Origin of the sequence: uncultured Methylobacterium sp. (assembly GCF_964242245.1) — a bacterium.
Lineage (GTDB): Bacteria > Pseudomonadota > Alphaproteobacteria > Rhizobiales > Beijerinckiaceae > Methylobacterium.
In genome coordinates, this window is the sequence record NZ_CAXTBY010000008.1 from 1 (window position 1) to 56399 (window position 56399).

Below are 56399 nucleotides of genomic sequence, written 5' to 3' on the forward strand. Positions count from 1 at the left end.
CTCATGCTCAAACGCGCTGAAACACTGATGACAGGTTCTTAACACGCTCTAGGCCGGTTTTTCGCTGCTGCCGACATCGGTTCGTCGCGCGGCCGGATACAGGTCGGAAGTCCTCCTCACAAGTGCGGATCGTCCGCCGCCTCGAGCCGCCCGCTCGCAATCGCGGCGCGGAAGGTCTCGTAGTCGGCCTCGTTCCGCGCGCCGTAGGCCTGCGCCCAGTCCGCCAGGGCCTCCCGCAGGTCGGTGTGTCGGCCGCGGCCGCAATACCCGGCGATCGCTGCCGCATCGCCCGTGCGGGCATGAGCCCTGGCGAGCAACGATCCGTAGGCGCAGGAGAAGTACAGCAGCGGTTGCCCGCTCATGCAGGCAACCGGGATCTCGCCCTTCATGTTCTTCATCTGCCGCACGTAGAAGGGACGATCCGCGATCGTGGTCCAGCCGAGCAGCGGGTCGCCCACCCCCTGGAGCAGGCGCTGACCGTAGATCACCCGCTCCCCCTCGTGGCTGGCGTAGGGCTCGGGCATGCCGGGCAGGTAGGGGGCGTGGGCGGGCCGCACCGCCTCCTTGACCTGCAGGAAGAGCACGTCCCGGTCCGAGTTGCCGCACAGCAGCGCGACGTAGGCGCGGGTGCCGACGCTGCCGACGCCGACGACGCGGTGCGCCACATCGACGACGTGATAGCGGTTGAGCATGAAGCGCCGCTCGCGCGGCAGCGTCTCGGCATAGTGCTCAAGGCCGGTGATCACCGCCTCGCGGGTCGCATCGTCGACGCGGGTGAGGATCGGCGGTTCTTCGCGGAACCGCCAGCCGCCGTCGACGCGGCGCTCGCCGACCCGAGCCAGCAGGCTCTGGTTGTTCTTCCTGCGTGCCTTCTCCACCGCCTTGCGCACGACAGCCTGCGACTGCCCGTCGATCCGAACCCCGGAGAAGTCGAGCGCGTCGGCGCGCGTCGCCTGCTGCCAGACGTCGAGCGACCCCTGCGGCGCGAGGTTGGTCATCGTGCGCTGGTAGGCGCCGACCGCGGCGGCCACCGCCCGCCGCCGCTCGCCCGCCGGCACCGCGTCGCCGCGGGCCGCGACTTCGATGCTGGCCACCAGCCGCTTCAGGTCCCATTCCCAGGGGCCGATCGTCACTTCGTCGAAGTCGTTGAGATCGAGCACGACGTCGCGCTGGGGCGTGCCGAACAGGCCGAAGTTCGAGATGTGCGCATCGCCGTTCAACACCACCATGATCTCGCTGCGCGGGCTCTGCGCGAGATCCCAGGCCATCACGTGCGCGGCGCCGCGCAGGAAGGCGAAGGGCGAGCTCGCCATGCGCGCGACCCGCAACGGGATCAGCTCGGGCTGCCGCCCCACGTGCGCGCCCTCGATCAGGTCCACCGGGTCGGGCCGATCGTCGGGCCGATCGAGCACGGCATGCGCGGTATGGGGGACCGCATCGCGCAGCCGCTTGCCGGCGGCGCGGCGCCTGTCCCAGGGTTCGCCGCTGCCGCGCAGGTCGATGTGCGGATAGTCGGCCAGCGGCTCCAGCACGACCTCTTCGGCAACCTCGATCGCGCCGTCCTGCCCCTGCTCGGGGCTGGACGGCCTCGGATCGTCGGAGGCTTCGAACGCGTTCGGCCGTTCCATGGAAGCACGCCATCCCGGAAAATCGTAGGAACAATCTTAGCCGTCGAACATCGTTGCGCCCCTCGGGATTAAGTCGCGGTGCAGGGCGTGCCGCGGTCCGCTGACGCGCAGCGACGGCGGCCGGCGGTCCGCAACGACCCGGCTCACCGGCTCGGTCGGATCGATCGCAGGTCGGCCTTCAGGCGATCCGCCCCACGCTTGGCCATCGGCGTCCCGCGTACGATCCTGCGCACCCCGATCGTCGCCAGCACGATCGTGACGATCACGAACGGGCTCGCCACGAGGCAGGCCGCGACGGCCTCGGAGCCGATGAGGACGGCGACCGCCTTCACGAGGGCGTCGAGGAAGACGAAGAACGCGGAGATGAGCAACACCACGATCGTACCGAGGATCGCGAACAGACCGACGAGCGCGCGAACGTTGCCGTCGATCTCGATCCGCGCCAGAGCGAGCGTTCTGCCGAGCAGGGTTCCGCCGTCGCGCAGGACCATGGCGATCAGCGCGGCGGTGCTCTCGGAAGGTCGATCCTGCATGGTCGCTGCGTTGTGCCCGAGGGAGAGAGGGGCTGCGTTTCGAGGCGGCAGCCGGCTAACCCGAGATCCAGTCGCGCGTTCCCGGCGCGCTCAGCACCCGCAAGACCCGCGCGCACCTTGCCGCCGCGTCGACGGACGCAAGCCCCTGCTCCGGCCGATGATGATCCCTGCGCCGGGGATGATCCGGCTCGATCCATCAGCGCGAGGCGGAACGCCGCCCGTGTTCGATCCTGCGAAGGGGTCGCCGGCGCGTCCCGAGACGGCGCGTCCTCTCAGGAACCGAGAGCCGTTCCCGGCCCGATAGGATCGGACACGGCTCCGGAGGTCGCCAAGTGCGCCGTCGTCACGAATCCCGTCCGTCGGTGCCCTTCGTGTCGAGGTCCTTGATCAGGACGAGCAGCGCGCGTCGGAGGTCGGCGTCGTCGATCGTGCGGAAGATCCGGAGAAGCTCGGCGTGGTCGCGCGTCGTCGCGCGCTGCAGCGCATCGAAGAAGAAGGACGGCTCGACGTGGAGGAGCTGCGCGATCTTGGCCAGCAGGATCTCAGACCGTCCGGCCCGGTTCGATCCGACGTTCGCGTCCTCGTCCACGGCGAGACCCTCATGCAACGACATCTACGGACACGGTCGATCCGCGGCGCAACCTAGAATAAATTTTCGGCGCCCTATAGACAGGGGGCGGGGGGTGCCTGTCCAGCCGCGCCGAACGGTACGGCCTGTACGAAATGCCGAGGCTGCGACCGTCGCGCGGCCTTGCGGAAAGAGTGCGCCACGATGATCGTGAAATCCATCGATCGCACCTACGGCCTGTTCCAGGCCTTCGACCGCGCCGCCTCGGTGCAGGAACTCAATCGCTGCCTGCTCGGCGCCGTGGGCAAGCTCGGCGTCGAGAGCACGTTCGCCGGCGTCATCCCCGTTCCCGGCACGAGCCGGCGCGACCAGGCGGCCCACGTGCTCCTCGACAGCACGCCCGCCGGATGGAGCGAGCGCTACTTCAAGGCGGGTCACCTGTTCCGCGACCCGACGATCCGCCGCCTGACCACCGACCTGACGCCGTTCCAGTGGTCGGACATCGAGCCGCAGTACCGCGAGGACGCCGCGGCCCGGCGCGTGATGGAGGAGGCCGGCGACTTCCGGCTGCGCCAGGGCTTCACCGTCCCGCTGATCACCCTCGACGGGCGCGTCGCGGGCTTCAGCTTCGGCGCCGAGCGGTTCGATCTCTCGCCGGAGCTCCGCGGCATGCTGCAGCTCGTGGCGAGCTACGCCTTCGGACGCTCGATCGTCCTGAGCGAGGGTCCTGCGCGCCCCGGCGTCCATCTCACCCCGCGGGAGCACGAGGCCCTGCAATGGGCCGCCGACGGCAAGACCGAGTGGGAGATCGGCGAGCTGATGTCGATCTCCGAGCACGGCGCCGAGAAGCACCTGCGCGCGGTCCGCGCCAAGCTCGGGACCGCGAGCCGCGCCCACGCCGTCGCCGAAGCCTTCCGGCGCGGCCTGCTCAGGTAGGAGGGGTCTCACGCAATCCCTCGCGCCATCGTGTCCTCCACCGATCGAGGCGGGATGATGGGCGTTCGCGAGAGCCGGCTCTGGACCTTTGTCGCAACACGCTTTCTCGCGACGAACCGGTGACAGCTTCGTCGAAAAGCGATCCCGGAACCGCTGCGCGAGAAACCTGCCCGGCGGCGTACACGGGGGCCGGCCGAACGCGGCGCTGCGTCGTTGCCGGCGCGGCCGATGGCAGGAGGCTCGGAGATCGACGGACCGACAGCCGAGCATCACGCCGGAAATGGTACGCGTTCGCGTACTTTCAAGTATCGCTTAGGTGGGGATACTGACGATCATCCTTCCGGAGATCGCCGTGATCCACATCGTAACGCCCGAGAACATGGACCAGTATCGTGGTGCCATGGATCAAGCCTATCGCCTGCGCCACGACGTCTTCGTCGCGGAGAAGGGCTGGCATGATCTCGCCAAGGCCGACGGCCGCGAGATCGATCAGTTCGACGACGCGCACGCGGTCCACATGCTGGCGATGCAGGACGGGCGCGTCGTCGGCTACCAGCGCATGCTGCCGACGACGCGCCCCTACCTCCTGACCGAGGTCCTGCCGGAACTCTGCGAGGTCGAGGCCCCGAGGAGCGCCCGCGTCTGGGAGTGGACGCGCTACGCCGTCGAGCGCGCATGCCGCGACCGCGGCCGCATCCTCAGTCCGGTCGGCAGCGCGCTGCTGGCGGGCATCGTGGAGTGGGGCCTGGAGAGCGGCATCGAATCGATCGTGATCGAGATGAACCCGCTCTGGCTGCTGCGCCTCGTTCAGCTCCACTTCCGGGTGACGCCGCTCGGCCTGCCCTGCCGGATCTCCGGCGAGGACACGCTCGCCGTCGTCGCGGCCTTCGACCACCGGACGCTCCGGCGCCTGCGCGAGACGCGGGGCGACGACGCCTCCGTGCTGACCGCCCGGCCCGTTTCGTCGCGGCGCCTCGCCAGTTGAGACGGCCTCGTCCGACGCCTCAACCCCGCGCGCGCCTCTCGAACCACGGGATCGAACCGATGAACCGCCCTGACGCACCCGTGACCCTCGATCCGGACCACCCGCTGGAGCGGCTCGCCGAGATCTGCATCGAGGCGCACGCCCTGATCGAGCGGGTGGGCACCGCGGAGATGAAGACGACGATCGAGGCCCTGCTGCTCCGGGTCGGCTTCGGCCTCGCCGAGCGCGTCGCCGCGGAACGCGCGCGGGCCTGATCCGGCGCGGCCGAAACCCGGCAGCCCCACCGGGTCCGGCCGCGAAGCGGCATCCGGCACGGGTCCGCGCGTCGCCGATGCGGCGGCAGCGCGCGGATGACCCGCGGCATCGCAGCCTCCGCATGGTCGGAAACCGGCTGGCGGAAACCGGCTGGTAAGGGGCGCCGCGCGAGGATGGGCGGAGACCAGGGCGCGGAATCCAAGCCGATGATGACCAAGGACCAGCTCGCCGCCGAGCTGAAGCGCATCGCCACGGCGCAGATCAGCGACATCACGCGGGCGGTGAAGGAGGGCCAGAAGGCCATCGCCCTCAACGAGGTGCGCGACATGGCCCGGCGCCTCGACCTCCTGGCCGACGCCTTTCATCCGCGGCCGGGCGCGGCGGAGGCGCCCGCGCCCGGAGACGCCTCGCCCGCCCCCGAGGCCGGAGCCCGGGCCGCCTGACGCATCCGCCACGGGCCCGCGCCACGGGCCCGGCGGCGTCGGGAGGCCGGCCTCAGGACGGGGAGAGCAGATCATGATCCGCGCGTTCTTCAACATCCGCCTCGACGACGCCTACCTGCCCGAACGCACCGGGCAGTGCGTCCGCGACGTCGCCGAGGCGCGGGCGGTGGCGCGCACCATCATCCGCCGCCTCGTCGTCCAGCACGGCGGCGAGCCGCGGCTGCTGGACGCCGTGATGACGGTGACCGACGCGGACGGCACGCGCCTCCTCGACCTGTCCTTCTTCGAGGCGCTCTACGTGCCCGTCGCACCGCCGGAGCGCGCGGGGACCGACCTGCGCAGGGCGGCGATCCGCGCGCCGCGGCGGGCCGTCGCCGAACTCGGCGCCGCCTCCGCGCGCCTTCGAGCCCGGATCGGCCCCGTGGGTCCGCGCCTGCGCGCCGCGCTCGCGCAGGCGCACGGCCGCCTCTCGGCAACCATCGGCCGGTTGCCGCAGCGGCGCCACCCGAGGCGGCGCCGCGGGCTGGACCTCGAACCAGGGCGCTGACCGAGGGTTCCTACCCGGCCAAGTCCAGGCCCTCCGCCTCGTCCTGCGGGATCACGTCGACCTCGACCTTCAGCCGCTGCTTGCCCGAGCCGCTGACGATGCCGTCGATCGGGGCGACGTCGCCGTAATCGCGCCCGCGGGCCACGACGATGTGGTCGTCGCGCACCCCGATGCCGTTGGTGGGATCGAGGCCGATCCAGCCGTCGCCGCACCAGACCGCGACCCAGGCGTGGCTCGCATCCGCGCCCCGCAGGCGCGGCCGGCCCGGCGGCGGCAGGGTGCGCAGGTAACCGCTGACGTAGGCCGCCGGCAGGCCCAGGCCGCGCAGGCCCGCGATCATCACGTGGGCGAAGTCCTGGCAGACGCCGGCCCTCAGCGCGAACGCCTCGGAGAGCGGCGTGTCGACGCCGGTGGCCCGGGCGTCGAAGCGGAAGTCCTCGCGGATGCGCGTCATCAGGTCGAAGGCGCCGCCGTAGGCGCTGCGCCCGGGGGGGAAGCTCGTCCGCGCGTAGGCGGTCACGTCGGGCAGCAGCGGCACCCGCGCGCTCGGGAACAGGAAGTGCACCGGCGCCTCGGGACCGAGGTCGCGCGCGGCGATCGCCGCCGCGCGCGCTGCCTCCCACGCGCGTCCGGATTCCGGCTGCGGCAGGCCCCCCCGCTCGACCATCACCCGCGAGAGCGCCTCGACCCGGAGCGCGGTGTGCGGGACGTCCAGGGTGATCCCGACCGTCTCGATGCCGAAGTAGTCGCGCCGCATCACCGCGCTGGCCGGGCTCGGGTCGATCGTCACCGTGCTCGCGAGCACGGTCTGCCCCTCGCCGTCCGCGGGCTTGAGGCGCAGGGAGCAGCGGGCGAAGCGCACGGGCTTGGCGTAGCGGTAGGTGGTGACGTGGCGCAGCGTGTAGATCACGCCAGCCCCGCCAGCTTCTCGGGGCGCAGGGCGTGCGGACCGTTGGGGAAGTAGCGGCCGGCGATCGCGTCGGCGAGCCGTTCGAGGTCGTCCTCGATGCGTGCCAGCCCGACCGCGTCGAAATCGGCCGCTTGGCCGCTGCGGAGCTCCGCCGCGATCCGCGCGGCCAGCCGGCCATGCGGCTCGGGGATGCCGTCGGCCGAGAGCGCCGGCAGCTCGGCGAGGTGGCGGCCGATCGCCTCCGCCTGGAAGGCGACGGAGCGCGGGTTGTAGGGGTCGAGAAGGACCATGTCGCGCACGGGGTCGAGGGCCACGCCCTGCATGTAGCGTGCGCCGTAGGTCACCTGCGAATCGACGAGCGACAGCAGGACGCCGAGGCATTCGGGGCCGACATCGTCGTGGGCGAAGGCCAGGGCGAAGGCGCAGGTGTTGATACCCCGCTCGATGCGCCGCCCGAGGTCGACGAAGTGCCAGCCCGCGGCGCGGTTCATGTTCTCGTGGGTCAGGCCGGAGAGGGCCGCGACGTGGCTCAGCGCCCGCTCCGCCCGGCCGAGCAGTTGCGATTCGGTGAAGGCGCGGCCGGCATCGGGGGCGAGGAGATCGGTGAGGTCGGCCAGCACCCGCCACGCCTCGCCCGAGAGGCGGGCGCGCAGGCGTGCGGCGTTGCCGCGGGCCGAGGCGACGTGGGCACGGGCCGAGCCGTGGACCTCGCGCCCGAACAGGGCTTCCCGGGCCAGGACGGCGGTCGGCAAGTCGGCGGAGCTCGCCGCGTCCCACTCGTCGAGGAGGGCACGGATGCGGAGCGCCGTCGGCGCGGCGGCATCGCCCGAGACATCGGTGACCACCGCGTCGCCGACGCTGCGCAGGTGCGCCAGTACGAGGCGGATCACGGCCTCCGCCCGCTCGACGTAGCGGCCGAACCAGAACAGGCCGTCGGCGGCCCGCGAGGGCAGGTGCCCGCTGATCCGGCGCACCCGGGGTGCTGCCTGCTGGACGAGGTTGCGCGTGTCGACGGGCGCTTCCGAGAGGACCCAGACGTCGGCCGAGCGGATGCCGAGCCGCATCTCGATCGGATCGACGTTCTCGTGCTCCGAGACGCGGCAGAACCCGCCGGGCATCACCCGCCAGCCGTCGGGCGTCCGCGTCGCGAACACCCGGAGGACGAAGGGGCGCGGCACGAGGTGCAGGCCGGCCCCGGTGCGCGCCCAGGCCGGCATGGTCGAGAGAGCCCCGAGCTCCTGGCCGACGAAGTCGAACGGCCGGTCGCGGAGCGCGGCGATCACGCGCGCGCGCTCGGCGGCGAGCGCCTGCGGTCCGAGGAGCGCGTCCCGCCCGGCCCCGCGGTTGGGGGTGGCTGCCGGGCGCAGGGTCATGGCGTCGAGGTTTTCGCGGACATGCGCCAGCCCGTCCGGATCGCCGCACCACCACGCCGGCGGGCTCCTCAAGGATAGCGCCTGGCCGAGGAGCCGCGTCGCGATGGCGTCCAGGTAGGGGCTGAGCGCCGCCGACTCGACAACCCCCGAGCCCGGCATGTTGGCCATCACGAGGCTGCCGTTGCGCAGCGCTTCGATGATCCCGGGCACGCCCAGCCGCGAGGCCGGGTTTAACTCCAGCGGGTCGAGGAAGTCGCCGTCGATCCGCCGCCAGATTGCGTCCGCCCGCTTGAGGCCCGAGACGGTGCGCACGTGCAGGCGCCCGTCCCGCATCGCGAGGTCGTCGCCCTCCACCAGCATCAGGCCGAGGTAGCGTGCGAGCGCCGCCTGCTCGACGTAGGTGCTGCTGTAGGGGCCGGAGGTCAGCAGGCAGAGGCGCGGGTCGGCGCGCTCGCAACCGGCCGCCAGGCCTTCGCGAAACGCCTGGAAGAAGGCGGGGAAGCGCTCGACCTGCAGGCTCTCGAACACGTCCGGGAAGGTGCGGCCGAGCACCATCCGGTTCTCCAGGGCGTAGCCGAGGCCGGACGGCGCCTGCGTCCGGTCGGCGAGCACCCGCCAGCGCCCGTCCGGCCCGCGGCCGATGTCGGCCGCGTAGAGCTTGAGGTGGCGCCCGCCCGGCGGCGCGACGCCGTGCAGGGGCCTTAGAAACTCCGGGCTCCCCGCCACCACGGCCGCCGGCAGCAGGCCGTCCTCGACGAGGCGGCCCGGCCCGTAGACGTCGGCGAGGATACCCTCCATCAGCTCGGCCCGCTGGATCAGGCCGGCGCTCAGCGTGCGCCACTCGGCCGCCTCGATCACCAGCGGCAGGGAGCCGAGCGGCCATGCGTGCTCGCGCTGGTCGCCGTAGATGCGGAACGAGATGCCGGTGTCGCGGATGTGGCGCTCGGCCGAGACGAAGCGGGCCGTGATCTCGGATTCGGGCAGCATCGCGAGGCGTTCGAGCAGGCGGGGCCACGCGCCGCGCGGCCTGCCGTCCGCGTCGAGGTACTCGTCCGGCAGGCCGGCTTGGGGCCGGTAGCTTGCCGTCCAGTGGGCGAGCCGTTCCGGCCCGCCCGCCTCCGGGGTCTCCGCCTTCGCCGCCAGCCCAGGGGTCATCGCGGGATCGGCGTTCGCAGGTCGAGGGTGAGCGGGAATTCGGGGTTGGTCTCGGTCGCCGGCATCGCGATCCGGCCCGGCGTGTGCCCGTGCGCCTGGAAGCGGGCGAGCCGGCGCCCTTCGGCCTCGTAGGTGTTGACCGGATGGGTCTCGTAGTTGCGCCCGCCGGGATGGGCGACGTGGTAGCGGCAGCCGCCGAGGGATCGCCCGCTCCACTCGTCCAGGATGTCGAAGGTCAGCGGCGCGTGCGCGGGGATCGTCGGGTGCAGCGACGAGGCCGGTTGCCACGCCTTGAACCGGAGACCGGCGACCGCCTGGCCGCCCGTGCCGGTGCCGGTCATCGGCAGCCGCCGTCCGTTGCAACTGATGACGTGCCGGCCGGGAACGAAGCCCGCGACCTTGACCTGAAGCCGCTCGACCGAGCTGTCGACGAACCGGACGGTGCCGGCGCTGGTCCCCTCCTCGCCCATCACGTGCCACGGCTCCAGCGCTTGGCGCAGCTCCAGGTGCACGCCGCCGTGCTCGACCTGTCCGAAGACGGGGAAGCGGAACGCGGCCTGCGCCTCGAAGGCCGCGGCGTCGAAATCGTAGCCCGCCCCGCGCAGATCCTCCAGCACGCCGAGGAAGTCGGCCCAGAGGAAGTGCGGGAGCATGAAGCGATCGTGCAGTCCCGTGCCCCAGCGGACACAGCCGCCCCCTTGCGGCTCGCGCCACAGCCACGCGACGAGCGCGCGGAGCAGCAGTTGCTGCGCGAGGCTCATGCGCGGGTCCGGCGGCATCTCGAAGGCGCGGAACTCCAGGAGCCCGAGGCGCCCGGTCGGGCCGTCGGGCGAGTACAGCTTGTCGATGCAGATCTCGGCCCGGTGGGTGTTGCCGGTGACGTCCACGAGGATGTTGCGAAAGACCCGGTCGACGAGCCAGCGCGGGATGTTGGGCTGGTCCGGCCCCGGCACCTGGGCGAGCGCGATCTCCAGCTCGTAGAGCCCGTCGTGGCGGGCCTCGTCCATGCGCGGGGCTTGGCTCGTCGGGCCGATGTAGAGGCCGGAGAACAGGTACGAGAGCGCCGGGTGGCGCTGCCAGTACAGGACGAGGCTCTTCAGGAGGTCGGGGCGGCGCAGGAACGGCGAGTCGTCCGGCGTCGCGCCGCCCATCACTACGTGGTTGCCGCCGCCCGTCCCGGTGTGGCGCCCGTCTGTCATGAACTTCTCGGCGCCCAGCCGGGTCCGGCGGGCGTCGGCGTAGAGGTCGGTGGTGATGGCAACGGCCTCGCGCCACGAAGTCGCGGGATGGACGTTGACCTCGATCACGCCGGGATCGGGCGTGACCTTGATGACGCTGAGGCGCGGGTCGAAGGGCGGCTCGTAGCCCTCGACGTGGATCGGCGTGCCGAGTTTCGCCGCCGCCTCTTCGAGATAGCCGATCAGTTCGAGGTACTCGTCCGCCCGCTGGGTCGGCGGCATGAACACCCGCATCACCCCGTCGCGCGGCTCCACCGCGAGCGCGGTGCGGACCGCGACGCCGGTGACGCCGGAGCCGTTCACGGTGGCTTTGCCGGTTCCTTGGCCCGGATGCCCGTCCGGGAGGGCGTTGCGCGGCTCCAGCGGGTCCTGCGGCTGGTAGTAGGGATAGTGCTCCGGCGGCACGTGCGGGAGCGAGCCCAGCGGCAGGCGGAAGCCCAGCGGCGAGTCGCCGGGCACGAGGAAGGCGTGGCCGCGGCGGAACTCCCAGGCCTCCGAGATCCAGCGCCGGTCGGCATCGCCGTCCTTACCGGTCGGCAGGCTCGCGAGCGGCAGGACGAAGCCGGTCGGATTGCCCACGCCCCGCTCGTGGACCCGGGCGATGCGCGCATCGAACTCCACCGAGCCGCTCCTGGCCTCGGCCGTGGTGACGTTGACGGGAAGCTCCGCCGTCTTCTCCTCCCAGTGCGCCGGGTCCTCGTAGGCCGGCATCACGTAGGCCTGCAGGCCGAGGCGCCCGGCGACCGCGTCGATCAGGTTTCGCGCGGCGTCGGCATTCGCGGTCTTCGGCCCGTCCTCGGGGGCGATCAGGGCGGCGTCGCGCCAGATCGGCTTGCCGTCCCGGCGCCAGTACAGGGCGAAGGCCCAGCGCGGCAGGCTCTCGCCGGGGTACCACTTGCCCTGGCCGTAATGCAGCAGGCCGCCGGGGGCGAAGCGCTCGCGCAGGCGCCGGATCAGCGTGTCGGCGAGCCCGCGCTTGCTTGGGCCCACGGCGGCGATGTTCCACTCCGGGGCCTCGAAGTCGTCCACCGAGACGAAGGTCGGCTCGCCGCCCATGGTCAGGCGCACGTCCTGGGCGACGAGATCCGCGTCGACACGGTCGCCGAGCGCGTCCATCGCGGCCCAGACCGCGTCCGAGAACGGCTTGGTGATGCGCGCGGTCTCCTCGACGCGCGCCACCGTCATCTCGAAGCCGAACTCGACCTTGGCCGGCTCGGCGAGCCCGGAGATCGGCGCCGCCGAGTGGTAGTGCGGGGTCGCGGCGAGCGGAATGTGCCCCTCCCCGGTGAGCAGGCCCGAGGTGGCATCGAGGCCGATCCAGCCCGCGCCCGGAAGATAAACCTCCGCCCAGGCGTGCAAATCCGTAAAATCGGTCTTGGTGCCCTCGGGGCCGTCGACGGCCGTGGTGTCGGGCACGAGCTGGATCAGGTAGCCGGAGACGAAGCGGGCGGCGAAGCCGATCCGGCGCAGCACCTGCACCAGCAGCCACCCGGAATCGCGGCAGGAGCCGCTCTTCAGGGCCAGGGTCTCGGCCGGCGTCTGCACGCCCGGCTCCATCCGCACCCCGTAGGCGACCTCGCGGGCGATCAGCCCGTTCAGCGCCACCAGGAACAGCACGGTGTTGGTCTCGGACGGAAGGCGGGTGAGGAACGCGTCGATCTCCGGTCCCTGCGCGTCGTCGAGGACGCGGTAGGGGGCGAGTTCGGCGGTCAGATCGGAGGCGTAGGCGAAGGGCCGGGTCTGCGCGTAGTCCTCGACGAAGAAGTCGAACGGGTTGATCACCGCCATGTCGGCGGTGAGGTCGACCTCGATCTTCAATTCCGTGGTCTTCTCCGGGAAGACGAGCCGGGCGAGCCAGTTCCCGTTCGGGTCCTGCTGCCAGTTCACGAAGTGGTTTTCGGGTTTCACCTTCAGGGTGTAGGACGGGATCTTCGTGCGGGTGTGCGGCGCCGGCCTCAGGCGGATCACCTGCGGCCCCAGCGCGATCGGCCGGTCGTAGGTGTAGTGCGTGACGTGGTGCAGGGCAGCTTTGATCGACACGGGCACTCTCGTCTGGACGAAGGCGGGGACCGGATCGGAGCCGGCACCGTCACGGCTGCGACTTATGCGGCAAAGGTGTCGCGGCAAGCAATTTCCGTGCGGCGCTCAAGCGGTCCGCGCCGCGCGATCCCTTGGGGGCGTCGTGCGGGAACTTTGCGGGCCACGCCCATTTGATGCCGCGGGGATGGACCGAAGGCGGGCCTCGACCGGTTCCGGCGGACGAGACCTCGCCGCCGTCGAGCAGGTTCGTCCCGGGCGCCGGAATCCGCCATGAAGATCTTCCAGTGCCAAGCCTGCGATCAGCCGCTGACCTTCGAGAGCACGGCCTGCGACTCCTGCCAGCGTCGCCTCGGCTACGTCTGCGACGTCCACGAGATCTCGGCACTGGAGCCGTCGAGCCCGTCCGCCCACCCGGGACCTGCCGCGACGCAGACGTTCCACGCCTACGCGCATTCCGGACGCCGCTACCGCCTCTGCGCCAACGCGGCGCACGCGGCGTGCAACTGGCTGGTGCCGGAGGACTCGCCCGAGACCTTCTGCATCGCCTGCCGCCACAACCGCGTCGTGCCCGACCTGACGCTTTCCTGGAACCTCGCCCGCTGGCGGCAGGTGGAGGCGGCCAAGCACCGCTTGTTCTACTCGCTGCTGCGCCTCGACCTGCCGCTGGCGACGCGGGCCCGGTACACCGACGGGCTGGCCTTCGACTTCCTGGTCGACCCCGCCGAGAGCTTCCTGATCGGACCGCCGGTGCTGACGGGCCACCTCAACGGCCTGATCAGCATGAACATCGCCGAGGCCGACGACGTCGAGCGCGAGCGGCGCCGGGTCCGGTTCGGCGAGCACTACCGCACCCTGCTCGGGCACTTCCGCCACGAGATCGGGCACTACTTCTGGTACCTTCTGGTGCAGAACAGCCCGCACCTGCCGGCCTTCCGGGAGCTGTTCGGCGACGAGCGCCTGAACTACGTCGGCGCGCTCCAGGCCCACTACGCGCACGGTGCGCCGGCGGATTGGGAGGATTCCTACGTCTCGGCCTACGCCACCAGCCACCCGTGGGAGGATTTTGCCGAGACCTGGGCGCATTACCTGCACATCGTCGACACGATCGAGACTGCCTCGACCTTCGAGCTGCGGCTGCGCCCGCGCCTGCGCCGCGGCGCGACCGCGCCCACCGTGATCGACTTCGACCCCTACCGGACGCCGGACCTCGACCGCCTGATCGAGGCGTGGCTGCCGCTGACCTACGCGGTGAACGCGCTTGCCCGCAGCATGGGCCAGCCGGACCTCTACCCGTTCAAGCTGACGCCCGCGGTGATCGCCAAGCTCGCCTTCGTGCACGCGCGCATCTACGCGGTGCGCGGCGACATGAGCGCGGAAGCCGGCGCGGAGGCCGGCGCCGACATCCTGAAGGCGGTGATCGCCGGCCTGCGCCAGCGCGTCGCCACGCCGAACGCGTGAGCTTCGCTCACGCCAGCCCCGCCCAGCCCGGCCCCACACCGAGGCTCTGGGCCGCGTCGAGCAGCTTGGACGAGCGGCATGGCTTGAGGAACAGGAGGCTGCCTTCGACCCGGCGCGGTTCCACGGCGCTGTAGCCGGTGACGTAGATCACCGGGAGCGCGGGGAGGCGCGCGCGCGCGCGCTCCGCGATGTCCCACCCGTCGATCGTGCCCGGAAGGCGGATGTCGGTGAGAAGCAGGTCGATCGTGTCCGCATCCTCCAGGATCGAAAGCGCCTGCTCGCCCGTGCTTGCCGCGATTGTCGCGTACCCGGCATCCTGGAAGGCGTCGATCGTCACTTCAAGCAGCAGGTCCGCATCTTCGACGATCAGCACGGTCGGCTTCTTGGTCACTGTCGTTTTCCCCTCACGCCGACGCTTCCAGTGTCGCGAAATCCCTTGGCCGGCTTCTCCTGGACCGAACCGCCGCCCCGGTCGGCGCCTCAGGCGCAGGCCAGGGCGAGCCCTCCTCCCACGTCCGTCGTGAGCACGTCGATGGAGGGGAACCAGAGCGTGATGGTCGTGCCCTTTCCCGGTTGGGTCTCGATTTCCTTGCGGCCGCCGGTCTGGCGCACGAAGCCCAGCACCTGGCTCAGGCCCAGGCCGGTGCCGTGGCCGACGGGTTTGGTCGTGAAGAACGGCTCCGAGGCCCGCTCCGCGACTTCCGCGGTCATGCCGCAGCCGGTGTCGCTCACCGCCACCCGGACGGAGTTCGCACGCCGGTCGGTGGTGATCGTGATGGCGCCTCCACGGGGCATGGCATCCCGCGCGTTGAAGACGAGGTTCAGGATCGCGTTCTCGAACTGGCCGCCATCGACCGCGATGAGCGGCAGCGCCGCGCCGAGATCGGTCCGCAGGCTGATGCCGCCGATCAGGTTTCCGCGCACCAGATCGGTCACGTTGCCGACGAGGTCGTTGACGGAACAGGGTAGCGGGCAGAGGGGCTGCTTGCGGGCGAAGGCGAGGAGCTTGTGCGTCACCGCCGCCGCGCGCTCGCTGCCGGTGATCGCGTTGGAGATCCAGCGGTGCATCGGGTCATCGTTCGGAACCCGTCGCTGGATCATCTCCAGGTTGCCGATCACGATATTGAGCATGTTGTTGAAGTCGTGGGCGACGCCGCCGGTCAGTTGGCCCATCGCCTCCAGCTTCTGCGCATGGTGAAGAATCTCTTCCGCTCGCAGTTTCTCGCTCGTGGTGAGTTCCAGGGCCGCGAGTGCTTGGTCTCGCTCTTCGATGCCGATCCGCAGGGCATCGTTGGCGTGCCGAAGCTGGCGCGGTGAAGGGAGATTCAGCAAGCGCGGCATCAGCTTCCAGAGCATGAAGGCCGTCGTGACCGATGCCGCGGCCGTCGCGATCTTGACGAGGGCCTCGATGCCGTAATCCGGCACCCACAGCGTCCAGATCGAGAACAGGTGTGTCGTGCCGCAGGCCAGGATGAAGGCCGCGAACGCCCAGAAGATGGTTTCGAAGGCGACATCCTGCCTCTTCAAGAGAAAGTATCCGAGGGCGATCGGAATCGAGAAATAGGAACCTGCGATCAGCCCATCCGAGACCACGTGGGTCCAGATAAGACTCGGTTCCCAAAACAGGCAGGTGCCATGTGGGGAGAGGCTATTGGTCGACCCGAGTGCCCGAATCCACTCCACAGCCACCCCCTTCGGGTTATCTTCAGGACTATATCCGTAATTCCTAGAAAATTGCAACCTGAGATTTAAAATAGCATAGATCATAATTCATTTGCACCGCTTCGTGGGGTGCAAGCCTGTTTCGTGGGGTGCAAGCCTGTTCGAGCTTCCGCGGAAGTCGACGCGTGGCCGTGGCGGTGCCGTCTCAGGCCGCCGTGCGACTGGCCTTGAACGTCGACACGATCGAGACTGCCTCGACCTTCGAGCTGCGGCTGCGCCCGCGCCTGCGCCGCGGCGCGACCGCGCCCACCGTGATCGACTTCGACCCCTACCGGACGCCGGACCTCGACCGCCTGATCGAGGCGTGGCTGCCGCTGACCTACGCGGTGAACGCGCTTGCCCGCAGCATGGGCCAGCCGGACCTCTACCCGTTCAAGCTGACGCCCGCGGTGATCGCCAAGCTCGCCTTCGTGCACGCGCGCATCTACGCGGTGCGCGGCGACATGAGCGCGGAAGCCGGCGCGGAGGCCGGCGCCGACATCCTGAAGGCGGTGATCGCCGGCCTGCGCCAGCGCGTCGCCACGCCGAACGCGTGAGGAGCGACGGTGCTCTCCGAGCGCCTTTTTTCTCCGGGCGCCGCGGGGGGAGGCAGGATCGTGTCCCGTCGTCCGTCGACGACGGTCGCGGCGTCCTTGGCCTTGCCCGCCTGGCAGGTCTACCCTGACGGGCAAGGCTCGATGCCCGAGCGCCCCGCTCCAACCCGTGCCCTGCTCCCCGCGGCCAGGATGTCCGACGAGACCGAACCCGCCCGCGTGAACGCGAAGCTGCTCCCCGTCGCCGTGATCGGCGCCGGCTTCAGCGGCACCATGGCGGCGATCCAGCTCCTCGCCCGCTTGGCCCCGCACCGGGGGGTGCTGCTCTGCGAGCGGGCCGAGCAGTTCGGGCGCGGCCGCGCCTACGCCACCGGCAACCCCGACCACCTGCTCAACGTCCGCGCGGCCAACATGAGCGCCTATCCGGACCGGCCGGGCCATTTCGCGGACTGGCTCGCCCGCCTGGACGAACGGGCCGAGCCCGGCATCCGCGTCACGCCCGCGGGTACCTTCGCGGCCCGCGGCCTCTACGGGCAGTACCTCGCCGAACTCCTGACCGAAGCCGTGACCGGGCGGGATGCGCCGCGGCTCCACCTCGTCAACGACGCGATCGTCGACATCCGCCGGGAGGACGGCCGGCTCTCCCTGCACAGCGAGGGCGGCCGCACCTATGCCGCAGCCGGTGCGGTGCTCGCCATGGGCAACCTCGCGGCTCCGGCAGAACCCGGAAGCCGCTACCGCTTCGATCCCTGGCGCTCCGACGCCTTCGGCCGGCTGCATCCGCACCTGCCGGCGATGATCGTCGGCACCGGGCTCACCATGGTCGACGCGGTGATGACCCTGCGCCGACAGGGCTTTGCGGGCCGGGTCGTCGCCCTCTCCCGGCGCGGCCTGCTGCCTGCCGCGCACGCGCCGGCCGCGGCTTGGCCGCTTCCGGCCCTGTCGGCGGCCGACACCGCGTCCCTGTCGGCCCTCGTCGTGCGAATCCGGCGGGAGATCGCCGCGGCGCGCGCGGCCGGCACCGACTGGCGCGGGGTGATCGATTCCCTGCGGCCGGTCACCGACGACCTCTGGCTCGGGCTTCCCGACGCCGAGCGCGGACGCTTCCTGCGGCACCTGCGCCCGTTCTGGGACGTGCACCGCCACCGCTCGGCCCCGACCGCCGGCGCGGCGATCGGGGCCGAGATCGCCGCCGGCAGCCTCTCGGTGCGGGCCGGCCGCATCACCGCGATCGAGGACGGGCCGAGCCACGCCCGCGTCACCGTCCGTCCCCGCGGCACGCGCGGGCGCGAAAGCCTCGACGTGCAGTGCATCCTCGACGCCCGCGGCATCGGCACCGTCGCCGGGACGCGCGACCCGCTGCTGTCGCGCCTCATCGGCCGCGGCCTCGTCCGGCCGGGGCCGTTCGGCATCGGCCTCGACGCCGCCCCGGACTTTTCCGTGCGCGGCGGCGCGGACGGACCCGGCGCCCGGCTGTGGACCCTCGGGCCGCTGCTCCGCGGCGTGTTCTGGGAATGCACGGCGGTGCCCGACATCCGCAACCAGGCCGCCGCGCTGGCCCACGCCGTGGCGGCGGAGCTTGGCTAGGCGGCCTCTCGGCTTGCCTTGAACGCCTCGTGCTCGGCGAGCAGCCGCCCCGACAGCGCCCTGCCGATCAGCGCGCGGGTCTCGGCCACCCCGTAGAGCGCCACGAAGGAGCCGAAGCGGGGTCCGCGGGCCTCCCCGAACAGCACGGTGTAGATCGTGGAGAACCACGCCTGCGACACACCGGGCCGCCCGTCCGGGCTCTTGCCCTTGCCGGACAGGTCCGGGAAGTGGCGGCGGCCGACCTCGTAGACTACGGCCTGCAAGCCTTCCGGATCGGTCGAGCCGGCGTGCGGCTCCAGCGCCGCCGACAGATCCTCCAGCGCCGCGCGCTCCTCCGGACTCGGTGCCCGGTAGGTCTTGGCCGGCCGCACGAAGTCGCGGAAGTAGGCGAGCGCGTGGCCGACCAGCCGGTCGAGGCCGGGATGGGTCTGCGGGCCGACATCGGCCGCGTAGCGCCGGATGAAGCCCCAGAGCACGCCGGGCTCGTCGGCGTTGGCCACCGCGACGAGGTTGAGCAGCATCGCGAAGGTCAGCGTCGTGCCTCTGAGCCCCTCTTCGGCCGCCCCCCCCACGCTCTCCGGCGCCGGCGGCGCGCCCGCGTGCAGGTGCCAGACCGGATTGCCGAGCCTGAGCTTGGCATCCTGCCCGGCGTAGCGGTCGAGGAAGCCGAGGTAGTCGTCGACGTGGCGCGGGATCACGTCGAAGAACAGGCGCTTGGCCTCCCGCGGCTTGGTGTACATGAACAGGCTCAGGCTCTCGGGCGTGCCGTAGGCGAGCCAGTCGTCGATGGTCAGCCCGTTGCCCTTCGACTTCGAGATCTTTTGGCCTTTTTCGTCCAGGAAGAGTTCGTAGTTGAAGCCGTCGGGCGGTTGGCCCCCCAGCGCCTGCGCGATCCGTCCCGACAGCTTGACCGAATCGATCAGATCCTTGCCGGCCATCTCGTAGTCGATGCCGAGCGCGACCCAGCGCATCGCCCAGTCCGGCTTCCATTGCAGCTTGGCGTGGCCGCCCGTCACCGGCGTCTCGAAGCCCTCCCCGGTCTTCGGGTCGCGCCAGACCAGGGTGCCCTCGCCCGCGCGGACCTCGTCGATGGTCACCTGCATCACCTCGCCGGTGACCGGGTGCAGCGGCAGGAACGGCGAGTACGAGGCCGAGCGCTCTGCCCGGAGCGAGGGCAGCATGATCGCCATCACCGCGTCGTAGCGCTCCAGCACCCGCATCAGGGCGGCGTCGAACACGCCCGTCCGGTAGCATTCGGTCGCCGAGCGGAATTCGTAGTCGAAGCCGAAGGCGTCGAGGAAGCGGCGCAGCTCGGCGTTGTTGTGCGCGCCGAAGCTCGCGTGCGTCCCGAACGGGTCCGGCACGCGGGTCAGCGGCTGGTTGAGGTGGCGCTCCAGCATCGCGCGCTCGGGCACGTTGTCGGGCACCTTGCGCAGGCCGTCCATGTCGTCCGAGAACGCGATCAGCCGCGTCGGCACGGCATCCCCCGTCAGCACCCGGAAGGCGTGGCGCACCATCGCGGTGCGCGCCACCTCGCCGAAGGTGCCGATATGCGGCAGGCCGGACGGCCCGTAGCCGGTCTCGAACAGCACCTCTCGTTTCGGGTTGCGCGCCTGCCGCGCCACGAGCTTGCGCGCCTCCTCGAACGGCCAGGCCGCTGCGGTGGCGGCGGCCTCGATCACGGCGGGGTCGAGGAGGAGCGGGGCGGACATGGGGAACGCTTGGCTGACGCGGGGTGTCTCGGACGGGCGGCACCCTAGAGCGGTTTGCCGCGCTGCGGAATCCGAGGTGTGAAAAGAATCAGAACGGGCTGACGGGGAAGAACCGCAGGTACAATTCCGCGTACTTCCCGTCGTCCCACACCCGCTGGAGCGCGTCGTCGAGCGCGCGCGAGAGCGCCGCGTCCTCCTGGCGGGTGACGAGGCCGATGCCTTCCCCGAAGTAGCGGTTCTCCAGGTAGTCGCCGCCGATCAGCGCGCAGCAATCGCCCGCCTCCTGGCCGCCGACCCAGAGGGCGAGGTTGAGCCCGTCGGCGAAGACGTAATCCGCCTCGCCGCGCTTCACGGCGCCCTCGGCCGCGGCGAGGTCGGGGACGTCCTTCAGCTCCGCCTTCGGGAAGAACGCCTTGAGGTAGGCCGCGTGGGCGCTCGCCCCCAGCACCGCCACCGACTTGCCGGCGAGCGTGCCGGCCGAGGGCACGGGCAGGCCGCGGTCGGTGCGCGCGGCGAAGCGCGCCGGCCAGCGGAAATAGGGCCGCGTCGCGGCAAACCGCGCCCGCAGGGCGGGCGTCAGGGGAATGGCCGCCGCGACCACGTCGCCCTGCCGCTCGGCGAGGCTGTCCAGCAGGGTGTCGAAGCGCCGGGCCTGGACGGTGCAGACGATCGACAGCTTCTCGCAGACGGCGCGGGTCAACTCGACCACGAAGCCGGTCGGGTTGCCGTCCGGACCGGAGAAGTGCAGCGGCGGGAACTCGTCGTCGGTGAGGAAGCGCACTGCCCGGCCGGTCTGCGGCGCCTCGACCCGCTCGCCCCGGCTGCGTGGATTCCAGAAGTTCGGCACGGTGACGCGTGCCCTGTCCGGCTGGGCAGACGCGGGCGCAGGCGAGCGCGCTTGGCTGTGGGCCGGCCCCGCGCCCGCGGCGCAGAGCGCGAGGCCGGCGAGGAAAACCCTGGTTCCGGCCGCCATCGTCGCGCCGCGGCTTGACGCGCCCGCGCTCGCGATGCTCCGCTGGCGCGGTGTGGAGATGGTCTGGCTCACCCGCTTCCCCTAGCACGTCCGCGAGCTGACGGCAGCCGGCGACCGTGTCGTTCCTCCGCTTCCTGGACCCGGCCCCCGATGCCCGCGCGCTTCCGCCGGAGATCGCCTTCCTCGCCGAAGGCGTCGATCCGGCGCTGCTGGCGCGGGCGGCGGCGCTCGCGCGGGAAAGCGGCACCGATGCGGCGACCGCGCTCCTGCGCGCCGGACTGATGGCCGAGGAGCCGTACTACCGGGCGCTCGCGCGCGCCCTCGACGCCCCCTTCCTCGATCGCGAGATCCCGCTCGGGATGGGCGCGCGCTTCCCCGACAGCCTCCGCCTCGGCATGGCGCCGCTGGTCTCGGGCGCCTGCGCCCCGGCCGTGCTGGCGCCGCGCGGGCGGCAGATCGCCGAACTCCTGTCGGGCCGCAGCCCGCGCGGACGGATGCCGGCGGTGACGACCCCGACGCGCCTGCGCGCGGCCCTGTTCGCGGCGATCCCCGACGCGATCGCGGATTACGCGGCCGACGACCTGGAGGCGAAGGCGCCGGACTGGGCCTTCGGCAGCAGCCCCCTCGGCCCGGCCCTGCTGCTCGTCGGCCTCGTGGCCTGTACCGGGCTCGCCCTGTTCGTCTCGCTGCCCCCGCCGCTCGCGCTGGCCGCGACCGTCCTGGCCCAGACCGCGTTCCTGGCGATGGCGGTCTTCCGCGTCGGCGCCCTGTTCGTCGGCGTGCCCGTCGCGCCGCCCGCGATCCCGTCGCCGCTCTCCGCGCGCGACCTGCCGACCTACACGGTGCTCGTCGCCCTCTACCGCGAGGCCCGCGTGGTGCCGCGCCTCGTCGCCGCGCTGGCCAGGCTCGACTACCCGGTGGCCAAGCTCGACCTGAAGTTCATCGTCGAGGCCGACGATGCCGGGACGATCGCGGCGCTGGCGCGCATCCCCCTGCCCGCCCGCTTCGAGGTGATCGCGGTTCCGGCCGGGGTGCCGCGGACGAAGCCGCGGGCGCTCAACGTCGCCCTGCCGCTCGCCCGCGGCGACCTGCTCGTGGTCTACGACGCCGAGGACGTGCCCGATCCCGGCCAGTTGCGGCTGGCCGCCGAGGTCTTCGCGCGGGCCTCGCCGCGCACGGCCTGCCTCCAGGGCCGCCTCGTGATCGACAACCCGGAGGATTCCTGGATCGCGCGCTGCTTCGCGCTGGAATATGCCGGCCTGTTCGACGTGCTGAACCCGGCGCTCGCCCACTGGCACCTGCCGATGCCGCTGGGCGGCACCTCGATGCACGTCCGCGGTATTAGGTAGCAAGCTCACCTACGGCCCGGCGCTCGCGGAGGTCGCACAGTCGCTCCACTACCGGCTCGCTACGTCGGGTCGCCCGCGGACGTAGCCGCGCGAGATCAGCCGATCCCGCTGCATCGTCCGCCGCTCGGCCTCCGCAAGATCGGAAAGTGCATCCTCGATCGCCGAGACCAAGGCGGACCAAGGATCGCCGCGCGCTGCCCGGTGATAGGCCAGCGCGATCACCTCGGCCTCGGTCAGGCGGACTTCGGCCGGCGGCTGATGCTTCGCAGTTTCGACCATCCGCCTATCCCTCGCCAGAACGAAGCGGGAACAGAGCACCGCCCCATGGGCCGTTCAACCGTGCGGATCGGTCGCTTGGGGATAGCGTGGGCGAATCACGGACGGGGCTTGGTGGGGAGCGTGACGCTGCCTCCTGAGTTGCCCCGCGCCGTGTTACAAAGTCTGGCGATCTTCGGCGCAGCCAAGCCGGAGCCGTCCAACTGCGGCGCGACGGCGAGTGACCTCATGTCCCGATCCAAACGGAAAGTCCCGATCTGCGGTGTGACGACCGCCCCGAGCGACAAGGCGTTCAAGGCTGCGTCGCATCGTCAGGAGCGCGCTGCGACACGCTCAGCCCTCGTGCGCGATGCCGACGCGCCGCATCCGCGTGCCTTCGGTGATCCTTGGAACGGCGAGAAGGACGGCAAGCTCTGGCATGGATGGTGTGCCCCGGAGTTGCTGCGGAAGTGAGCTTTCCGCGCGCCGTGCGCGTGGGCATGTAGACCGTGCGGGTGACAGGGCTGGCGTGAGCGTGCGCCGGCCTTGTGGCGTTTGCTCCATATGCCCCGTATCGACGGCGACTCGTTATCCCCATATACCGTGTTACCAATCGGAGGATCGCGAGATGCCCGCGCCGACGACTGCCGCCGCGGTCGCCAACGCTTTTTTGAATCTTCAGGATGCCGACCGCGGCACCTTCCCGCGCATCGATCCTATGAAGCTTCAAAAGCTGCTCTTCTACGCTCAGGCGTGGTGGCTGGCTTACAAGGAGCCAGCGCTCTTCGATGAAGAGATCTACGCATGGCCTTGGGGGCCGGTGGTGCCGTCTATCTACTCGGAGTTCCGCAACTTCGGCTCTCAGCCGATAGTGGGCAAGCGCGCGACTGAACTGATTAAGACGGGAGATCGGATCTACGATTTCAGGGTCGTAGCACCGACCGCTCCGCCGGGCGACGTACTCGATTTTCTAAGCATGGTATGGGGTAGCCATAAGCATCTGACCGGCATTCAACTGTCGAACGCCACGCACGCGCCTGGCGAACCATGGGCGATTGTCAAAGACCGATATGGAACGCTGAACAACAAGCCACCGATCCCAAACGATCTAATTCGAGACGTTTTCAAAGAGAAGATCGGCGTTGGCAATACAAATACCACCGCCGCCTGAGCAGGCGACTGCTGCGGATCAAGATACTGCACGCTTCCCAGATTTTACTGGGGAGCGTGCCAATAACCGTATTCTTCATATCACGACGCGCTGGCTTCGTTACGGCACCGACGACAAGGGGCATGCTGCGGCTGTTGTTCTGTCGTTGCTTTTGCTTGTATCAGCCATGGTTGTAGCGGTTATTGGTGCAACCACTCAGTGGTCTGGGCAGGAAGCACCATGGCTAAATACTATGGTGACTTGGATAGGCAATGCATTCTTGTTCACTGCGGGCATAGCTGTCGGCAAAAGCCGTAGCGCATCGCCAGATAAGGATAGCGAGTGAGCCGCCTGTCCTGATCCCTTCAGCTTTGGGTAGCCAGTTCGCCTAAGACAATGAGGGCCTTTCCAGTCCGCCCGAGACCTCTGAGGTTCCACTCCGGTTTCACGAAGCGGATCAAGCCTTCCTCAAGTCCGACCACTGGATCAATCGGAAGCCCGTTGTGTGTCATGGGCGCCGGGACGATGGTGAAGACCTCGACCTGCAATCCCGCCTTCAACTTTTCCTCAATCGCCTCGCGCACCCGCATTGAGGTGCGCTTATTATCCGTGAGGACGTAGTGCCGAAGGCGCCGCTTTAGTCCGCGCTGGGCAGATCCAACGTAGGATATCACCCCGCCCACGAGGTAGGCGTATACGCCCGCTTCCTTCGGTGCGTTGCCGTGGAACTCGGCGCGCGAGATATCGGGTTTGAGCAGCCAATCACCCGCGTGCGTAAAGCCGCCGAGGATCAGCCAGGCCGCGTGGTTTTCGATCATTGGCCCGCCGAGAACGGGCTACCGGAAGCCCTTCGTTTCCTGATCTTGACGATGGCACGCATGATGGACAAGGCGGGTATTCTCGGCCGTGTACCCGTCCACCGGGTCAGCCCGATCTAGCTCCGATCCCTTCACGCCCATGGGCTCATCACAGATCGCACAGCGCCCGTCCTGGGCCTTGTGCTTCGCCGCCTTGAGCTTCTTCCGCTTAGCTGGATTGCCACGCTCCCAATATGTGAGGCGGGCTGCCAAACGCCGCCTTAGGGCAAACAACAAGACCGGATCGCCGCCAGCCGCATCCGTCACCATCGCCTTGACCTCAGCCAAGAGCGTGTCGGCTTTCGCCGCTTCATCTTTCGTGAGGCGTCGGCTCGGCATTGGCTCTTGATCAAGTGCGAGATGATGCGGCGACAAAAGTACCGACAACGAAGCCGGCGCCCTGTGCCAGCGTATCGACATGTCGCATTATGTCGTGATCGGTGGCTACAACGACAGCCACAAGCCCAATTGTAAATGTCGCCGCTATGGATGCGACGGCGTAAGAAGCCGCCTCTATAGAAGCTCCTTTAAGTAAACTTGTAGCACCATAAAAAGCTAGCGCAGCCCCGGCAATGCCTAAAGAAAACACGCCAAACAGACGAACTGGAAAAGCTACCAGCGCTGGAAGCCAAGTGTTTGACAGATCTTCTTCAATCATCGCCACGCCAGATAGGCGCCACATAAACGACATCAACATTGTCGCCGGAAGCAGCAATATTATTGCCATCACGATGGCGCCAACGGTCCTTAAATGGCTGCGGGAGTCCGGCGCAATCATTTTCAATCCTCATAAAGGACAGACAATAGACTGCTCCCGCGGCGCACGTTGCGACACTTCGGTCACACTTCGGGTGCGGAACGACGATCTGCCCCGTCGTGCGCTTGGGCATGTAGGCCACGGCGGTGAGGGGCGAGACATGGTAGCGCAACACCAAAAGTGTCAGACAGGAACGAAGCAGGATCAAGTGTGGAGCGATGTATGTTCCTCTTATGTTCTTGTCTGGCTTCTAGCCTTCGATCGATTTGATATTCGGTTCATTCCGCGGTATATGATTCGGCAGAGGTTGCCTGCTGTGCCTGATGACGACAAATTTCGCTCGCTTCTAGATCGACTGAATCACGCTCATAGCGTTGAGCTGGATGCGGCATTTGAGCGTGGTCGCGAGGCAGGGCGGCAAGAGACGTTTGCAGGTATCAAGACCAAATTGGCTGCGTGGAGTGATTTGGTTGCCGAGATCTCGTCGGTTGCCGATAACGGCCTAAACATATCGGATGAAGCTGTTGCTGAAGAGATTGATGTCTTAGCCGCAGAGGCCGGGGTGCGTGCACCCCCAGGAAGTGTGAAGCCCATTATTGCCAATCTGATTGGTGAGCGCCCAGGTCTAATGACTGTCGATATTCGGCGGATTACCAAGATTAAGCCGAACAGCATTCGGGGCACTCTTTGGACACTGAGTGCGCAGGACAAAATAATCGAGCGTCGCGAGGGCCGCTGGTACCCCGTCGCACAAAAGAATGAAGTCGAAGCTGGCGCCGATGACGGCGATGCTGAGGCTCAAACGAACGAAGCCGCAGGCGAGATGTCCATGGGGGACGCGCCTACGGCTTCGGAAGAAGCGGTCAAGCGAGACCGCTTTCAGTTCACCCTAGCGCGCTCCGCAAAGCGAGACAGGTAGGTGGTACATGAGAAGATAGCCCCGTAGCAGTGGCGGTCGGACGTTTGCGCGTTCGACCGTCCTTCACGGGGGTAGCACAGTGCTGGGTGCGGTTTTCCATCCAACGCCCGGAGGGTGCAAGTCCCTCTACCTCCACCTAGCCGGCGCAGGGCTGTAACCCTGTGTCGGCTGCCCTTGCATATCATGTCCGCAAGGCGTTTTCCAGAGCGCGCCTAGGCCTCGGTAGCCTTCGCGCGGGTAATCCCTAATGTCCCGTCGTCTTCCACAAACCCGACGCCTTGAGCTTCAAGGGCAGCTCGCATTGCCCCTAGCGTTGCCGGAATGGGCACCGTCCGCCCCTTCTCATAATCGCGCACGGTGGACAGGGAAACGCCAGCCTCAGAAGCCAACTCCTGCTGCGACCATTCCAGCCATGCTCGGGCGGCTCGACTCTGCTCTGGCGTCATCCCGCCACGATAAGAGCGGCCACGAAGATCGTCAACGGCAACGATTTGTGTTGCCCTCCGTTCTAGCAACGATTATCGTTGCCAGCAACGGAAGGCGCTGGCAACGTGGCTCAACATTTTCTCCTCTCTCGGGCGGCCCGGACGCTCTCCCTGGCGAAGGTCGCCCGCATGTCCACCGAGGAAGCCCACGACGCCTTCCGCATGATCCGCTGGTGCGACACGGGCGGCGATCCTGTTTGCCCCCGCTGCGGCGGCCTCACCCACAGCTTCATCACCACCCGCAAGCTTTGGAAGTGCCAAGCCTGTAAGCACCAGTTCTCCGTTACGTCGGGGACCATCTTCGCCAGCCGCAAGCTGCCGATCGGCACCTATCTGCTCGCCATTGCGATCTTCGTGAACGGCGCCAAGGGCCACAGCGCCTTGCAGCTCTCCCGCGACCTGGACGTTCAGTACAAGACGGCTTTCGTGCTCTCCCACAAGCTCCGTGAGGCCATCGGCGCCGACACGACGACCCACACCGCCTCCGGCGAGGTCGAGATCGACGGCGCCTATTTCGGCGGCCACGTCCGACCCGAGAACCGGAAGGAAGACCGGATCGACCGTCGCAAGGCCGAGAACCAGTCCGGCAAGCGCCGTGTCGTCGTCGTGCTGCGCGAGCGCGGCGGCCGTACCATCACGACCGTCTCGCAGACCGAGGATGCCTCGCTCCCGGTTCTGATGCCCCGCATTGCCCCTGGCACCACCGTTCACGCTGACGAGGCCACGGGCTGGGATCGTCTCCACGCCCGCTTCCTCACGAAGCGCATCAACCATTCCGAGAGCTACAGCGATGGCGAGGCCTGCACCAACCAAGCCGAGTCGTTCTTCTCACGCCTCCGCCGTGCAGAGATGGGCGTTCACCACCGCATCAGCGGCACCTATCTCGGCGCCTACGCGGGCGAGATGGCTTGGCGTGAGGATCACCGCCGCATCAGCAACGGCGTCCAGTACCTCATGGCGACGAATGCGGCCCTTACCCATCCCGTGTCGCGGCAGTGGAAGGGGTACTGGCAGCGCTCGGCTGCACACTAACCGGCTAAATTTCTTTCACGGCTTCCATGTCCTCAACGTCAGGCGTGCCGATTCCTTGAACGGAAAGAGCCACACCGCGCGCTTTTTCTCGCATCTCAGACCGAACTTCGATGATTTGTTTCACATCAACTTCAATCTGAACTGCCAGATGTTCTTGTCTAGGAAAGGGTATTTTCAACTCTCCAATACGTTTGCCCAGAGTGTCAATTATATCTTGCGTAAATTGTTTGGCTCTAATTTGTCTCTTCACAATAGGCGAGTTCAAACAAGCAAATAGCAGCCAAGAACTAAGCAAATCTGGTTTTATAGCTCTAATTCTGAATAAATGACTCTGATAAAGCATTGGCAAATCGTGCTCTGTCACTATCGCTGATGTACCGATTAGATAAGTACCGTCGCGTACCATCAGGATATCGCCGGCCACGACATCGCATTTTGATTTATGACCGACGTATATATCTTCGGAAACGCCATGTTTAAAATCGGCTTTGATTTCCCAGTTTGAAAGATCAGAAGTTCTGATAAAGGGGATGTCGCCAGTGCCATAAGCCATCTTTCCAGGCTCCGCGCCCGTGCGGATCGCCACATAGCCAAAAGCTACTAATTCCGAGAAAGAGACAATTTCATGCGTCTCTTGAAGTTTCTCTAAAACTTGATCTATTTCAGGATCATAATACTTTGGTACGAATATATTGTGTTTGATGTCTTTCAGTGGCAAATTGTAACCGAGATGATCCCCTTGAAAGTCGGTAGCTTGGCGAGCTAGCGCATATCGGCTCTGCACAAAAGGCACTTCGTCGAGCACAGTCTCAATGCCCGTGAGAGTGTCGCGCCGCTTTGTCTGATTGCCGCGCGAGTCGTGCCCGCACCATTTCACATCTGACATGAATACATTCTCAGCCTCGCTAGTCGCCCCTTTCTGAAGGAAGAGGGCAGCTACCTTTGTATGCGTTCCGCCCTTGCCGCTTGTTTTAAACAACGATTCTGGCAATGCCACAATTGCGATGATCTTTGCGTGCGTTCTAATGTAGTCGATCACAAATTCATACGAAGGATTACTAATCATGCTCTCCGGCAAAATGATCCCCATGCGGCCACTAGGTTTTAGCAACTGGAAACACCGCTCAAGGAATAATATCTGCGGCGGCCTTTGAGGTTCAATCACCGCCGATTTTAAGAACTTTCCTGTGTTTTTATCCTTCGTCCATTTTCTGGCGAGATCATATTGGGAAAGAATATTGGTACCCTTGATGGCTATTTTGGACCCAAAAGGCGGGTTTGTTAAAACAACATCAAATGTACCAAGCTGCACTTTCACCCTTGTTGCATTCCCCCAATCCTCGGTTGGGGCAAGTGTATTCTCGCAAAATATACCGCCTTTGCCATCGCCGATCAGCGCCATATAGGCCTTGCAAACTTTAGCAAGAAACGCATCTTTATCGATGCCTCGGAAGCAGTCAGTCGCGACCTGTGTTTCCCTCTGATATCGCTGCCGCTCAGTCCAGCGCTTTTTATAGCTTTCGGCTTTAACCTCAGCCCAGACATGCTCCAGCGCTGTAATTAAAAAGCCTCCAGAACCACAGGATGGATCAATGATCCTTTCTCCGGGCTGCGGATTCAACATTCCTACGATCATTTTCACGACATTGCGCGGAGTAAAAAACTGTCCTTCCGCACCGCGAAGAGCGGGGCCGATAAAAACTTCAAAGGCATCGCCAATAGCATCCCGATCGGCATCCATAACACAATAGTTCTGGAGTTCGCCGACGACGTATAAAACGCTGTCTGCGTCAAGCTTGATTTCATCGCTTGCCGTAAATACGTCGCCGAATGCCTTGGTTTTAACCTTCTCGAACAGCGTTTCTATTCGATTTTTAACTTTAGCAGCGCTTTCATCAAGGCCAGCTCTAAACTCAACGACATCCTCTGGAGCCGTGTCTTGCTCATCAATTATCTTGCAAAATAATAAGTTGATAATCTCTTGCGCGAAGGCCTCGTCTCGCGCAATGCCTGTTGCATTCCCCGCCAGATGATTTCTGATATCTTTGAATGTCGCTTTGAGATTAGACGGCGCGCGCAGATCTTTACGCTTGTAGAAGCCAATGTCCTCTAAGCGTTGTCCGTATTTAGGTATGTTTGGTATTTGAAGATATTCGGTCGTTTTGTCTGTTCTGACTACCTTGCGGATATAGAGATGCTCATTCCCGTTGAACCAGACACCTATGCTGGCACGAGATAGATCCATGTATTTTTCAAGCTGCTTTTTCCCGTCGCGTCGATTTTTTTGCTTGCATTCGACAACAATATTGAGATTTTTATCAATATGCAAATCGGAATTAAAGACTGCTATGTCAACAGGAAACGATCCACTTTCATCAGATGGACTGCGGCTGACTTTGAATTGAGGCCGCGTCCGAATGTGCGCTATTGGATAGCCGTAATCTTCCACAAGGCGTTGAGAAAACACCTGAGTTCCGTCAACCTCCTCAGGGGTAGCCCGGACCTCTTGCTTGGAGATATAATCACGTATGTGGCCTACCCGAGTAATTTCACTCGCGGTTAGGTCGGGGACTGCTGCAAGTTTCACGATGCTGTTTCGCGCTCAGAGGGTCAGATGGCCGAGAAGGCGCGCGGCGCCCATGCCTACCATAAGTGAAAATGATACGCCGGGCGACAGCTAGCAAAAAATAGCTCGTACTATGCCCAAATGGGGGCGGGCGTCGAGGCTACCTCGGTAGTTCCCATACGAGATTGCCCCGACCGTCCGCCACGCTCCGCACTACCCGATCCGCCTTCAAGGCCCGCAGCGCCTTCGACACCCGCCGAGTGTGTTCCGTCATGAGCTTGCGGTCGCGTGCATCGTGACCGGTGAGCGAGAGGACGGACTGCGCGACCTCCCGGCTCGTCATGGGCGCTGTGGCTTCTCTGAGCGTGTCGAGGATGCCCCGTGTGAGTTCGCCCCGCCCGAACAGAACCTCGCGCTTCTGACGGGGCATGGCGGCGTCTAGATCGCCCTGGTAGCCGAGGGAGCCGAGAACCCGGTCCAGGGCCGACACGTCGTTCTTGATCTCGGCGATCCGGTCGCGGAGCTTGCTGGCCTCCCCGAATAGGTCCGATCGCTTCGTGAGAAGCGCCGTGATGGTCTGATCGTAGGACTCGGAACGGGAGCGATGGTGGCGTTCGGGATCGGTCATCCCGGCATTGTACCCGGAACCGGGGCCAACGATAAGCGTTGGCGTGGGTGAGCTTGCTACCTAATACCGCACGTCCGCACCGAGGTGCTGCGCCGGCTGCACGGCTGGGACGCCCGCAACGTCACCGAGGACGCCGATCTCGGGATGCGGCTGGCGCTGGCCGGCTACCACGTCGGCGACCTGCCGAGCGCCACGATCGAGGAGGCGCCGATCCGCGTCCGCCCGTGGCTGCGCCAGCGCGTCCGCTGGATGAAGGGCTTCCTGCAGACGAGCATCACCCACGGCCGCCGGCCCGTCGAGACCTATCGCCGGCTCGGCGGGCTCGACGCGCTGTGCGCCGCGACCATGCTGCCGGGCGCCTTCATCTCGGCCCTGGTCTACCCGGTCTTCCTCGTCTGGGCGGTGGCCGACTTCCTCCTCCGCGAGATTCCCGCCGCCCCCGAGCCGTGGCCGAACCTGCCGCTCGGGATCGCGATCACGCTGTTCCTGGCCGGCCTCACGGCTCTCGTCCTGCCCCCGGCGCTGGGCTGCATCCGGCGCGGCTGGCGCGACCAGTTGTGGTTCGTCCCCGTGATGCCGGTCTACTTCGCCCTGGTGAGCGTCGCCGCGTGGCTCGCCCTGATCGAGTTCGTCCGCGCGCCCTCGCGCTGGAACAAGACCGAGCACGGCTTGGCGCGCAGCTCCCGCAGCGGCCTGCTGCGCCCGCGGCGGCCGGCGCCGTGATCTGCGCCGACGGCTGGCCTCACAGCCGCTTGCCGAGTTCCGCGGCGGTCTCGTCGGCCGGGCGCATCAGGTTGAGGGCGCCGATGAAGCGGTTCCTGCCGTCCATCACGTAGACCAGCGCCGTGTGCTCCATGGTGTAGTCGCCGTCCTTGCCCGGCACCTTGCGGCTGTAGGCGCGGTAGGCCTTCACGGCGCCGGCCACCTGCGCCGGGCTGCCGGTGAGGCCGGTGATGCGGGAATCGAAGCTCGACAGGTAGGTCTTCAGGCTCTCCGGGGTGTCGCGCTCGGGATCGACGGTGATGAAGGCGACCTTCATCGCGCCGGCCTTCGGACCCAGCGCCGCGAGCACGTCCGAGATCTGCTGGAGCGTCGTCGGGCAGACATCGGGGCAGTGGGTGAAGCCGAAGAACACGAGGTGCGTCGCCCCGACGAACCGGGCCTCGGTCACCGCCCGCCCGTCCTGGTCCACCAGGGCGAACGGTCCGCCGACGCTCGACGCCCCCACCTCGGCGCGCTCCGGCATCAGCGCGAACACGGCCGCGCCGCTCAGGCCGACGAAGCCGAGCACGAAGGCGAGGATGGGCAGGAGGGCGCGGCGCATGGGTTGGGGTCCGTCTGCTGTGCCTCTGGAACAGCATGGGCGGGCGCGGGAGGCAAGTTGGCATGGGGTCGCCTCGGGACTCGGACGCTCGGAGCTTGGCGGTTTCTGTCCATGCACAAGCATCGCCGGCAGGTGGGAAGGCCGCCGAACCTGCCGTGAGCCGATCAAGGTCAGTTCCTCAACTGCCGAAGCCGCGTCCCGGCGATCGTCAGCTCGAACATCGCACCGCCCTCGACGGTGTCCGCCAGCGATTCCAAGGCGGGCCAGACCGCCAGGAGGCGTTCCATCTTCTTGACGACGGGCGCCTTGTGGACCGCCTTGGCCAGGAAGATCCCGACGAGGCGGGAACTTCGGAAGGCGGCGCGTTCGGCGTCATTCTTCGTGATGCGCCGATCCTCGGAGATCACCAGCCAGCGGCCCTCGCGACTTAAACGCCGTGATCACCTCCATATCGGTGGCGTCGCGTCGAAACTCCTCGCTGAGGATGGTGATCTCGTGCCAATCGTGGAACAACTCACGCACGGCCCGTGCGAGGGCCGGCGACATGTTGTGGTCGAAGAAGACCTTCACGCGGCTCGAAGATACGCTTCGAACTGCATGGCGTCCCTGACGATGCGCGGCGGCACATCGTAGAGGAACGCCGCACGCTCGGGCGGCCCTTCCGCCTCCGCGGCCTCCGCAAGCGTGACTGTCGGCACGCCGTAATCCGTCACGATCGCTGGCCGAAGGCACGGGTCGGATCGATCACCACCGACTTCCTGCCCCGATGAGGCCGCCAGCGGGTCACCGCGTCGTGGGCGATGTCGAGATCCCTGAATGTTCGCTCGATGGCAGCTTTGAGGACGTATTGCCCCTTCCTGAGGTCGAGCATGTCGCCCTCTCCGCGCTGATGGAGACTTTCGAGGAAGATGGTGCGGCCGTCCGTTCGAAACCGTTGCGTCGAGAACGGGCGGGCATCGTCCACGCATTCGCGTGCGACGGCGATGCAGTTGCGGATCGTGAGCAGTCCGAGACCGGCCTCCAGGAACGCGTTCACGAAACGCAATTCGACAAGGTCGCGAAAGCCGAGCTCGATGTGGTTGCCGAAAGCCGGCAGTTCGGGTTGCCAGAGGGGCGGCATCTCAGTCTCGATGCCTTTGGATGTGTCGGTATAGCCGCCGAGCCAGCGGTTGATGGTCCGTGCCGGCACGCGCAGCAGACGGGACGCTTCGGGAACGGTGTAATACCCGATCCCGAGCGGCACGCTTTCGGCAGGCGTCATGGCTGCGGCTCTCATGGGGAAGGCATACCGCGCTCGACGCGGCTGAGCCACGCCGTTGCAAGGCTGACCTGTTTGGGGGCTCGGCCTCAGACCGCGACCCGCTCCACCCCCGTCTCGGCTTGCACGCTGCCGCGCATCTCCGAAAACGCCTCGCCCACCATCAAAATCGCCGGCCCGTCGAGGCCGGACGCCTCGACCCGGTCGGCGAGGTCGGCCGCGGTTCCACGCACCACCCCCTGATTCGGCCGCGTCGCGTTGAACACCGTGAGCGCGGGCGTTCCCGGCGCCAGCCCCTCGGCCACCGCCCGCGCCAGGAGGGCGCCGAGCGTGCGCTTGGGCATGTAGACCACGGTGGTGACGGAGGGGTCGGCGAGCGCCCCCCAGTTGAGGTCGTCCGGCAGCGCGCCGCGGCGGTCGTGGCCGGTGACGTATTGCAGGCGGCGCGCGGCGTCACGGTGAGTGAGCGAGACGCCGAGCGCGGCCGCCGCGCCCTGCGCCGCGCTGACGCCCGGCACCACCGCGACGGGGATGCCGGCTTGCCGGCATGCTTCGATTTCCTCGCCGGCGCGGCCGAACACCAGGGGGTCGCCGGACTTCAGGCGCACCACCTGCTTGCCGGAGCGGGCGAGCTGGACCATCAGCGCGTTGATGTCGTCCTGGCGGCAGGACGGGCCGTGGCCGGTCTTGCCGACGAGCATCGTGCGCGCCTCGCGGCGGGCGTAGTCCAAAATCTCGGGGGCGACGAGGTCGTCGTAGAGGATCACGTCGGCGTTGCGGAGCGCCCGCAGGGCCTTCAGCGTCAGCAACTCGGCATCGCCCGGCCCCGCGCCGACCAGCGTCACCGCCCCGCCCTTCGGCGCGGCCTCGGTCTGCGCGAGCAGCCTGTCGAGGTCGCCTCGCGTCGGCGCCCGGTCGGGCTCGGCGAAGGCGAGGTCCGTAAACCGCTCCCAGAAGCCGCGGCGCTCGGCAAACCCGTGGAAGCGGGCGGTGACGCCCTCGCGCCAGTCGCGGGCCGCCGCGACCCAGCGGGAAAACCCGCGCGGCAGCATCGCCTCGATCCGCGCCCGGACGGTCTGGCCGAAGACCGGCACGGCGCCCTCGGTCGAGATGCCGACGACGAGGGGCGAGCGGTTGACGATGGCGCCGAACTTCACGTCGCAGAGGTGCGGCCGGTCCACCGCGTTGACGATGGCGCCGGTGCCCCGCGCGCAGGCGACGAAGGCGACGCACTCGGCCTCGTCCTCCATCGCGCCGATGCAGAAGGCGGCGCCCCAGAGGTCGTCCGGCGTCCAAGGGCGCTCGTGCAGGGTGACGCTTCCGGCGACGATCTCGCTCGCCACGCCGCGCAGTTCCTCGCTCGGGTCGGCGGCGTAGACGTCGACGTGGGCGCCGGCGGCGGCGAGCAGCTTCACCTTCCACGGCGCGCCGCCGTTCGAGCCGGCGAGCACGGCGCGCTTGCCCTGCAACGGGACGAAGACGGGGAGGACCGCGAGGGGTTCGAGGCCGGCGCGGGTCTCGCGCGGCTGGCGGGGCGTGCTCATGAGGATCGGCTTGGTCACGGTGGCGGTGTTTCCCGAAGCTGATGTCACGCGGCGCTGCGCGCAAGCGCCTCGGGCAGGAGCTTCCGGATCTCGGGGATGCAGGAGCCGCAATTCGTGCCCGCCTTGCAGGCGGCGCCCACCGCCTCGACCGATCCGGCACCGGCTGCGATCGTCGCGGTGATGACGTCGAGCCCGATCCCGTGGCAGGCGCAGACCACCGGCCCGGCGCCGGCGGTGACCGCGCGGCCCGAGAGCAGGGCGCGGCGCTCGGCCGCGTCCGGCGCCGCGTTCGTGAACAGCGCCTTGGCGCTCTCCCAATCGGGCCGGGCCTCGGCCGGACCGTAGGCGAGGCAGGCGACGAGGTGTTCGCCGTCGTAGACCGCGCAGCGATAGCGCCCGCGGGCGTGGTCGGCGTACTCGGCGAGTTCCAGCCCCTGGAACAGGCGGCGCATCAGCAGCCCCGCCTCGCGCGAGCCGTCCTGCGTGGCGAACTGGAGCCCCGAGCCGCCCATGATGGTGGCCCGCGCCCACCACCAGCCCTCCGGGCCGGCGAGCTGCTCGCGGCTCAGCAGGAAGCCGCGGGCGCGGTAGGCCACCGGTGCGATCGCCGCCGGGGTCGCCTTCAGCTCCGGCTGGCCCGAGAGCGGATCGGGCACGCCGCGCACCAGGGCGCCGACCCGGGCCTTCGAGGCGTTGGCGTCGCTCCAGTGCATCGGCATGAACAGGGTGCCGGGCGCGACCGCCTCGGTGACGATCACCTCGAGCTCGGCGTCGCCATGGGCGGTCGAGACCCGGGCGATGCCGCCCGCGACGAGGCCGGCCGCACCCGCGTCCCGCGGATGGACCTGGACGAAGGGCACCGGACGATGGGCCGAGAGCCGCTGGCTCTTCCCCGTGCGCGTCATCGTGTGCCAGTGGTCGCGCACCCGGCCGGTGTTGAGCACGAAGGGCATCGCCGCGGTGGTCGCCTGCGCCAGCGCCGGCGGCTGCACCGCGACGAAGCGGGCGCGCCCGTCGAAGGTGAAGAACCGGCCGTCGGCGAACAGCCGCGCCTTCGGGCCGCCGCGCTTCGGCACCGGCCACTGCACCGGCAGGTTCACGTCGTAGGCCGCGTCGCTGATGTCCGAGAGGCCGCCGATGTCGAAGTCGCGGGTTCCCTCGTTCTCGAAGCCCGAGAGCCCGGCGTGCTGGCGGAACACCGCTGCCGCCGAGGTGAAGCCGAAGGCCGCCCCGTGGCCGAGGCGGCGGCCGACGTCGGCGAGCACCGCCCAGTCGGGCCGCGCCTCGCCCGGCGCGTCGAGAAACTTGCGCTGGCGCGTGATCCGGCGCTCGGAATTCGTGACCGTGCCGTCCTTCTCGCCCCAGCCCTGCGCCGGCAGCAGCACGGTCTTCTTGCCGGTGGCCCGCGCGGTGTCGGAATCGGCCATCACCTCGGACACGATCAGGAGATCGAGACCCTTCAGCGCCTCGCGGACCATGTCGGCCCGCGGCATCGACACCAGCGGGTTGGTGCCCATCACCCACAGCGCCTTGATCTTGCCGCGCGCGACCGCGTCGAACAGGGCGATCGCCTTCATGCCCTCGCCGGTGACCAAGTTCGGGGCGCCCCAGAACCGGCGGACCTTGTCGACCTCCTCGGGCGCGAAGTGCATGTGGGCGGCGAGCATGTTGGCCAATCCGCCGACCTCGCGCCCGCCCATGGCGTTGGGCTGGCCGGTGAGCGAGAACGGGCCCGTGCCCGGCTGTCCGATCCGCCCGGTGGCGAGGTGGCAGTTGATGATCGCGTTGCCCTTGTCGGTCCCCTGCGCCGACTGGTTCACCCCCTGCGAGAAGGCGGTGACGACGCGCTCCGTGCCCGTGAACAGGTCGAAGAAGCGCACGACGTCGCCCTCGGCGAGGCCGGTGGCCATCGCCGTGGCAGCCGGGTCGGGGGCGAGCGCCCGGGCCCGGTCAAGCGCCGCGTCGAAGCCGGCGGTGTGGTCGGCGACGAAGCCCGCGTCGAGGGCTCCCGCCCGCGCGAGGTGAACCAGCAACCCGGAGAACAGGGTGCTGTCGGTGCCGGGCCTCAGGCCCAGGAACAGGTCGGCCTCCTGCGCGGTCTCGGTCCGGCGGGGGTCGATCACCACGAGCTTCGTGCCGCGCTTGACCCGCGCGTCGACCATGCGGCGGAACAGGATCGGATGGCACCACGCGGTGTTCGAGCCGACGAGGACGATCAGGTCGGCCTCGTCGAGATCCGCGTAGCAGCCGGGCACCGTGTCGGAGCCGAAGGCGCGGCGGTGGGCCGCCACCGCGCTCGACATGCACAGCCGCGAGTTGGTCTCCACGTGCGGCGTGCCGATGAAGCCTTTGCTGAGCTTGTTGGCGACGTAGTAATCCTCGGTGAGGAGCTGGCCCGACAGGTAGAAGGCGATCGCCTCCGGCCCGTGCTGCTCGGCGGTGCGGCGAAAGGCTCCGGCGATTGAACCCAGGGCGGACTCCCAGGAGACGCGCAGTCCGTCGACCTGCGGGTGCAGCAGGCGGTTCTCCAGGCCGAGCGTCTCGCCGAGCGCCGAGCCCTTCGAGCAGAGACGGCCGAAATTGGCCGGGTGTTCGGCATCGCCCGCGATGGCCGCCCCACCCTTCCCGTCCGGCGTCGCAAGCACGCCGCACCCGACCCCGCAGTAGGGGCAGGTGGTCCGAACCGCCCGCGGCGGCTCCGGCACGTGCACGGTCATGGCTGGGTCCTCGAATGTCTTATCGGTGCCTCCGCGGGCGGGGGAGGATGGCCCTCGGCTCACGCGAGGGTCGGGATAGAGGAGTGCCCGTGTCCGGAAGAACCTGAGCCGACCCCTCTCCCGCCCTGCATCCGCAGGGCACCCTCCCCCGCAGAGGGGGGAGGGCTGGGCACGCCTCAGTACACGTCGGCCTGGTAGCGCCCCGCCTTCTTGAGCGCGGCGAAGTAGGCCACCGCCTCGTCCGGCGACTTCGCCCCGTGCTGCGCCGCCACGTCGATGATCGCGCGCTCCACGTCCTTGGCCATGCGCTTGGCGTCTCCGCAGACGTAGAAGTGGGCGCCTCCCTCCAGCCATTTCCACAGGTCGGCGCCGTTCTCGCGCATGCGGTCCTGGACGTAGGTCTTCTCCGTTCCGTCCCGCGACCACGCGAGCGAGAGGCGGGTCAGCACCTTGTCGTCGCGCAGCGTCTCCAGCTCCTCCTTGTAGAAGAAGTCCGAGGCTTGGCGCTGGTGGCCGTAGAACAGCCAGTTGCGCCCCGGGGCCTGCGTCGCCGCGCGCTCGCGCAGGAAGGCGCGGAACGGGGCGATGCCGGTCCCGGGGCCGCACATGATCACGTCGGTGGAGAGATCCTCGGGCAGCGCGAACCCGTGCGCCTTCTGGAGGTAGATCTTGACCTTCGTCTGCTCCGGCATGCGCTCGCCGAGATGCGTCGAGGCGACACCGAGGCGCAGGCGCGAGCGATGGTTGTAGCGCACCGCGTCGACGGTGAGCGAGACCCGGCCGGGATCGGCCTTGGGCGAGGACGAGATCGAGTAGAGCCGCGGCTGCAACTCGTCCAAGGCCTCCAGGAAGACCTCGGCATCGGGGCGTGCCTTGGGGAACTTGTGGAGCGCCCCGAGCACGTCGAGGTAGGCGGCGTCCCCGTCCGGGTCCTCGCCGGCCGAGAGCGCCTTGGCCTTCTTGCGGGCCTCGCCCGAGGTGAGCAGCGAGAGCAACTGGTAGAGCCCATCGGGCGCGGCCCCCAGCGCGTAGTCGGTGAGCAGGCAGTCGCGCAGGGTCTTGGTCCCGATCATCCGCTCGGGGCGCGCGCCGAGCTCGGCGATCACGGCGTCGGCGAGGGCGGGCGCGTTGGCCGGGAACAGCCCGAGCGAGTCGCCGACCACGTACTCGATCGGGGTGCCGTCGAGGGCGATCTCGATGTGCCACGTCTCCTTCTCGCCGCCCGGCGCGTTGAGGCGGCGGCGCGACAGGAAGACGGCCTCGACCGGGTTCTCCCGGCAGTAGCCGAGGGGGCCGAGGTCGGCCTCCTTCTTCGGGGCCTCCTCCCCGTCGGCGGCCGCAGGGGCGCCGCCCGCGCCGAATTCCTCGTCGAGCTTCTTCAGCATCCGGAGCGTTTCCTTGCCGCCGGGCTGGCAGAGGTTGAGGCGCTCCTCGTTCTTGAGGAAGATGGCGTTGGCGTAGTCGGCGCAGTTGTAGCCGCACTGGCCGCAATCCTGCTGCGCCATCGCCGCCATGAATTTCTGCGGTTCGGGCCGCGCCTTGGCCATCTCCATCCGCTCGGTGATCGGGAGCGACGGGTCGTGCCAGGGCGCGTCGTCGTTGTCGGCGAGCCTCACGCCGCCCGCGGGCACGTCGCCGGCCGCGAGCGCGGTCGCGCCCTCGACGGTGGGGCCGAGCAGCGCGGCGAAGTAGCCCGACAGCCACGAGCGCTGGTCGTCCGAGAACGGGGCGGTCTCGGGGATGAGGACGAGGGGGGGCGTGACGTGCTCGCTCATGCGGCGGCCTTCAGGGCTGGCTGTTCTTCGGCGGCATCGCGCAGGGCTTCGGGCCCGGTGCGGGCGGTGAAGGCCTGGAAGCTCTCCTCCGGGCCCGTGCGGCGGGCGAGGTAGGTCCGCAGCAGCGCCTCGACCCGGCCCGGGCAATCCTCGGCCTTGATCGCCGTCCAGATCTCGGTGCCGATCTTCGGGTTCTCGGCAAAGCCGCCGCCGACCACGATGTCGTAGCCCTCGACGGTGTCGCCCTCCTCCGAGACCACGACCTTGGCGCCGATCAGCCCGATGTCACCGATGTAGTGCTGGGCGCAGGAGTGATGGCAGCCGGTGAGGTGGACGTTCACCGGAACGTCGAGGTCGGGGAGCGTGGCCTCGACGTGGTCGGCGATGATCATCGCGTGACCCTTGGTGTCGGAGGCGGCGAACTTGCAGCCGTTGCTGCCGGTGCAGGCGACCAGCCCCGAGCGGATGCCGGCGGCCTTGGTGGTCAGCCCGAGCGCCAGCACCCGCGCCTCGACCTCGGCGACCCGGGCGTCGGGCACGCCGGAGAAGAGGAAGTTCTGCCAGACCGTCATGCGGATCTGCCCGTCGCCGCACTCCTGCGCGATCCTGGCGAGTTCCCGCACCTGATCGCTCATGATCTTGCCCACCGGCAGGATGACGCCGATCCAGTTGAGGCCGGGCTGGACCTGGGCGTGGACGCCGACATGGGCGAAGCGGTCGGTGGCCCTGCGCGGCGCGATGTGGGCGGGATCGACCCGGTCGAGCTTGGTGCCGAGCTTCTCCTCGACGGCGGCGAGGTACTTGTCGAAGCCCCAGGCGTCGAGGACGTACTTCATCCGCGCCTTGTTGCGGTTGGTGCGGTCGCCGTTCTCGATGAACACGCGGATGATCGCGTCGGAGACCTTGTTGCAGTCCTCAGGCTTGAGGACGACGCCGGTGTCGCGGGCGAGATCCCGGTGGCCGGAGATGCCGCCGAGCACGAGGCGCATCCAGACGCCGGGCGCCACGGCTGCTCCCTCCAGCACCTCGACCGCCTGGAAGCCGATGTCGTTGGTCTCCTCCAGCACCGCGACGATGCCGCCGCCGTCGAAGGCGACGTTGAACTTGCGCGGCAGGCCGTAGAGCGACTGGTCGTTGATGATCCAGTTGTTCCACGACTTGGCGAGCGGGCGCGTGTCCAGAAGCTCCTGGCGGTCGATGCCGGCGGTCGGCGAGCCGGTGACGTTGCGGATGTTGTCGGCGCCCGAACCCCGGGCGGTGAGCCCGATGTCGACCAGCCCGTCGAGGAACGGCTGGGCGTGCTCGGGGGTGATGTGGCGCACCTGAAGGTTCGCCCGCGTGGTGACGTGCACGTAGCCGCCGCCGTGGGCGTCGGCGAGATCCGCGATGCCGGCAAATTGCCAATGGTGCAGGATGCCGTTGGGAATGCGCAGGCGCGCCATGAACGAGGTCTGGTTCGGGGCGACCCAGAACAGGCCGTGGTAGCGCCAGCGGAAGTTGTCCTCGGGCTTCGGGGCCTTGCCGGTGGCGGCCTCGACCTTCAGGCGGTTGTGGCCCTCGAACGGGTTCTCGGCCCGCTTCCACTTCTCCTGCTCGCAGAGCTTGCCGCCCGCCTTGATCGTGCGGTCCTGCGCCTTGATGTGGATCGCGTCCGGACCGGTCGGTTCGGCCGGCGGGGCGAGGTTACCGGCGGCGAGGCCTCCGGTGAGGCGGGCCGCCGCGATCCCCGAGGCGAAGCCTTCGAGGTAGCGCTTCTGCTCGGCGTTGAAGTCTTCAGCCATGGTCTGCCTCCTTCACGCTGCGAGGGGTTGGACGGGCGATGGGGCGGGGCGCCCGAACATCAGGTCGTCGAGGTGGTCTCCCACCGGTTCGCCGGTGCGGATCAGGCTCTTGCACCAGCCCTGCTCACCGATGTCGCCGACGAAGACCGCGCCGATCAGCCGGTCCTGCTGGACGAGCAGCTTGCGGTAGAGGCCGGCGCCCGGATCGCTCATCACGATCGCATCGGCGGTGTCGGGCGTGTCGACCACGCCCGCCGAGAACACCGGCAGGCCCGAGACCTTCAGGCTGGTCGAAAGGGCGGTGCCGGAATAGGCGGCCTCGTGCCCCGCGAGGTGGCGGCTCAGGGTCTCGGCGTGCTCGTAGGCCGGCTCGACGAGGCCGTAGACCATGCCGCGGTGCTCGGCGCACTCGCCGAGCGCGAAGATGCGCGGGTCCGACGTGGTCATCCGGTCGTCGACCTTGATGCCGCGCGCCGTCTCGATCCCCGCCCCCTGCGCCAGGGCGAGGTTCGGGCGCACGCCCACCGACATCACCACGAGGTCGGCCGGCAGCACGGTGCCGTCGGACAGGATCAGGCGCTCGACCCGGCCGTCGCCCTCGACGCGGTCGGTGTCGGCCTTGAGCATCACCTTGACGCCGCGCGCCTCCATCGCCCGGCGCACGAGGCCGGCGGCGGAATGATCGAGCTGGCGCTCCATCAGCCGGTCCATGACGTGAAGCAGCGTGGTGTCGACGCCGAGCCGTGCGAGGCCGACGGCGGCCTCCAGCCCGAGCAGGCCGCCGCCGATGACGATCGCCTTCGCGTGCTGGACCGCCGCCTTGCGGATGGCGGCGACGTCAGCGAGGTCGCGGAAGGTGATGATGCCGGGCAGGTCCATGCCGGGCTTCGGCAGCCGGATCGGCAGCGAGCCCACGGCGAGGACCAGCTTGTCGAAGGGCAGGACGTGGGTCTCGCCGACGATCACCAGCGCGTTCTCGCGGTCGACCTGCGTGGCGGGCGCGCCGGTGATCAGGCGGATGCCGTGGCTCTCGTACCAGTCGAGCCCGCGGAAGGCGCAGGCCGCCTCGTCGACCTCGCCGCCGAGCAGCGACGACAGCAGCACCCGGTTGTAGGCCGCGACCGGCTCGGCCCCGACGACGGTCACGTCGTAGCGGCCGGGCGATCCTTCCGTCAGCCGCTCCAGGAAGCGGAGCGACGCCATGCCGTTCCCGACGACGACGAGCCGCTCGCGCGCAAGCCCCGCGGCGGGTCCCTGATCCGTTTGGCGTGTCAGCATCGATGAAAGCGTCTCATCCTCGCATGTCGTGCGCGTTCGCCACGAAAAAAGCCGCCGCCCCTTCCTCTTCCGCGCGGGCTCCGCCGCGCGTGAGAAACTGGTGCAGCGGCCTCGCTGACGGTGCTGCCCGTCATCGTTGACAGGTCGGCACTCTCTGGCAGGTTTCGTGCCAGAGTTCCGACACGCGTCGCACGAGCCGTCAGCCCAGGGCGTTTCCCATGAAACACCTGCCAAGCCGGCAGGTGCTGAGACATCGCGCGCTGCACAGAGATGAGGCGCCTGAGCTTCAATCGTGCACAATCGATGGAGGAGGGAAGTGTGGCCCGGATGAGAGTACGCGCGGATCTTAGGGCGGAACGTTCCCGGCCCGGCGCGTGGTCAGAGGAGCGTCGAGAGCGCGGCCACGAGGGCGAGGGCGGGGCCAGCGCCGATCAGCAGGGCCCAGGGCCAGCGCAGGGCCGGGCCGCGGTTGTCGTTGCAGGCCCGCGGCGGGCGTGCACGGCGGCGGACGTAGGTCGCGAGCTCGACACGTCCGCGCGCGGCGGGAGGGGACGAGGACAGATCGAGCTTGCGGCAACCGGGCATGGCAGGCGTACAACGATCGCGGATGTTCCATGTTCCGTGGTCCCGCGGCCGCATTCCGATCGGAACGGTGCCGGACCGGCCCGCGTCGGGAGGCTCATCCCGGCAGATCGGCCGCCGTGTAGATGTCCGGGCGATAGACCGCCTCGGCCGCCGCCGCCACGTCGTCGCCGACGGGGATCTGCCCGGAGGCCCGCATCTGCGCCACGAGCCACCGGACGTGTTCCGATCGCGGCGTCTCGGCCGCGGCTCCGAGCCTGAGGTAGTCCGGCGCCGCGCGCTGCAGGCCGGACGCGTCGAGGGTGATGCTGCCGCTCAGGGCGCGGGCGATCAGCCCGGCATCCAGGTTGAGGTAGGCCCGGCGCGCGAGGCGGTGGACGAGTTCGGTCCGGTTGGACGGCTCGGCGCACCAGCGGCCGGCGCTCGCCACCGCCCGCACCAGGGGGACGATCGCGCCCTCCAGCCGGGGCGAAAGGGCCAGAACCTTCTCGGGGGCGTCCGGCGCCACCTCGCAGCCGAGCGCCGCGATGCGTCCGAGCCCGGCCGAGACCGCCACCGCGTTCCACGGCGCGCCGGCGCAGAACCCGTCGACGATCCCGCGGGACAGGGTCTCGACGCTGTACTGCGGCGGGACCACGACGAGCCGGAAGGCCGCCGGATCGAGCCCGCCGGCCTGCGCGAAGAGCCGGAGCTCGTAGGTGTGGCAGGAGAACGGATGGACGGTGCCCAGCGTCAGCGGCCGCCCGGCCGCCTTGCGCTCCCGCGCGGCGCAGGCGAAGGCGCGGGCGACGTCCTCGAGGCGATCGCTCTCGGGCGCCATCGCCGCCCAGAGCCCGGTGGAGAGCGTGATCGCGTTTCCGCTGAGGCTGAGCGAGAGCGGGACGATGATGTCGGAGGGGGGCCCCGAGACCGCCAGCGCGCTCGCCAGCGCCAGCGGCGCCAGCATGTGCGCGGCGTCGAGATGGCCCAGCGCGAGCCGGTCGCGGAGCGTCGCCCAGGAGGGCTCGGCGGTCAGTTCGAGTTCGAGGCCCTCGGAGCGGGCGAATCCCATCTCGTGGGCCACGATCACGGGCGCCGCATCGCAGAGCGGGACGTATCCCAGATGAAGTCTCATCGCGACACCCTCATCCGAGCAGGTCGGCGGCGGTGACGATCGCGCGGGCGATGTCGGCGATCTTGCGCTTCTCGTTCATCGCCTTCTTGCGGAGCTGCTTGTAGGCCTCGTCCTCCGACAGCCCCTTCATGCTCATCAGGATGCCCTTGGCCCGCTCGATCAGCTTGCGGTCGGCAAGCTCCCCGCGCGCCTCCGACAGTTCCCGCTGGAGCCGGGAGAAGGCGTTGAACCGCAGGATCGCGATGTCGAGGATCGGCTTGATCCGCTCCGGCCGCAGGCCGTCCACGACGTAGGCCGAGATGCCCGCATCGACCGCCGCCTGCATCATCGTGGCGTCCGAGCGGTCGACGAACATCGCCACCGGCCGCTCGGCTTGGCGGCCGATGCCGGACATCTGCTCCAGGATGTCCCGGCTCGGGCTTTCCAGGTGGATCACCACCACGTCCGGGGCCAGCGCTGCGACCCGCTCCATCAGGTCGGCGGTATCGGCCATCACCACCACGCGTCCGATGCCGGCGGCGCGCAGACCCTCCTCCAGGATCGCCGCGCGTGCGCGGCTCGGATCGATCACGGCGACGGTGAGGCTGGATTCGGTCATCGGGGCCCGGTGCTGGGCTGCGTCTCGGGGTCCGCCGCGACGGCTGCCCCGGCGGCCCCCGAGACGCAAGCGGCGTGCCCCGTTCGCCCGCCCGTCCCGGCCGCGCAGGCGCAGAGATTTTGCCGCAGGTCGGAATTCTTTGTCACGCGAGGCCCGTTTTTCGGGCCTGATCCCCGCGCCCGGTCGGATACGGACCGGAAAGCAAACGGCCGCGCTTCCGCCGCAAAGGCGGGCTCAACCTGGGTGCAGCGATACGGGCGAGAGGTTCGAAGGATCGGATGCCGAAGCCAGCCCCGCGCGATGCCTTTGATGCCGGCCGCCTGTCCCTGCCCTTCCTGCCGACGCTGGTGACGGCGCTCGCGCTGGGTGCGGCCTCGCTGCTGTGCCGGGAGCCGGTCCCGGCTGCGCCGGTCTCCCCGGCGCCTTCGGCCTCCGTCGAGCCCCACGCCTTCCACGCGGCCCTGCCGGCCGAGGCCGCCCTGCCCCGCCCCCCCGCCGTGCTTGCGTTCGCCCAGCGATACCCCTTGAGCCCCGCTCTGCGCGAACCGAGGGCCGCACCGCCGACCGCCCGGCTCGCCACCGCCGGCCCGATCCGGCACGCCTGCATCGGCCCGCGCTGCTCCGAGGGCGTCCCGCGGCGAACCGATCCCCTCGCCGCGAAGCCGCCGCAGCCGGCCGCAGCCGAGGCGGAGGCCGGCGACGGCCTGCTGCCGGACCTCGCCCTTCCCTTCGCCCCCGCCTTCGCCCCCGCCGCGCGCGTCGCGGGCGAGGCCGCCGCCCTCGTCCGGACCGGCGCCGCCTCGATCGGGGGCACGGTCTCGGTCCTGGTCGAGCGGATGCGCTGAGCCGCGTTCCTACGGCCCTTCGTCACCCTGCAAGACCTCGCTGCAAGACCTCGCACAAGACCTCGGCCGGCGCGCGCTCGGCGCGAGCGTACCCGCAATGTCCCGGGCGGCCTGGACCGCCGAGGTCCATCGACCTAGTTGCACCGCATCGGAGAGGCCCGGCCTTCCGGCCGCGACGGAACCGGTTCATGGCGGCACGCATCGAGGATTACGCCCTCGTCGGCGACGGGCGCACCGCCGCGCTGATCAGCCGGCAGGGCAGCGTCGACTGGCTGTGCTGGCCCCGCTTCGACGCCTCCGCGCTGTTTGCCGCCCTGCTCGGCACCGAGGAGCACGGGTTCTGGCGCGTCGCGCCGGTCGCCGGCCACGTCGAGACCACGTGGGCCTACCGCGAGGGCAGCCTCGTGCTGGAGACCCACCACACGACCCGCGAGGGCGCGGTGCGCGTCATCGACTACATGCCCGCCGGCGACGGATCGCACCTGATCCGCCTCGTCGAGGGACTGCACGGGCGCGTCGCGATGCGCATGGATCTCGCGATGCGGTTCGATTACGGCTCGGCCGTTCCCTGGGTCACCCAGAACGAGCTCGGCGACCTGCGGGCGATCTCGGGTCCGCACAAGGCGGTGCTGCGCACCAAGGCGCCGCTGGAGGGCTCCGGCCAGACCACCGTTTCGGAGTTCACGGTCGGGGCCGGCGAGTCGGTCGCCTTCACCCTGAGCTACGGCGTCAGCCACGAGGACGACCCGCCGCCGATCGAGCCGCGCAAGGTGCTGGCCGAGACCGACCGGTTCTGGCGCGACTGGTCCGGGCGCTGCGCCGCGGGCACGCCCTGGGATGCGATGCTGAAGCGCTCGCTCCTGACGCTCAAGGCGCTGATCTACACGCCGACCGGCGGGATCGTGGCCGCGCCCACCACCTCGCTTCCGGAGGAGCTCGGGGGCGTGCGCAACTGGGACTACCGCTTCTGCTGGCTGCGCGACTCGACCTTCACGCTGCTGGCGCTGATGGACGGCGGTTTCCTCGACGAGGCCCGCGCGTGGCGCGACTGGCTCCAGCGGGCGGTGGCCGGCAACCCGGAGCAGGCCCACATCCTCTACGGCATCGCCGGCGAGCGGCTGCTGCCCGAGATCGAGCTCGACTGGCTGCCCGGCTACGAGGGCTCGAAGCCGGTGCGCGTCGGCAACGCCGCCGTCTCCCAGTTCCAGCTCGACGTCTACGGCGAGCTGTTCGACGCGCTCTACCAGGCGCGGAGCAGGGGCATGCCCACCGACAAGGACGGCTGGCGCGTCGGGCTCGCCATCCTCACGCACCTGGAGAAGGTCTGGAGCGAGCCGGACGAGGGCATCTGGGAGGTGCGCGGCGGGCGCAAGCACTTCGTTCATTCCAAGGTCATGGCCTGGGTCGCCTTCGACCGGGCGATCCGCAGCTACACCGACGCGCCGGACGCGCCGGTCGAGCGCTGGATCGAGATCCGCGACGCGATCCACGCGCAGGTCTGCGAGAAGGGCTTCGACGCCGAGCTCAACAGCTTCGTGCAGTCTTACGGCTCGAAGGCGTTGGACGCGAGCCTGCTGCTCATCGCGCATATGGGCTTCCTGCCCCAGGACGACCCGCGGGTGGTGGGCACCGTCGAGGCGATCGGGCGCGGCCTGATGCGCGACGGCTTCGTCCTGCGCTACGACACGCAAGGGCAGACCACCGACGGACTGCCCGGCGGCGAGGGCGCCTTCCTGCCGTGCACGTTCTGGTACGCCGACAACCTGATCGGGCTCGGGCGCCGCGACGAGGCGCGGGCGATCATCGAGCGCCTGATCGGGATCTGCAACGACCTCGGCCTCGTGTCCGAGGAGTACGACGTGGCGGCCAAGCGGCTGGTGGGCAACTTCCCGCAGGCTTTCACACACGTCGCCCTCGTCAACACCATCCTCAATTACAGCCGGGCTGTAGATCCCGCCGAGGAGCGGAGCATCGAGGCCGGCGGGATCGGGCCGGCCCGGGCGCCGGGCCCGCGGGCCCGGAACTTGCGCAGGGTCGCGACGGGCGCCGCGTCGCACTGACGACAACGGGGAAGACGACACCATGAGCGGAGCAGACAGCGCGCCCAAGACGGCGCTTTCCGAGATCGACAAGCTCTCGATCGACACGATCCGGACGCTGGCGATCGACGCGGTGCAGAAGGCCAACTCCGGCCACGCCGGCGCGCCGATGGCGCTGGCCCCGGTCGCCTACACCCTGTGGAACCGCTACCTGCGCTACGACCCGGCCCATCCCCACTGGCCGAACCGCGACCGCTTCGTGCTCTCCTGCGGCCACGCCTCGATGCTGCTCTACGCGCTGCTGCATCTGGCCAACGTGGCGGAAAAGGACGGCGGCAACGCGCCCGCCGTGCGGCTGGAGGACATCAAGACCTTCCGCCAGCTCGACAGCCGCACGCCGGGGCACCCGGAATACCACTTCACCACCGGCGTCGAGACCACCACCGGGCCGCTCGGCCAGGGCGTGGCGAACTCCGTCGGCATGGCGATGGGCGGCCGCTTCCTCGGCGAGCGCCTGAACCGGCCCGGCCTGCCGCTGTTCGACTACAACGTCTACGCGATCTGCTCGGACGGCGACCTGATGGAGGGCGTCGCCTCCGAGGCCGCCTCGATCGCGGGCCACCTGCGCCTGGCAAACCTCTGCTGGATCTACGACAACAACACCATCACCATCGAGGGCCACACCGAACTCGCGTTCAGCGAGGAGATCGCGACGCGCTTCCTCGCCTACGGGTGGCAGGTGCTGCGGGTCGCCGACGCCAACGACGTGCCGGCGATCGCCCACGCCCTGGAGACCTTCCTCGGGTCCGGCGACCGGCCGACGATCATCATCGTCAACTCGATCATCGGCTTCGGCGCGCCCAAGAAACAGAACACCTCCAAGGCCCATTCCGACGCGCTGGGCGAGGACGAGGTCAAGGGCGCCAAGCGCGCCTACGGCTGGCCGGAGGATGCGGTGTTCCTGGTGCCGGACGGCGTCCATGAGAACTTCGCCGACGGCATCGGCAAGCGCGGCGCGGGCCTGCGCGACGCGTGGCTCGGCCTCCTGAACACGGCGCGTGAGCGCGATGCGGCCCACGCCGAGGACCTCGACGCGTTCCTGGAAGGGCGCCTGCCGGAGGGCTGGGACCGGGACATCCCGGTGTTCGAGCCCGACGCCAAGGGGATCGCGACGCGCGAATCCTCGGGCAAGGTGCTCAACGCCATCGCGCAGCACGTGCCGTTCATGCTCGGCGGCTCGGCCGACCTGGCACCGTCGAACAAGAGCAACCTCACCTTCGAGGGGGCCGGCTCGCTCACCCCGTTCGAGCCGGGCGGGCGCAACATCCACTTCGGGGTGCGCGAGCACGCGATGGGCTCGATCGTGAACGGCCTCGGGCTCTCGGGGCTACGCGCCTACGGCGCGACCTTCCTGGTCTTCGTCGACTACATGCGGCCGCCGGTGCGGCTCGCCTCGCTGATGGAACTGCCGATCTTCCACATCTTCACCCACGACTCGATCGGCGTCGGCGAGGACGGCCCGACCCACCAGCCGGTGGAGCAGTTGCTCTCCTTGCGCTGCATCCCCGGCCTCGTCACCCTGCGCCCGGCCGACGCCAACGAGGTCGCGGAAGCCTACAAGGTCATCTTCTCGCTGAAGGACCAGCCGGCGGTGCTGGCGCTCTCGCGCCAGCCGCTGCCGACGGTCGACCGCACCAAGTTCGGGAGCGCGGCGGGCGTCGCCAAGGGCGCCTACGTGCTCGCGGGCGGCGACGCGACGCCTGCGGTGATCCTGATCGGATCGGGCTCCGAGGTGCAGCTCTGCATGCAGGCCTACGAGGCGCTGACGGCGGAAGGGATCAAGGCGCGCGTCGTCTCGATGCCGTCCTGGGACCTGTTCGAGCGGCAGGACGAGGCCTACCGCAACGGCGTCCTGCCGCCGGACGTGCTGGCGCGGGTCGCCGTCGAGCAGGGCTCGGTGATCGGCTGGGACCGCTACGCGGGATCGTCCGGCGCGATCATCGGCATGTCGACCTTCGGTTCGTCCGCCCCGATCAAGGACCTCCAGGCGAAGTTCGGGTTCACGCCCGAGAAGGTGCTCCAGGCCGCCCGCGACCAGATCGCCAAGCACACGCGTTGACGTCCGAGGCGGGGGTCCCCTCTCCCGTTCGGGAGAGGGACAGGGTGAGGGATGAGAACTGTCCGGAGAGGTCACGCCCCTCACCCCAACCCTCTCCCCATGGGAGAGGGGGCCCGGCGGCCCCACGTAAGCATCCGGACGCACGACCGCGCCGCCACGCGTTGCGCGCTCCCCCGACACGGCAAGGATGATCGACATGAACGCGCTCAAGGCCCTGCACACGGAACAGGATCAGGCGGTCTGGCTCGACTTCGTCGCCCGCGGCTTCATCGCCAAGGGCGAGCTGAAGGCGCTGGTCGAGAACGACGGCCTGCGCGGCGTCACCTCGAACCCGTCGATCTTCGAGAAGGCGATCGGGCATTCCGACGAGTACGACGCCAGCCTGAAGGCGGTGCAGGAGGCGGGCGACGCCCGCGTCATCGACCTCTACGAGGGGCTCGCCATCGCCGACATCCAGGCGGCGGCCGACGTGCTCCGCCCCGTCTACGAGGCGAGCGACGGGGCCGACGGCTACGTCAGCCTCGAAGTCTCGCCCTACCTCGCCCTCGACACCGAGGCCACGCTCGAGGAGGCCCGCAGGCTCCACAAGGCGGTGGCCCGCGACAACCTGATGGTGAAGGTGCCCGCGACCCCCGAGGGCATCCCGGCGATCCGGCAGCTCACGGCGGAGGGCATCTCGATCAACGTCACCTTGCTGTTCTCGCAAGGGGAGTACGAGAAGGTCGCCCGCGCCTTCGTCGAGGGGCTCGACGCGCGTGCGAAGAACGGCGGCGACGTCTCGCGGATCGCGAGCGTTGCGAGCTTCTTCATCAGCCGCATCGACGTGCTCGCCGACAAGCTCCTGGACGAGAAGATCGGGCAGGCCAACGACCCGGACCAGAAGGCCGCCCTGGAGCGCCTCAAGGGCAAGGTCGCGATCGCCAACGCCAAGCTCGCCTACCAGCGCTACAAGGCGGTCTTCGCCGAGCCGAAATGGACGGCGCTGGCCGACAAGGGCGCCAAGGCGCAGCGCCTGCTCTGGGCCTCGACGGGCACCAAGAACAAGGCCTATCGCGACGTGGTCTACGTCGAGGAGCTGATCGGCCCGAACACCGTCAACACCATGCCGCCCGCCACCATGGACGCGTTTCGCGATCACGGCGCGGTGCGCAACGCGATCGAGGAGGACGTGGCCGGCGCCGAGGCCGTGATGGCGGCTCTGGCGCGGGCTGGGATCGACATTGAGGCGGTGGCCAAGCAACTGGTCGAGGAGGGCGTGCAGCTCTTCATCGACGCCGCCGACAAGCTGCTCGGCGCGGTCGCGGGCAAGCGCGTGGCGCTGCTCGGGCATCGCCTCGACCACCAGAGCCTGAAGCTCGGCGAGGCGCTCGCCGCCGAGACCGGCAAGACCGTCGAGGCGTGGCGCGCGAGCGGCGCGATCCGCCGGTTCTGGGCGCACGACACCAGCGTGTGGTCGGGTGCCGACGAGGACAAGTGGCTCGGCTGGCTGCGCATCGTCGAGGACGAGCTGGAGCACGCCGACGATTACGCGGCGCTCGCCTCCTGGGTGAGGACCCAAGCGTTCAGCGACGTGGTGGTGCTCGGCATGGGCGGCTCCAGCCTCGGGCCGGAGGTGCTCGGCCTGACCTACGGCCGCCGTGAGGGCTTCCCGAAGCTCAGCATCCTCGATTCGACCAACCCCGACGAGGTGCGGGCGCTGGAATCCGCCCTCGACCTGCCGCGCACGCTGTTCATCGTCGCCTCGAAGTCCGGCTCGACGCTCGAGCCCAACGTGTTCCGCGACTATTTCCTGGCGCGGATGAAGGCAGTCGTTGGCGACAAGGCGGGAGATCATTTCCTGGCGGTCACCGACCCTGGTTCGGCCATGGAGCAGGCCGCCAAGTCCGATAACTTTAAGAAAATCTTCCACGGCGTGCCGTCGATCGGCGGGCGCTACTCGGTGCTCTCGGCCTTCGGGCTGGTGCCGGCGGCCTGCATCGGCATCGACGTGCGCGATGTCCTGGAGCGGGCGCGGATCATGGTCCGCTCCTGCGGCCCGGCTGTGCCGCCGACCGAGAACCCCGGCGTGCTGCTGGGCGCGGCGATGGGCACCGCGGGCTTGGCCGGGCGCGACAAGGTGACGATCGTCGCCTCGCCGCCGATCGCGAGCTTCGGAGGATGGGCCGAGCAGCTCATCGCGGAATCGACGGGCAAGCAGGGCAAGGGCCTGATCCCGATCGACGGCGAGCCGATCGACGTGCCGGCGGTCTACGGGCACGACCGCCTGTTCGTGTACCTGCGGCTCGACGGCCACGCCGACGAGCGCCAGGACGAGGCCCTGCGCAGCCTGGAGCGCGAGGGCCATCCGGTGGTGCGGATCACCCTCGACACGGTCGAGCAACTGCCCCAGGAGTTCTTCCGCTTCGAGATGGCCACCGCGGTGGCGGGCGGCGTGCTCGGCATCAACCCGTTCGACCAGCCCGACGTCGAGGCGAGCAAGATCGAGACGAAGAAGCTGTTCGAAGCCGCCGAGGCGAGCGGATCGCTGCCCGCCGAGACGCCGCTGTTCGAGGACGACGCCTTCGCGCTCTACGCGGACCCGAAGAACGCCGACGCCCTTCCCCAGGCCCACGACGGCCTTGAGGCGGCCGTGGCGGCGCAAGTCGGCCGCCTCAAGGCGGGCGACTACTTCGCGCTCTTGGCCTACGTGCCCCGCAACGCGGCCAACGCGGCGACCCTGCAGCGGGCCCGGCTCGCCGTGCGGGACGCGAAGCACGTGGCGACCTGCCTGGAATTCGGCCCGCGCTTCCTGCACTCGACGGGGCAGGCCTACAAGGGCGGACCGGCGAGCGGCGTCTTCCTCCAGATCACCGCCGATCCGGCGCACGATCTCGCGATCCCTGGACGCAAGCTCGGCTTCGGCACGGTGGTTGCTGCGCAGGCGCGCGGCGACGTCTCGGTGCTCGCCGAGCGCGGGCGCCGCGCCCTGCGGGTGCACATCAAGGGCGGCGACGTGGCGGCGGGACTGAAGCGGATCGCGGCGGCACTGACGGCGGCGGTGGGATAGCCGAGGACCGCTGGTCGGGTGTCGGGTCGATGCGGCAGGTGTTCAGGAGCGAGAAAACAATGCAACTCGGCATGATCGGCCTCGGCCGGATGGGCGGCAACATCGTCCGGCGGCTCCTGCGGGAAGGACACACCGCGGTGGTCTTCGACCAGAGCCCGGGGGCGGTCGCGGCCCTGGTCGAGGCCGGCGCGGTCGGCGCCGACAGCCTGGAAGATTTCGTCGCCAAGCTCGACCTGCCGCGCGCCGCCTGGGTGATGCTGCCGGCCGGCGCGATCACGGAGGCCACCGTGAAGACGCTCGGCGGCCTGATGCAGGCCGACGACGTGATCATCGACGGCGGCAACTCGTTCTACGGCGACGACGTGCGCCGCGCCGGCGAACTGAAGGCCAAGGGCATCCACTACGTCGATGTCGGCACGTCCGGCGGCGTGTGGGGGCTGGAGCGCGGCTACTGCATGATGATCGGCGGCGCCGCGGCGGCCGTCGACCGCCTCGATCCGATCTTCAAGACCCTGGCGCCGGGCATCGGCGACATCCCGAAGACGCCGGGCCGCGAGGGCCGCGACCCCCGGGCCGAGGAGGGCTACATCCATGCCGGTCCGAGCGGGGCCGGCCACTTCGTCAAGATGATCCACAACGGCATCGAGTACGGCCTGATGCAGGCCTACGCCGAAGGATTCGACATCCTCAAGCACGCCGACTCCGAGAACCTGCCGCCCGAGCGCCGGTTCGACCTCAACCTCGGCGACATCGCCGAGGTTTGGCGCCGGGGCAGCGTGGTGTCGTCGTGGCTGCTCGACCTCACCGCGAGCGCGCTCGCGGGCGACGAGCACCTCGACGGCTTCTCCGGCTACGTCGAGGATTCCGGCGAGGGGCGCTGGACGATCAACGCGGCGATCGAGGAATCCGTGCCGGCCACCGTGCTCTCGAACGCGCTCTACCGCCGCTTCCGCTCCCGTGAGCAGGCGAGCTACGCCGACAAGATGCTCTCGGCGATGCGGAAGGGCTTCGGTGGCCACCAGGAGCCCAAGGCGTAGATGGCGATCGCCCTGCCGGCCGGCGCCGAAATCCTGCCCGATCCCGACGCCTTGGCCCGGGCAGCCGCGGACCGCCTGATCGCGGTCTGCGCGGCCGCGCCGGCCGAGCGCATCGCGGTCTGCCTGTCCGGCGGCTCGACGCCCAAGCGCCTCTACGAACGTCTCGCCGGCCCGGACTACGTGGGGCGCGTGCCGTGGGGGCGCGTTCACTGGTTCTTCGGCGACGACCGGGTGGTGCCCTGGGACGACGCGCGCAGCAACGTCCGCATGGTGCGCGAGGCCTTCGGCCACGGCGCGCCGGTTCCGGCGACGCACCTGCACCTCATCCCCTCCGACGCGGGCGCGGAGACCGGCGCGGCCGCCTACGCGCGCGCGCTGCTGGACTTCTACGGCGCGGACAGGCTCGATCCGGGCCGGCCGCTGTTCGACCTCGTCCTGCTCGGGCTCGGCGAGGACGGCCACACCGCCTCGCTGTTCCCGGGCAAGCCGGCGCTCGCGGCCGAGGCGCTGGCCGCCCCGGTGCCGGAGGCGGGCCTGGCGCCGCACGTGCCGCGCATCACCCTGACCTTCCCGGCGCTCGCCTCCTCCGCCCTGGTGCTGTTCCTGGTCGCCGGAGCGGGCAAGCGCGACGCCCTCCGCAGGCTCAGCGCCGGCGAGGACCTGCCGGCAGGCCGCGTCACCAGCCTCGGCCGCGTCGTCTGGATGGTGGATGCGGCCGCAGCCGACGCCTGAGCCGATGCAGGTTCGGCCGGTGCGGGCGGCCTTGGGCGTCAACGGCCCGCATGCGAAGTTGGCGGGGCGCAGGATTCCGTTCACGCATACGAGGTATGTAACTCCCCAAGCCAAGTTGCGGCCGCTAAACTCAAGCCTCAACGCGGTACCCGCACCCGAAGTCGAGGTGCGCGGATGAGCCGGGGATACGTCGTTCGATGCGTGCGGACACGCTGGTTCTGTTCACCGACCAGACCGACCGCAGCGCTGTCCTCGCCGAGACCCTCGACCAGATCGCCCCGTGCCGGGTTCTGTCGGTGGGGGATACCGATGCGAACGGCGCCTGTCTCGGCCTCGTCGCCGATGTCGACCTGCTCCGGCCCGCAACGGTCCGCGGGTTGCGCACGCTGCTCGCGACCGTCCGTCGTCCGGGCCTGCCCTTCATCTGTCTCACCCGTCGGATGGGAAACCGCAGCCTTGCCGAGGCCCGCGCGCTGGGCGCCGGCCTGAGCCTTCCCGTGGACACGGCCCCGGAGACGGTGGCCGAGGCCCTGCTGGCCCATCTCCAGCCCCCGCGCTCGATCCGTGAGGCGAAGGTCGCCCGCGGCGTCGATCGGGCCGGCACGGCCCTGACCCGCCTGCTCGACACGGCACGCGCCCACGACACCGTCGATGCCGCGACCGTCGAGGGTGGCCTCGGTCCGATCCTCACCGCGGTCGGCGCGGGCGGGCTCGCCTGCTGGCTCGACACCGTGCGAAGCTACGACGACGGCACCTATCAGCACTGCCTGCTGGTGGCGGGGCTCGCCGCGCGGTTCAGCATCGATCTCGGCTTCTCCGCGGCCGATCAGCAGCAATTGGTGCGCGCCGCCCTCGTCCACGATGTCGGCAAGGCCCGCATCCCGCTCGACATCCTGAACAAGCCCGGCCGCCTCGATCCGGACGAGGTCGCGATCATGCGCACGCACGCCGGGCTCGGCCACGAGATCCTCGTCGCCGCCGGCGGCTTCGACGCGCCGACCCTCGCGGTGGTGCGCCATCACCACGAGATGCTCGACGGCTCGGGGTATCCGGACGGTCTCGCCGGCTCGGAGATCGGGGACATCGTCCGCCTGACGACGATCTGCGACATCTACGCCGCGCTCGTGGAGCGACGGCCCTACCGCGCGCCGATGCGGAGCGCGGACGCGATGGCCGTGCTGACGGGCATGGCGGGCAAGCTCGACGCGGCCCTGGTCAGGGCCTTCGCGCGCACCGTCGCGAAGACCTGATCGATCCTAAAGCATTTTCCAGCGAGGTGGTGACCGGGTTGCGTAAAGAAAATGCGACCTCACAAGGGGATAGAGCACCTTCCGTGATCCAAGGATCATGGAAGGTGCTCTAGCGCGTGGCTTGCCGCCCGCGGCATCGCGGGCCGGTGCCCCGCATCGCCAGCGCGGGTTCGGCGTGGCAGGATTGCGGGATGACAGCCTTCCTCGCCGTTCGGGCGGCCGCCCTCGCCTGCGCCTGCCTCGGCGCGCTCGCCGCGCCCGCGAGGGCCGAGGACGGCCCGGAGATCGTCTGGCCGGACCCGGCCGGCGGCCTCGCGATCCGGCGTCCGTTCGGGGCGTCCGAGATCGTCCTGCGCCTGTCGTCGCGCAACGCCGGCGCCGTCGACAGCCTGACCTGGGCCGGCACCGAATTCGTCAACAGCTTCGACCACGGCCGCGAACTGCAATCGGCCTCCGCCTTCGATGCGTACGGCGAGTGCCTCAACCCGACCGAGGCGGGCAGCGCCGCCGACGGCACGGGCGGCCGCAGCACCAGCCTGCTGACGGGTCTGCGCCACGGCCGGGCCTGGGTCGAGGCCGAGACGCGGATGGCCTACTGGCTGGCGCCGGGGCAGACCTCCGCGGGCTGCGCCCGCGGCGCCGGCCCTTATTCCGGCGCGCTGTCCGAGCACACCCTGCGCAAGCGCGCGGCGGTCGGCCTGCCCGGCATCCCGAACGCGATCGAGATCCAGGCGAGCTTCGATCTGCCCCACGCCTACGACTCCGC

At 69.1% G+C, this 56399-nt stretch carries 51 protein-coding genes and 1 pseudogene (1 of these 52 running past the window's edge); 22 read left to right on the plus strand and 30 right to left on the minus strand.

The features are described 5' to 3' along the window. Positions 1–116: 116 nt before the first annotated feature. The 3 genes from ACFE8Y_RS03675 to ACFE8Y_RS03685 form a co-directional block, all read right to left on the minus strand. On the minus strand, positions 117–1628 hold the full coding sequence (locus tag ACFE8Y_RS03675) for a DUF2252 domain-containing protein (protein WP_375463036.1): 1512 nt from the start codon (positions 1626–1628) through the stop codon (positions 117–119). Between the two features lie 143 nt (positions 1629–1771). Continuing rightward, complete coding sequence (locus ACFE8Y_RS03680; protein ID WP_375463037.1) at positions 1772–2161, minus strand: phage holin family protein; 390 nt, start codon at positions 2159–2161, stop codon at positions 1772–1774. Between the two features lie 343 nt (positions 2162–2504). After that, positions 2505–2750 carry a hypothetical protein gene (locus ACFE8Y_RS03685; RefSeq protein WP_375463038.1) on the minus strand — a complete coding sequence of 82 codons (246 nt, stop codon included), beginning with the start codon at positions 2748–2750 and terminating at the stop codon, positions 2505–2507. Between the two features lie 183 nt (positions 2751–2933). Between ACFE8Y_RS03685 and ACFE8Y_RS03690 the strand changes: the two genes are divergently transcribed. The 5 genes from ACFE8Y_RS03690 to ACFE8Y_RS03710 all read left to right on the plus strand — a co-directional run bounded on the left by ACFE8Y_RS03690 (position 2934) and on the right by ACFE8Y_RS03710 (position 5895). Beyond that, entirely contained in the window at positions 2934–3665 is a 732-nt protein-coding gene (locus ACFE8Y_RS03690) for an autoinducer binding domain-containing protein (RefSeq protein WP_375463039.1), read from the plus strand. Positions 3666–4017: 352 nt separating this feature from the next. Next, the gene (locus tag ACFE8Y_RS03695) at positions 4018–4650 is read left to right on the plus strand and encodes an acyl-homoserine-lactone synthase (protein WP_375463040.1); all 633 of its coding nucleotides are present in this window, start codon (positions 4018–4020) and stop codon (positions 4648–4650) included. Between the two features lie 59 nt (positions 4651–4709). After that, a complete protein-coding gene (locus tag ACFE8Y_RS03700; protein ID WP_375463041.1) occupies positions 4710–4904 on the plus strand; it encodes a hypothetical protein in 195 nt (64 codons plus the stop codon). A gap of 207 nt (positions 4905–5111) precedes the next feature. Beyond that, a complete protein-coding gene (locus tag ACFE8Y_RS03705; protein ID WP_375463042.1) occupies positions 5112–5348 on the plus strand; it encodes a hypothetical protein in 237 nt (78 codons plus the stop codon). A gap of 73 nt (positions 5349–5421) precedes the next feature. Beyond that, on the plus strand, positions 5422–5895 hold the full coding sequence (locus ACFE8Y_RS03710) for a DUF6894 family protein (RefSeq protein WP_375463043.1): 474 nt from the start codon (positions 5422–5424) through the stop codon (positions 5893–5895). A gap of 10 nt (positions 5896–5905) precedes the next feature. On the opposite strand, the gene ACFE8Y_RS03715 is transcribed toward ACFE8Y_RS03710, so the two are convergent. From ACFE8Y_RS03715 to ACFE8Y_RS03725, 3 genes are read right to left on the minus strand one after another with little or no spacing between them, the layout of a single operon-like run. Further along, positions 5906–6805 carry a transglutaminase N-terminal domain-containing protein gene (locus ACFE8Y_RS03715; protein ID WP_375463044.1) on the minus strand — a complete coding sequence of 300 codons (900 nt, stop codon included), beginning with the start codon at positions 6803–6805 and terminating at the stop codon, positions 5906–5908. Continuing rightward, complete coding sequence (locus ACFE8Y_RS03720) at positions 6802–9333, minus strand: circularly permuted type 2 ATP-grasp protein (RefSeq protein WP_375463045.1); 2532 nt, start codon at positions 9331–9333, stop codon at positions 6802–6804. The genes ACFE8Y_RS03715 and ACFE8Y_RS03720 overlap by 4 nt, the downstream gene beginning before the upstream one ends. Next, positions 9330–12611: a DUF2126 domain-containing protein gene (locus ACFE8Y_RS03725; protein ID WP_375463046.1), complete on the minus strand. Its 3282-nt coding sequence runs from the start codon at positions 12609–12611 to the stop codon at positions 9330–9332. Before ACFE8Y_RS03725 ends, ACFE8Y_RS03720 begins: the two co-directional genes overlap by 4 nt. A 270-nt stretch (positions 12612–12881) precedes the next feature. On the opposite strand from ACFE8Y_RS03725, the gene ACFE8Y_RS03730 reads away from it, so the two are divergent. Then, positions 12882–14069 (plus strand): putative zinc-binding metallopeptidase, encoded by a 1188-nt coding sequence (locus tag ACFE8Y_RS03730; RefSeq protein WP_375463047.1) that lies wholly within the window; start codon positions 12882–12884, stop codon positions 14067–14069. A 7-nt stretch (positions 14070–14076) separates the two neighbouring features. Here ACFE8Y_RS03730 and ACFE8Y_RS03735 read toward each other — a convergent pair whose 3' ends face one another. Beyond that, positions 14077–14460, minus strand: coding sequence for a response regulator (locus tag ACFE8Y_RS03735; protein WP_375463048.1), 384 nt, complete (start codon positions 14458–14460; stop codon positions 14077–14079). 89 nt (positions 14461–14549) lie between these two features. Continuing rightward, positions 14550–15662, minus strand: a complete 1113-nt coding sequence (locus tag ACFE8Y_RS03740) for a sensor histidine kinase (protein ID WP_375463049.1) — start codon at positions 15660–15662, stop codon at positions 14550–14552. A 302-nt stretch (positions 15663–15964) separates the two neighbouring features. Here ACFE8Y_RS03740 and ACFE8Y_RS03745 point away from each other — a divergent pair. Together ACFE8Y_RS03745 and ACFE8Y_RS03750 are read left to right on the plus strand one after the other, a co-directional pair. After that, positions 15965–16327 (plus strand): annotated as a pseudogene (locus ACFE8Y_RS03745) (putative zinc-binding metallopeptidase); the annotation flags it as partial. A 189-nt stretch (positions 16328–16516) separates the two neighbouring features. Further along, complete coding sequence (locus ACFE8Y_RS03750) at positions 16517–17911, plus strand: FAD/NAD(P)-binding protein (protein WP_375463050.1); 1395 nt, start codon at positions 16517–16519, stop codon at positions 17909–17911. On the opposite strand, the gene ACFE8Y_RS03755 is transcribed toward ACFE8Y_RS03750, so the two are convergent. Both ACFE8Y_RS03755 and ACFE8Y_RS03760 read right to left on the minus strand, forming a co-directional pair. Next, a complete protein-coding gene (locus ACFE8Y_RS03755) occupies positions 17908–19623 on the minus strand; it encodes a lysine--tRNA ligase (protein WP_375463051.1) in 1716 nt (571 codons plus the stop codon). The two genes, ACFE8Y_RS03750 and ACFE8Y_RS03755, sit on opposite strands and share 4 nt — an antisense overlap. Before the next feature lie 88 nt (positions 19624–19711). Continuing rightward, complete coding sequence (locus ACFE8Y_RS03760) at positions 19712–20668, minus strand: transporter substrate-binding domain-containing protein (RefSeq protein WP_375463052.1); 957 nt, start codon at positions 20666–20668, stop codon at positions 19712–19714. A 44-nt stretch (positions 20669–20712) separates the two neighbouring features. Between ACFE8Y_RS03760 and ACFE8Y_RS03765 the strand changes: the two genes are divergently transcribed. Next, the gene (locus ACFE8Y_RS03765; protein WP_375463053.1) at positions 20713–21945 is read left to right on the plus strand and encodes a glycosyltransferase; all 1233 of its coding nucleotides are present in this window, start codon (positions 20713–20715) and stop codon (positions 21943–21945) included. 48 nt (positions 21946–21993) lie between these two features. Here ACFE8Y_RS03765 and ACFE8Y_RS03770 read toward each other — a convergent pair whose 3' ends face one another. After that, a complete protein-coding gene (locus ACFE8Y_RS03770; RefSeq protein ID WP_375463054.1) occupies positions 21994–22224 on the minus strand; it encodes a hypothetical protein in 231 nt (76 codons plus the stop codon). Between the two features lie 120 nt (positions 22225–22344). Between ACFE8Y_RS03770 and ACFE8Y_RS03775 the strand changes: the two genes are divergently transcribed. Continuing rightward, positions 22345–22674, plus strand: coding sequence for a hypothetical protein (locus ACFE8Y_RS03775; protein WP_375463055.1), 330 nt, complete (start codon positions 22345–22347; stop codon positions 22672–22674). 154 nt (positions 22675–22828) lie between these two features. Further along, complete coding sequence (locus ACFE8Y_RS03780; protein ID WP_375463056.1) at positions 22829–23371, plus strand: Panacea domain-containing protein; 543 nt, start codon at positions 22829–22831, stop codon at positions 23369–23371. Between the two features lie 344 nt (positions 23372–23715). On the opposite strand, the gene ACFE8Y_RS03785 is transcribed toward ACFE8Y_RS03780, so the two are convergent. The 3 genes from ACFE8Y_RS03785 to ACFE8Y_RS03795 are packed head-to-tail and all read right to left on the minus strand — an operon-like array spanning position 23716 to position 24985. Further along, a complete protein-coding gene (locus ACFE8Y_RS03785; protein WP_375463057.1) occupies positions 23716–24168 on the minus strand; it encodes a hypothetical protein in 453 nt (150 codons plus the stop codon). A gap of 18 nt (positions 24169–24186) precedes the next feature. Beyond that, complete coding sequence (locus tag ACFE8Y_RS03790; protein ID WP_375463058.1) at positions 24187–24546, minus strand: hypothetical protein; 360 nt, start codon at positions 24544–24546, stop codon at positions 24187–24189. Positions 24547–24556: 10 nt separating this feature from the next. After that, entirely contained in the window at positions 24557–24985 is a 429-nt protein-coding gene (locus ACFE8Y_RS03795) for a hypothetical protein (RefSeq protein ID WP_375463059.1), read from the minus strand. A 139-nt stretch (positions 24986–25124) separates the two neighbouring features. Between ACFE8Y_RS03795 and ACFE8Y_RS03800 the strand changes: the two genes are divergently transcribed. Beyond that, positions 25125–25883 (plus strand): hypothetical protein, encoded by a 759-nt coding sequence (locus tag ACFE8Y_RS03800; RefSeq protein WP_375463060.1) that lies wholly within the window; start codon positions 25125–25127, stop codon positions 25881–25883. Between the two features lie 212 nt (positions 25884–26095). Here ACFE8Y_RS03800 and ACFE8Y_RS03805 read toward each other — a convergent pair whose 3' ends face one another. Further along, entirely contained in the window at positions 26096–26329 is a 234-nt protein-coding gene (locus ACFE8Y_RS03805; RefSeq protein ID WP_375463061.1) for a helix-turn-helix domain-containing protein, read from the minus strand. Positions 26330–26434: 105 nt separating this feature from the next. On the opposite strand from ACFE8Y_RS03805, the gene ACFE8Y_RS03810 reads away from it, so the two are divergent. Beyond that, a complete protein-coding gene (locus tag ACFE8Y_RS03810) occupies positions 26435–27400 on the plus strand; it encodes an IS1595 family transposase (protein ID WP_375463062.1) in 966 nt (321 codons plus the stop codon). A gap of 4 nt (positions 27401–27404) precedes the next feature. Here the strand turns inward: ACFE8Y_RS03810 and ACFE8Y_RS03815 are convergent, their stop codons facing one another. Both ACFE8Y_RS03815 and ACFE8Y_RS03820 read right to left on the minus strand, forming a co-directional pair. Continuing rightward, on the minus strand, positions 27405–29987 hold the full coding sequence (locus ACFE8Y_RS03815; protein ID WP_375463063.1) for an N-6 DNA methylase: 2583 nt from the start codon (positions 29985–29987) through the stop codon (positions 27405–27407). 139 nt (positions 29988–30126) lie between these two features. Next, a complete protein-coding gene (locus ACFE8Y_RS03820) occupies positions 30127–30594 on the minus strand; it encodes a hypothetical protein (RefSeq protein WP_375463064.1) in 468 nt (155 codons plus the stop codon). A gap of 84 nt (positions 30595–30678) precedes the next feature. On the opposite strand from ACFE8Y_RS03820, the gene ACFE8Y_RS03825 reads away from it, so the two are divergent. After that, positions 30679–31317, plus strand: a complete 639-nt coding sequence (locus ACFE8Y_RS03825) for a glycosyltransferase (RefSeq protein WP_375463065.1) — start codon at positions 30679–30681, stop codon at positions 31315–31317. Positions 31318–31336: 19 nt separating this feature from the next. On the opposite strand, the gene ACFE8Y_RS03830 is transcribed toward ACFE8Y_RS03825, so the two are convergent. The 13 genes from ACFE8Y_RS03830 to ACFE8Y_RS03890 all read right to left on the minus strand — a co-directional run bounded on the left by ACFE8Y_RS03830 (position 31337) and on the right by ACFE8Y_RS03890 (position 44565). Next, on the minus strand, positions 31337–31918 hold the full coding sequence (locus ACFE8Y_RS03830) for an SCO family protein (protein WP_375463066.1): 582 nt from the start codon (positions 31916–31918) through the stop codon (positions 31337–31339). Between the two features lie 170 nt (positions 31919–32088). Next, positions 32089–32325, minus strand: coding sequence for a hypothetical protein (locus ACFE8Y_RS03835; RefSeq protein ID WP_375463067.1), 237 nt, complete (start codon positions 32323–32325; stop codon positions 32089–32091). Further along, on the minus strand, positions 32291–32488 hold the full coding sequence (locus ACFE8Y_RS03840) for a hypothetical protein (RefSeq protein WP_375463068.1): 198 nt from the start codon (positions 32486–32488) through the stop codon (positions 32291–32293). Before ACFE8Y_RS03840 ends, ACFE8Y_RS03835 begins: the two co-directional genes overlap by 35 nt. After that, a complete protein-coding gene (locus tag ACFE8Y_RS03845; RefSeq protein ID WP_375463069.1) occupies positions 32485–32631 on the minus strand; it encodes a hypothetical protein in 147 nt (48 codons plus the stop codon). The genes ACFE8Y_RS03840 and ACFE8Y_RS03845 overlap by 4 nt, the downstream gene beginning before the upstream one ends. Next, the gene (locus ACFE8Y_RS03850; RefSeq protein WP_375463070.1) at positions 32628–33179 is read right to left on the minus strand and encodes a hypothetical protein; all 552 of its coding nucleotides are present in this window, start codon (positions 33177–33179) and stop codon (positions 32628–32630) included. Before ACFE8Y_RS03850 ends, ACFE8Y_RS03845 begins: the two co-directional genes overlap by 4 nt. Before the next feature lie 86 nt (positions 33180–33265). Next, positions 33266–34720 carry a siroheme synthase CysG gene (gene cysG / locus ACFE8Y_RS03855; RefSeq protein ID WP_375463101.1) on the minus strand — a complete coding sequence of 485 codons (1455 nt, stop codon included), beginning with the start codon at positions 34718–34720 and terminating at the stop codon, positions 33266–33268. Positions 34721–34764: 44 nt separating this feature from the next. Further along, positions 34765–37437 carry a molybdopterin-dependent oxidoreductase gene (locus tag ACFE8Y_RS03860; protein WP_375463071.1) on the minus strand — a complete coding sequence of 891 codons (2673 nt, stop codon included), beginning with the start codon at positions 37435–37437 and terminating at the stop codon, positions 34765–34767. A 176-nt stretch (positions 37438–37613) separates the two neighbouring features. Beyond that, entirely contained in the window at positions 37614–39212 is a 1599-nt protein-coding gene (locus ACFE8Y_RS03865) for a sulfite reductase subunit alpha (RefSeq protein ID WP_375463072.1), read from the minus strand. Beyond that, a complete protein-coding gene (locus ACFE8Y_RS03870) occupies positions 39209–40993 on the minus strand; it encodes a NirA family protein (RefSeq protein ID WP_375463073.1) in 1785 nt (594 codons plus the stop codon). Before ACFE8Y_RS03870 ends, ACFE8Y_RS03865 begins: the two co-directional genes overlap by 4 nt. A 12-nt stretch (positions 40994–41005) precedes the next feature. Then, positions 41006–42271: an NAD(P)/FAD-dependent oxidoreductase gene (locus ACFE8Y_RS03875; protein WP_375463074.1), complete on the minus strand. Its 1266-nt coding sequence runs from the start codon at positions 42269–42271 to the stop codon at positions 41006–41008. Positions 42272–42649: 378 nt separating this feature from the next. After that, complete coding sequence (locus ACFE8Y_RS03880; RefSeq protein WP_375463075.1) at positions 42650–42856, minus strand: hypothetical protein; 207 nt, start codon at positions 42854–42856, stop codon at positions 42650–42652. Between the two features lie 94 nt (positions 42857–42950). Continuing rightward, positions 42951–43967, minus strand: coding sequence for a CmpA/NrtA family ABC transporter substrate-binding protein (locus tag ACFE8Y_RS03885; protein WP_375463076.1), 1017 nt, complete (start codon positions 43965–43967; stop codon positions 42951–42953). 10 nt (positions 43968–43977) lie between these two features. Beyond that, positions 43978–44565 carry an ANTAR domain-containing response regulator gene (locus ACFE8Y_RS03890; protein ID WP_375463077.1) on the minus strand — a complete coding sequence of 196 codons (588 nt, stop codon included), beginning with the start codon at positions 44563–44565 and terminating at the stop codon, positions 43978–43980. A 278-nt stretch (positions 44566–44843) separates the two neighbouring features. Between ACFE8Y_RS03890 and ACFE8Y_RS03895 the strand changes: the two genes are divergently transcribed. The 8 genes from ACFE8Y_RS03895 to ACFE8Y_RS03930 form a co-directional block, all read left to right on the plus strand. After that, positions 44844–45410, plus strand: a complete 567-nt coding sequence (locus ACFE8Y_RS03895) for a hypothetical protein (protein WP_375463078.1) — start codon at positions 44844–44846, stop codon at positions 45408–45410. 188 nt (positions 45411–45598) lie between these two features. After that, positions 45599–47470 carry a glycoside hydrolase family 15 protein gene (locus ACFE8Y_RS03900; protein ID WP_375463079.1) on the plus strand — a complete coding sequence of 624 codons (1872 nt, stop codon included), beginning with the start codon at positions 45599–45601 and terminating at the stop codon, positions 47468–47470. A 22-nt stretch (positions 47471–47492) separates the two neighbouring features. Next, positions 47493–49568 carry a transketolase gene (gene tkt, locus ACFE8Y_RS03905; RefSeq protein WP_375463080.1) on the plus strand — a complete coding sequence of 692 codons (2076 nt, stop codon included), beginning with the start codon at positions 47493–47495 and terminating at the stop codon, positions 49566–49568. 196 nt (positions 49569–49764) lie between these two features. Continuing rightward, positions 49765–52614, plus strand: coding sequence for a bifunctional transaldolase/phosoglucose isomerase (locus tag ACFE8Y_RS03910; RefSeq protein ID WP_375463081.1), 2850 nt, complete (start codon positions 49765–49767; stop codon positions 52612–52614). Positions 52615–52673: 59 nt separating this feature from the next. After that, positions 52674–53651: a phosphogluconate dehydrogenase (NAD(+)-dependent, decarboxylating) gene (gene gnd, locus ACFE8Y_RS03915; protein WP_375463102.1), complete on the plus strand. Its 978-nt coding sequence runs from the start codon at positions 52674–52676 to the stop codon at positions 53649–53651. Continuing rightward, positions 53652–54383, plus strand: a complete 732-nt coding sequence (pgl, locus tag ACFE8Y_RS03920; protein ID WP_375463082.1) for a 6-phosphogluconolactonase — start codon at positions 53652–53654, stop codon at positions 54381–54383. Positions 54384–54580: 197 nt separating this feature from the next. Further along, positions 54581–55633, plus strand: coding sequence for an HD-GYP domain-containing protein (locus tag ACFE8Y_RS03925; RefSeq protein WP_375463083.1), 1053 nt, complete (start codon positions 54581–54583; stop codon positions 55631–55633). Between the two features lie 191 nt (positions 55634–55824). After that, a protein-coding gene (locus ACFE8Y_RS03930) for a hypothetical protein (protein ID WP_375463084.1) crosses the window boundary here: on the plus strand, positions 55825–56399 show its 5' portion. It continues 382 nt past the right edge of the window; only the first 575 of its 957 coding nucleotides appear in the window; it begins with the start codon at positions 55825–55827; the stop codon falls past the right edge of the window.

Excerpts from the sequence above, each read along its gene's own strand:
- ACFE8Y_RS03800 (WP_375463060.1), top strand. The coding sequence starts at position 25,125 with ATGGTAGCGCAACACCAAAAGTGTCAGACAGGAACGAAGCAGGATCAA.
- ACFE8Y_RS03770 (WP_375463054.1), bottom strand. The coding sequence starts at position 22,224 with ATGGTCGAAACTGCGAAGCATCAGCCGCCGGCCGAAGTCCGCCTGACC.
- ACFE8Y_RS03780 (WP_375463056.1), top strand. The coding sequence starts at position 22,829 with ATGCCCGCGCCGACGACTGCCGCCGCGGTCGCCAACGCTTTTTTGAAT.
- ACFE8Y_RS03860 (WP_375463071.1), bottom strand. The coding sequence starts at position 37,437 with ATGACCGTGCACGTGCCGGAGCCGCCGCGGGCGGTTCGGACCACCTGC.
- cysG (WP_375463101.1), bottom strand. The coding sequence starts at position 34,720 with ATGAGCACGCCCCGCCAGCCGCGCGAGACCCGCGCCGGCCTCGAACCC.
- ACFE8Y_RS03795 (WP_375463059.1), bottom strand. The coding sequence starts at position 24,985 with ATGATTGCGCCGGACTCCCGCAGCCATTTAAGGACCGTTGGCGCCATC.
- ACFE8Y_RS03710 (WP_375463043.1), top strand. The coding sequence starts at position 5,422 with ATGATCCGCGCGTTCTTCAACATCCGCCTCGACGACGCCTACCTGCCC.
- ACFE8Y_RS03675 (WP_375463036.1), bottom strand. The coding sequence starts at position 1,628 with ATGGAACGGCCGAACGCGTTCGAAGCCTCCGACGATCCGAGGCCGTCC.
- ACFE8Y_RS03755 (WP_375463051.1), bottom strand. The coding sequence starts at position 19,623 with ATGTCCGCCCCGCTCCTCCTCGACCCCGCCGTGATCGAGGCCGCCGCC.
- ACFE8Y_RS03875 (WP_375463074.1), bottom strand. The coding sequence starts at position 42,271 with ATGCTGACACGCCAAACGGATCAGGGACCCGCCGCGGGGCTTGCGCGC.
- ACFE8Y_RS03895 (WP_375463078.1), top strand. The coding sequence starts at position 44,844 with ATGCCGAAGCCAGCCCCGCGCGATGCCTTTGATGCCGGCCGCCTGTCC.
- ACFE8Y_RS03790 (WP_375463058.1), bottom strand. The coding sequence starts at position 24,546 with ATGCCGAGCCGACGCCTCACGAAAGATGAAGCGGCGAAAGCCGACACG.
- ACFE8Y_RS03805 (WP_375463061.1), bottom strand. The coding sequence starts at position 26,329 with ATGACGCCAGAGCAGAGTCGAGCCGCCCGAGCATGGCTGGAATGGTCG.
- ACFE8Y_RS03900 (WP_375463079.1), top strand. The coding sequence starts at position 45,599 with ATGGCGGCACGCATCGAGGATTACGCCCTCGTCGGCGACGGGCGCACC.
- ACFE8Y_RS03820 (WP_375463064.1), bottom strand. The coding sequence starts at position 30,594 with ATGACCGATCCCGAACGCCACCATCGCTCCCGTTCCGAGTCCTACGAT.
- ACFE8Y_RS03750 (WP_375463050.1), top strand. The coding sequence starts at position 16,517 with ATGTCCGACGAGACCGAACCCGCCCGCGTGAACGCGAAGCTGCTCCCC.
- ACFE8Y_RS03870 (WP_375463073.1), bottom strand. The coding sequence starts at position 40,993 with ATGGCTGAAGACTTCAACGCCGAGCAGAAGCGCTACCTCGAAGGCTTC.
- gnd (WP_375463102.1), top strand. The coding sequence starts at position 52,674 with ATGCAACTCGGCATGATCGGCCTCGGCCGGATGGGCGGCAACATCGTC.
- ACFE8Y_RS03865 (WP_375463072.1), bottom strand. The coding sequence starts at position 39,212 with ATGAGCGAGCACGTCACGCCCCCCCTCGTCCTCATCCCCGAGACCGCC.
- ACFE8Y_RS03680 (WP_375463037.1), bottom strand. The coding sequence starts at position 2,161 with ATGCAGGATCGACCTTCCGAGAGCACCGCCGCGCTGATCGCCATGGTC.
- tkt (WP_375463080.1), top strand. The coding sequence starts at position 47,493 with ATGAGCGGAGCAGACAGCGCGCCCAAGACGGCGCTTTCCGAGATCGAC.
- ACFE8Y_RS03830 (WP_375463066.1), bottom strand. The coding sequence starts at position 31,918 with ATGCGCCGCGCCCTCCTGCCCATCCTCGCCTTCGTGCTCGGCTTCGTC.
- ACFE8Y_RS03880 (WP_375463075.1), bottom strand. The coding sequence starts at position 42,856 with ATGCCCGGTTGCCGCAAGCTCGATCTGTCCTCGTCCCCTCCCGCCGCG.
- ACFE8Y_RS03925 (WP_375463083.1), top strand. The coding sequence starts at position 54,581 with ATGCGTGCGGACACGCTGGTTCTGTTCACCGACCAGACCGACCGCAGC.
- ACFE8Y_RS03785 (WP_375463057.1), bottom strand. The coding sequence starts at position 24,168 with ATGATCGAAAACCACGCGGCCTGGCTGATCCTCGGCGGCTTTACGCAC.
- ACFE8Y_RS03885 (WP_375463076.1), bottom strand. The coding sequence starts at position 43,967 with ATGAGACTTCATCTGGGATACGTCCCGCTCTGCGATGCGGCGCCCGTG.
- ACFE8Y_RS03730 (WP_375463047.1), top strand. The coding sequence starts at position 12,882 with ATGAAGATCTTCCAGTGCCAAGCCTGCGATCAGCCGCTGACCTTCGAG.
- ACFE8Y_RS03705 (WP_375463042.1), top strand. The coding sequence starts at position 5,112 with ATGATGACCAAGGACCAGCTCGCCGCCGAGCTGAAGCGCATCGCCACG.
- ACFE8Y_RS03850 (WP_375463070.1), bottom strand. The coding sequence starts at position 33,179 with ATGACGCCTGCCGAAAGCGTGCCGCTCGGGATCGGGTATTACACCGTT.
- ACFE8Y_RS03910 (WP_375463081.1), top strand. The coding sequence starts at position 49,765 with ATGAACGCGCTCAAGGCCCTGCACACGGAACAGGATCAGGCGGTCTGG.
- ACFE8Y_RS03890 (WP_375463077.1), bottom strand. The coding sequence starts at position 44,565 with ATGACCGAATCCAGCCTCACCGTCGCCGTGATCGATCCGAGCCGCGCA.
- pgl (WP_375463082.1), top strand. The coding sequence starts at position 53,652 with ATGGCGATCGCCCTGCCGGCCGGCGCCGAAATCCTGCCCGATCCCGAC.
- ACFE8Y_RS03700 (WP_375463041.1), top strand. The coding sequence starts at position 4,710 with ATGAACCGCCCTGACGCACCCGTGACCCTCGATCCGGACCACCCGCTG.
- ACFE8Y_RS03720 (WP_375463045.1), bottom strand. The coding sequence starts at position 9,333 with ATGACCCCTGGGCTGGCGGCGAAGGCGGAGACCCCGGAGGCGGGCGGG.
- ACFE8Y_RS03690 (WP_375463039.1), top strand. The coding sequence starts at position 2,934 with ATGATCGTGAAATCCATCGATCGCACCTACGGCCTGTTCCAGGCCTTC.